Source organism: Streptomyces sp. NPDC033966 (assembly GCF_055575955.1).
This window is the reverse complement of the sequence record NZ_JBVIRQ010000018.1, coordinates 113,608-154,250: the sequence shown is the minus strand read 5'-3', so window position 1 is coordinate 154,250 and position 40,643 is coordinate 113,608. Positions and strand designations below refer to the sequence as shown.

Sequence of the window (40,643 nt, the reverse complement as noted above, 5' to 3'; positions counted from 1 at the left end):
GCCCGGTTACATTCCGAACCCGGAAGCTAAGCCTTTCAGCGCCGATGGTACTGCAGGGGGGACCCTGTGGGAGAGTAGGACGCCGCCGAACAATCTTTCAAAGGACCCTTGGTCCAGCGTTCAACGCTGGACCAAGGGTCCTTTTGTTTTTCACCATCTTTACGCCGAAGCGCGGCCATGGGCTGGCTGCGCGAGAATGACTAGCGGTACCCCGAAGACAGGAGTCACACCCATGTCCAACTACTCCGACGATCGTCCGGAGCGCGAGCCTCGGCGCAACGACGGCGGTGACAGGGGCGGCTACCGCGGCGGTCGTGACGACCGTGGCGGCGACCGCGGTGGCTTCCGTCGCGACGACCGCGGCGGCCGGCCCGCCGGTGGCGGTGCCGGTGGCGGCTTCCGCCGTGACGACCGCGGTGGGCGTCCCGCCGGCGGTGGCGGTGGCTTCCGCCGCGACGACCGCGGTGGCGACCGTCCGTCGTTCCCGCGCCGTGACGACGACCGTGGTGGTTTCCGCGGCGGTCGTGACGACCGTGGCGGCGACCGTCCGTCCTACCCGCGCCGTGACGACCGTGGTGGCGAGCGTCCCTCGTTCCCGCGTCGTGACGACCGTGGCGGGGACCGTCCGTCGTTCCGTCGTGACGACCGTGGTGGCGAGCGTCCCTCGTTCCCGCGTCGGGATGACCGTGGTGGCGAGCGTCCCTCGTACCCGCGTCGTGATGACGACCGCGGTGGCCGTCCCTCGTTCCCGCGTCGTGATGACGACCGTGGTGGTTTCCGTGGCGGTCGTGACGACCGTGGTGGCGACCGTCCGTCGTACCCGCGCCGTGACGACCGTGGTGGCGAGCGTCCCTCCTTCCCGCGTCGTGACGACCGTGGCGGGGACCGTCCGTCGTACCCGCGTCGTGATGACGACCGTGGTGGTTTCCGTGGCGGTCGCGATGACCGTGGTGGCGACCGTCCGTCCTACCCGCGCCGTGACGACCGTGGTGGCGACCGTCCGTCGTTCCGTCGCGACGACCGTGGTGGCGAGCGTCCGTCCTACCCGCGTCGCGATGACCGTGGCGGGGACCGTCCGTCGTACCCGCGTCGTGATGACGACCGTGGTGGTTTCCGTGGCGGTCGTGACGACCGTGGCGGCGACCGTCCGTCCTACCCGCGCCGTGACGACCGTGGCGGCGAGCGTCCCTCCTTCCCGCGTCGTGACGACCGTGGCGGGGACCGTCCGTCGTACCCGCGTCGTGATGACGACCGTGGTGGTTTCCGTGGCGGTCGCGATGACCGTGGTGGCGACCGTCCGTCCTACCCGCGCCGTGACGACCGTGGTGGCGACCGTCCGTCGTTCCGTCGCGACGACCGTGGTGGCGAGCGTCCGTCCTACCCGCGTCGCGATGACCGTGGCGGGGACCGTCCGTCGTACCCGCGTCGTGATGACGACCGTGGTGGTTTCCGTGGCGGTCGTGACGACCGTGGCGGCGACCGTCCGTCCTACCCGCGCCGTGACGACCGTGGCGGCGACCGGGGCGGCTTCCGGCGCGACGACCGGGGCGACCGTGGTGGGTACCGTGGTGGCCGCGATGACCGCGGTGGCGACCGTGGCGGCTTCCGCCGTGACGACCGCGGTGACCGCGACTTCCGCTCCGACCGCGACCCGGTCAAGCGGCTTCCGATCGACGAGGACGTCACCGGCCACGAGATCGACGCCGATGTGCGCCAGGAGCTCCTGAGCCTGCCCAAGGGGCTCGCCGAGGAGGTCTCGCGGAACCTGGTGATGGTCGCTCGGCTGATCGACGAGGACCCCGAGCAGGCGTACGCGTACTCCCGCATCGCCCTGCGGCTCGCCTCCCGCGTCGCCGCCGTGCGCGAGGCCGCCGGCTTCGCCGCGTACGCGACGCAGAAGTACAGCGAGGCGCTCGCCGAGTTCCGTGCCGCCAAGCGGATGACCGGTTCCGTCGAGCTGTGGCCCGTCATGGCCGACTGCGAGCGCGGCCTCGGCCGTCCGGAGCGGGCGCTGGCCATGGCCGGTGAGCCCGAGGTGCAGAAGCTGGACAAGGCCGGGCAGGTCGAGATGCGTCTCGTCGCGGCCGGTGCCCGCCGGGACATGGGCGAGCTCGACGCCGCCATCGTGACCCTGCAGAGCCCCGAGCTGGCCTCCAGCGCCGTGCAGCCGTGGACCGCGCGCCTGCGGTACGCCTACGCCGACGCCCTCCTCGCGGCCGGCCGTGAGGACGAGGCGCGCGAGTGGTTCGCCAAGACCCTCGAGGCCGACAAGGACGGCGCGACCAACGCCTCCGACCGCCTCGCCGAGATCGACGGCGTGGAGTTCGTGGACGCCGCCGCGTCCGACGCGGACCTCGACGACGCGGACCTCGACGACGAGGACCTCGCCGACGACGCGGACCTCGCCGACGACGAGGACGAGGAGCAGGACCCGGCCGAGGTGGCCGCCGCCGAGCGCGCCACCGACCAGGCCGAGTACTACGACGAGGACGACGAGGAGTACGAGCCCGCCGACGACGCCGACGTCGACCTGACGGACGAGCTCGTGGTCGTGGAGGACGAAGAGCGCGGCAAGGCGTAACCGCGGCGCTCGCGGGACGACGGAAGGGCGGCACCCCCTCGGGGGTGCCGCCCTTCCGTGTGTCCGGGGCCCTCGCGTGTCCGGGGCCCGGCGGGGGCGTCAGTCCAGGCTGCGGAGCACCAGGCCGGTGGCCGGCTTCGGCCCGAACGAGGTGGACTTGCGGGGCATCGTGACGCCCTGGCGGGCCAGGTCCCGGACGACCTCCTCCCGTACGGGGTGCAGCAGGACCGCGGTGCCGCCGTGCCGTTCGGCCATGGCGACGGTAGCGGCGGCGTCGTGGATGTACGAGATGTGGTCGGGGGCGTCCGGGATCTGCCACAGCGCGTCGAGCAGGGAGGCGTGCAGCACGGTCGCGTCCAGCCGGCGCCAGGCCTCGGGGCGGTCGCGGCGGACGGTGCGCTCGATGAGGGTCGGGTCCGGGTCGGTGACCAGGTGGTAGGAGCCGTCGCCGGTGAGGAGGAAGGCGTTGCCGCGCTCCGAGGCGTCCGCGAGGGCCTCCAGGGCCAGCGGCAGCGGGCCCTCGACGGGGCGGACCCGGAAGGAGCCCTCGACCTTGGCCAGTGCCTCGGAGAGGGGGAGCCGGCGCAGCATCCGGTGGATGGCCCGGACCTGGAGCGGGTAGCGGGCGGTGTCGACGAGGAGGACCAGGCCGAAGTCCCACGGGGTGGCGGGGCCGTGCTCCTCCTGGAGGCGCAGGTACGTCGCCCAGCGGTGGTGGCCGTCGGCGATGAGGGCCTGGCGGTGGGCGAGGTCGGCGGTGACGGCGGCCAGTTCCCCGGGGTCCGTGATGGCCCAGAGGCTGTGGCGGAAGCCGTCCTCGGTGACGGTGGACAGCAGCGGTTCGCGGGCGGCGGTGTTCTCGACGACGCCGGCCGCTCCGGTGCCGGGGCCGTCGCCGCGGTAGGTGAGGAGGAGGGGTTCCAGGTTGGCCGAGGTGGCGCGCATCAGGCCCGCCCGGTCGGTGACCACGTCCGGCATGACGTCCTCGTGGGGGAGGACCACGCCCGCCTCGGCGGGGGAGAGGGCGAGGGCGCCGATGATGCCGCGCTGGAGGAGGCCCGGCTTGCGCTGCTCGTAGACGTAGAGCGCGGGCCGCGGGTCGGCGCTGAGGACGCCCCCGGCGAGCCAGTCGCGCAGGGTGCGGGCGGCCTGCTCGTTGCGCGCGGCCGGGGTCTGGGCCTGCGGCAGGATCAGCCGGACGATGTTGTGCGGGTCGGCGGATTCGAGGTGGTCGACTCCGTCGGGGCGTACGACCACGTCGTACGGCGGCGAGGTCACTGCCGCCAGGCTGCCGACGCGCTCCGGGACGTAGCGCAGTCCGTGGAAGGGGATCAGGCGCAGCCCGTGCTCCGCGTTGCCAGGTGTGGTCATTGGTGCATGGTAAGACCCGTCTCGCGATGCGGGATGATCGGGGGAGTTACGGGGTAGCGCAAAATCGGACAAGATCGATCCTGAGAATCCCGATGTCTCGAGCGTTCTTGGAACGGTTCAAAAGGAGTGGCCAGATGACCCGGCAGAGCAGGACCGGCCCCGCGGGCAGTGAGCGGAGTCTGCACCAGGCGTACGACACGGCGCTGCTGGACCTGGACGGGGTGGTGTACGCGGGCGGGCACGCCATCGCGCACGCGGTGGAGTCCCTCGCCGTGGCCCGGGAGGACGGGATGCACCTGGCGTACGTCACCAACAACGCGCTGCGGACCCCGGACGCCGTCGCGGAGCACCTGACCGAGCTGGGGATCCCCACCGAGGCGGGTGAGGTGATCACCTCCGCGCAGGCGGTGGCCCGGCTGATCGCGGAGCAGGTGGAGCCGGGGTCGAAGGTGCTGGTGATCGGCGGCGAGGGGCTGCGGGTGGCGCTGCGCGAGCGCGGGCTGGAGCCGGTGGAGTCCGCCGACGAGGAGGGGCTCGCGGCGGTGGTCCAGGGGTACGGCGGCCCGCACCTGGAGTGGGGGCGGTTCGCGGAGGCCGCGTACGCGGTCAACCGGGGGGTGCCGTGGTTCGCGTCGAACACCGACCTGACGATTCCGGGGGCGCGCGGGATCGGACCGGGCAACGGGGCGGCCGTGGAGGTCGTACGGATCGCGACGGGCGCGGAGCCGCAGGTGGCGGGGAAGCCGCTGCCCCCGATGCACCGGGAGACGGTGCTGCGGACCGGGGCGGAGCGGCCGCTGGTGGTGGGGGACCGGCTGGACACCGACATCGAGGGCGCGTTCAACGGGGACGTGGACTCGCTGCTGGTGCTGACCGGGGTGACGGACGCGGTGCAGCTGTTGCGGGCCGAGCCGAGGCACCGGCCGACCTATGTGGACCGGGACCTGCGCGGGCTGCTGACCGGGCAGCCGGAGGTGGTGGAGCACGCGGGCGGCTGGCGGTGCGGCGGCTGGACCGCGGTGCACGCGGACGGGCGTCTGGACGTGGAGCCGGCGGGCGGTGCCGGCGGTACGGGCGATCCGCTGGACGGGTTGCGGGCGCTGTGCGCGGCGGCCTGGTCGCGGGCCGGGGACGGGGCGTACGGGGACGACGTGGAGAAGGCCCTGGCGAAGCTGGGTTTCTGAGCCCGCGGGGGCTCGGCGGGCTCGGCGGTCCGGGTGATCAGAGAAAGCGCAGGGTAGGCTAACCTAACCTTCGTGTTGGCTGAGAGTCCCCCCGAAACCGAGCAGAGCGCGCCGCCCCCCGTGGCCCGCCCGCGGCACGCGGCGCGCGTGGCCGGTCTGCTGATCGCCCTCGCCGTGCTGGCCCTGGTCGCGGTGGCGAGCATCGCCGTGGGCGCCAAGCCGATGCCGCTCGGCGAGGTCTGGCACGGCCTGTTCCACTACTCCGGCACCACCAACGACGTGGTCGTACGGGACCTGCGGGTCCCGCGCACCGTCCTCGGGCTGATGGTCGGGCTCGGACTCGGCCTGTCCGGCGCGGTGATGCAGGCGCTGACCCGCAACCCGCTGGCCGAGCCCGGCATCCTCGGCGTGAACGCGGGCGCCGCGGCCGCCGTCGTCTCGGCGATCAGCTTCTTCGGGGCCGCCACGCTGAACGAGTACGTCTGGTGGGCCTTCCTCGGCGCCGCCGCCGTCTCGGCCGCCGTGTACGTGCTCGGCGGCAGCCGCAGCGCGACGCCGGTGCGCCTGGCGCTCGCCGGCACGGCGGCCAGCGCGGCCCTCGTCGGCTACATCAACGCCGTGCAGCTGATGGACACCAAGGCGCTCGACAAGCTGCGCTTCTGGACGGTGGGCTCGCTGGCCTCGGCCAACATGGACACCGTCCGGCAGGTGGCCCCCTTCCTGCTGCTCGGCGGCGTGCTCGCGCTGACGCTGGGCCGGCCCCTCAACGCGATGGCGATGGGCGACGACACCGCGCGGGCGCTCGGCGCGCACCTGACGCGGACCCGGATCCTGGCGATGGCCGCCATCACCCTGCTCTGCGGGGCCGCGACGGCCGCGTGCGGTCCGATCATCTTCATCGGGCTGATGATCCCGCACCTGGCCCGCCTGGTGGCCGGGCCCGACATGCGCTGGGTGCTCGCGTACTCGGCGGTCCTGTCGCCCGTGCTGCTGCTCGGCGCCGATGTGATCGGACGGGTCGTCACCCGGCCGTCCGAGCTCCAGGTCGGCATCGTCACGGCGCTCATCGGCGGCCCCGTCTTCATCCACCTGGTTCGGCGCAAGAGGATGGCCCAGCTGTGACCGCGACCCCCGCCGAGACCCCCGCCGTGCCGAACTCCCGGCTGCGGGCCCTGCGCGGACCCGGCCGTACCTCGCTGCGCGTCGAGCCGCGCGCGCTGCTGACCGGGCTGGTGCTGGCCGCGGCGACCCTGGTGCTGGCGGTCGTGCTGATCGGCACCGGCGACTTCGAGATCGCGCCCTGGGACGTCGTACAGACCCTGCTGGGCAACGGAACCCCCGCCGACGACTTCATCGTCAACGACCTGCGGCTGCCGAGGGTCCTGGTCGCGGTGCTGGTCGGCGCGGCCCTCGGGATGTCCGGGGCGGTCTTCCAGTCCGTCTCGCGCAATCCGCTCGGCTCCCCGGACATGCTCGGCTTCGGGTACGGGTCGGCCGTCGGCGCGCTCGTCGTCATCGTCCTGTTCAAGGGCGGCGCCACCGAGGTCGCGCTGGGCGCGGTCGTCGGGGGCCTGCTGACCGGTCTGGTCGTCTACCTCCTCGCGTACAAGCAGGGGATCCACGGCTACCGGCTGGTGCTCGTCGGCATCGGGGCGTCCGCCGTGCTCGTGGCCGCCATCCAGTACCTGATCGCCCGGGCGCAGATCGTCGAGGCCACCCGGGCGATGGTGTGGCTGACCGGTTCGCTGGCCGGGCGGGACTGGGCGCAGGTGTGGCCGCTGCTGGCGGTCTGCGCCGTGCTGTTCCCGCTGGTCCTCGGGCAGAGCCGGGCGCTGCGGATGATCGAGATGGGCGACGACGCCGCGTACGCGCTGGGCGTGCCGGTGGAACGGACCCGGATGCTGCTGATGCTGGCGGCGGTCCTGCTGACCACCGCGGCCGCCGCCGCGGCCGGGCCGATCAGCTTCGTCGCGCTGGCCGCGCCGCAGCTGGCGCGGCGGCTGTCGCGGTCGCCCGGGTCGAACCTGCTGACCGGTGCGCTGATGGGCGCGGTCCTGCTGCTGGCCTCGGACCTGGCCTCGCAGCGGGCCTTCGGCTCCGACCAGCTGCCGGTGGGCGTGGTCACGGGGCTGGTCGGCGGTCTCTACCTGCTCTGGCTGCTCGTCACCGAGCGCAAGGCGGGACGTATATGAACAAGCAGGTCGAAACGAGGAGTGGGCAAGTGCAGAGGCTGAGCGCGGAGAACGTCACCCTCGGCTACGACCAGCGGGTCATCGCGGAGAACCTGTCGGTGGAGATCCCCGACAACTCCTTCACGGTGATCGTGGGCCCCAACGCCTGTGGCAAGTCGACGCTGCTGCGGGCCCTGTCGCGGATGCTGAAGCCGGCCGCCGGACGGGTGCTGCTCGACGGGCAGGCGATCTCCTCGCTGCCCGCGAAGAAGGTGGCGAAGACGCTGGGCCTGCTCCCGCAGTCCTCGGTCGCCCCGGACGGCATCACGGTCGCCGACCTGGTCTCGCGCGGCCGCTATCCGCACCAGGGGCTGCTGCGCCAGTGGTCGGCGGAGGACGAGCGGATCGTCGTCGAGTCCATGACATCGACCGGCGTCGCCGAGCTCGCCGACCGGGCCGTGGACGAGCTGTCGGGCGGTCAGCGCCAGCGGGTGTGGATCGCGATGGCCCTGGCCCAGCAGACCCCGCTGCTGCTGCTGGACGAGCCGACGACCTACCTGGACATCCAGCACCAGCTCGACGTGCTCGACCTGTGCGCGGAGCTCCACGAGACCCGGGGCCGGACCCTGGTCGCGGTGCTGCACGACCTCAACCACGCGGCCCGCTACGCCACGCACCTGATCGCCCTGCGCGGCGGCGTGGTCGTCGCCGAGGGCCCGCCGGCCGAGGTGGTCACCGCCGAGCTGGTGGAGGAGGTGTTCGGGGTGCGCTGCCAGATCATCGACGACCCGGAGACCGGCACGCCGCTGGTGGTCCCGGCCGCCCGGCAGGCCCGCGTGAAGGCCGCCGTCTGAGGCTCGCGCCGGACCGTGCCCGCGGCAGCGCCCCGCACCCGCCGGACGGAGTCCGGCGCAGCGCCGCGAAGCCGGGGAGGCCGCTCGCGGCCGAGGCGTGCGAGTGGGCGCGTTGAGGGGGCGGGGCCGCTCGGGGCCGAGGCGTGCGAGTGGGCGCGTTGAGGGGGCGGGGCCGCTCGGGGCCGAGGCGTGCGAGCGGCGCGTCAGAAGGCTAGAGCAGGCTCTTCAGGCGCAGCAGGTCGCGGAAGCCGGCCTCCAGGCGGACCCGGCCCGAGGCCCAGGCCTTGGCGAACTTCAGCTCGCCGGCGACCATCGCGACCAGGTCGTCGCCGGTCATCGCCAGCCGGATCTCTGCCTTGGACCGGGGCGGCCCGGGCGTGAGCCCGTCCACCCGGATCCCGCCGTTCTGGAGGCGCCCGGAGAAGGTCTCGTCGAGGTCCGTGATGTGGCAGCTCAGGGAACGGTCGAGGGCGGCCGCGCCGCGCACGTCGCCGTCCGCCGCGGCCAGGTTGTCGGAGAGTCGGTCGAGTGCCGCGCGGCACTCCTGGATCGTAGCCATGGTGATCACGACCGTACCGCAGAGCCGCGGGTGGTGACGGCCGCGCTTCGGGGTAGCGTCGTGGCATGACCGACGCACAGTCCGGGAGCGTCCCGGACGCCCCCCGCGAGCCCGCGCCCCCCGCCGCCGGGCCCGCGCCGCTGGGCCTCGTACGCACCCCCACCGGCCACGCCGCGGTGGACGCGCACCTGGAGCGGCTGGCGGACGCGGACGACCTGGCGGCGGACGGGCACGTCGAGGTGTACGAGGATGTGCACAGGGGACTGCGCGAGGCGCTGGACGCGCTGGACGCACCGCCCGTCCCCGGACCTTACGAAAACAGGAGCTGAACCGAACGTGGCAGGAGTGGCACGCCGCCGCCTGGACGCCGAACTGGTACGCCGCAGCATGGCCCGCTCGCGCGAGCACGCGGCCCAGCTGATCGCCGCGGGCCGGGTCACCGTGGGCGGTACCACCGCCACCAAACCGGCCACCCAGGTCGAGACCAGCGCGGCGCTGGTCGTCCTCAAGGACGACAGCGACCCCGACTACGTCTCCCGGGGCGGCCACAAGCTGGCCGGCGCGCTCGCGGCGTTCCGGCCGCAGGGGCTGGCCGTCGAGGGCCGCCGGGCGCTGGACGCGGGCGCCTCGACGGGCGGGTTCACCGATGTGCTGCTGCGCGCGGGCGTGGCCCACGTCGTCGCCGTCGACGTCGGCTACGGACAGCTGGCCTGGTCGCTGCAGAGCGACGAGCGGGTCACCGTCAAGGACCGTACGAACGTGCGCGAGCTGACGCTGGAGCTGATCGACGGCGTCCCGGTCGACCTGGTCGTCGGGGACCTGTCCTTCATCTCCATCGGCCTGGTGCTGCCCGCGCTGGTGCGGTGCACGGCGCCGGACGCCGATCTGGTGCTGATGGTGAAGCCGCAGTTCGAGGTGGGCAAGGACCGCCTGGGCAGCGGTGGTGTGGTGCGCAGCGCCGAGCTGCGGGCCGGGGCCGTGAAGGACGTCGCGGCGCAGGCCTGGAAGCTGGGGCTGGGCGTGCTGGGCGTGACCGCGAGCCCGTTGCCGGGGCCGTCGGGGAACGTCGAGTACTTTCTGTGGCTTCGGGCGGGGGCACCGGCACTCGACCCGGGGGATGTCGATCGTGCAGTGGCGGAGGGGCCGCAGTGACGGATGTGTCAGCAGGTTCAGCAGGTTCAGCAGGTTCAGCACGTCGGGTGGAATCGGAGGGGGCGGCCTCGGGGGAGGCGGCGGAGCCCAAGGGGCCGCGGACCGTCTTCCTGGTCGCGCACACCGGCCGGCCCGCCGCGATCCGCAGCGCCGAACTGGTGGTGCAGGGGCTGCTGAAGTCGGGGATCGGGGTGCGGGTCCTGGAGCACGAGGCGCGGGACCTGCCGCTGCCGCCCGAGGTGGAGCTCGTCGCGGAGTGCACGCCCAAGGTGTTCGACGGGTGCGAGCTGCTGATCGTGCTCGGCGGGGACGGGACCCTGCTGCGCGGGGCGGAGTTCGCGCGCGGCTCGGGGGTGCCGATGCTGGGCGTCAACCTGGGCCGGGTGGGGTTCCTCGCCGAGGCCGAGCGCGACGACCTGGACAAGGTCGTGGACCGGGTGGTGACCCGGTCGTACGAGGTCGAGGAGCGGATGACCCTCGACGTCCTCGTACGCACCAACGGTGACATCGTGCACCGGGACTGGGCGCTGAACGAGGCCGCCGTCCAGAAGGTGTCCGCCGAGCGGATGCTGGAGGTGGTCCTGGAGATCGACGGGCGCCCGGTGACCGGCTTCGGCTGCGACGGGATCGTCTGCGCGACGCCGACGGGTTCCACGGCGTACGCGTTCTCCGCGGGCGGGCCGGTGGTCTGGCCGGAGGTGGAGGCGCTGCTGATGGTGCCGATCAGCGCCCACGCGCTGTTCGCGAAGCCGCTGGTGACCTCGCCCACCTCGGTGCTGGCGGTGGAGGTGCAGAACGGGACCCCGCACGGCGCCCTGTGGTGCGACGGGCGCAGGACGCTGGAGCTGCCCGCCGGGGCGCGGGTGGAGGTCCGCCGGGGGACGGTGCCGGTCCGGCTCGCCCGGCTGCACCACGCGTCGTTCACGGACCGGCTGGTGGCGAAGTTCGCGCTGCCGGTCTCGGGGTGGCGCGGGGCACCGCACTAGGGGGGTGTCTAGCCTTCCCCGATACGCCAATAGCACATCCGTTCGAGAAGTTTCGGGCGGGTGAGGTCACATGCCACCCGTGAAACCTCGGTATGGTCGTCCCGTGCTTGAGGAGATGCGGATACGGTCGCTCGGGGTCATCGACGACGCGGTGGTCGAGCTGTCGCCCGGTTTCACCGCGGTGACCGGCGAGACCGGTGCGGGCAAGACGATGGTCGTCACCAGCCTCGGGCTGCTGCTCGGCGGCCGTGCCGACCCCGCCCTGGTACGGATCGGGGCCAAGGCCGCGGTGGTCGAGGGGCGCGTCGTCCTGCGCCCGGACGCACCCGCCGCCGTACGCGCCGAGGAGGCCGGGGCCGAGCTCGACGAGGGCGCCCTGCTGATCAGCCGGACCGTGTCCGCCGAGGGGCGCTCCCGCGCCCACGTCGGCGGCCGCTCCGTGCCCGTGGGCCTGCTCTCCGAACTCGCCGACGAACTCGTCGCCGTCCACGGCCAGACCGACCAGCAGGGCCTGCTGCGCCCGGCCCGCCAGCGCCAGGCCCTCGACCGGTACGCCGGCGACACCGTCGCCGTCCCGCTGGAGAAGTACGCCGGCGCGTACCGGCGGCTGCGCGCCGCCACCGCCGAGCTGGACGCCATCACCACCCGCGCCCGCGAACGGGCGCAGGAGGCGGACCTGCTGCGCTTCGGGCTGGACGAGATCGCCGCCGTCGAGCCGCTGCCCGGCGAGGACGCCGAGCTCGCGGCCGAGGCCGAACGGCTCGGGCACGCCGAGTCCCTGGCCTCCGCCGCGCAGGCCGCGCACGCGGCGCTCGCCGGAGACGTCGAGGACCCGGAGGGCGTCGACGCCAACACCCTCGTCGCGGGCGCCCACCGCGCGCTGGAGTCCGTACGCTCCCACGACCCGGCGCTCGGCGCGCTCGCCGACCGGATCGGGGAGCTGGGCATCCTGCTCGCCGACGTCGCCGGGGAACTCGCCGGGTACGCCGACGACCTGGACGCCGATCCGCTGCGGCTGGCCGCGGTGGAAGAGCGGCGGGCCGCCCTGACCCAGCTGACCCGCAAGTACGGGGAGTCCGTCGACTCGGTGCTCGACTGGGCCCAGCAGGGTTCGGCGCGGCTGCTGGAGCTGGACGGGGACGACGAGCGGATCACCGAGCTGACCGCCGAGCGGGACGCCCTGCGCGAGGAGCTGTCGCTGCTGGCGCAGGCCCTGACGGACGCCCGGACGGAGGCCGCCGAGCGCTTCGCCGCCGCCGTCACCGAGGAGCTGGCCTCCCTGGCCATGCCCCACGCCCGGGTGACCATCGAGATCCGGCAGACCGAGGACGCCGACGGCGTCGAGGTCGGCGGGCGCACGGTCGCGTACGGGCCCGCGGGCGCCGACGAGGTCGAGCTGCTGCTGGCCCCGCACCCCGGTGCCCAGCCGCGGCCGATCGCCAAGGGCGCCTCGGGCGGTGAGCTGTCGCGGGTCATGCTGGCGGTGGAGGTCGTCTTCGCCGGTTCCGCGCCCGTGCCCACGTACCTCTTCGACGAGGTCGACGCGGGCGTCGGCGGCAAGGCGGCCGTCGAGATCGGGCGGCGGCTCGCGAAGCTGGCCAAGTCCGCTCAGGTCGTGGTCGTCACCCACCTGCCGCAGGTCGCGGCCTTCGCGGACCGCCAGCTGCTGGTGGAGAAGACCGTCGACGGATCGGTGACCCGGTCCGGGGTGACCGTGCTGGAGGGCGAGGACCGGATCCGCGAGCTGTCGCGGATGCTGGCCGGCCAGGAGGACTCCCAGACGGCGCGGGCCCACGCCGAGGAGCTGCTGGAGGCGGCGCGCGCGGACGCGTGACGACGGCATCGTTAGCCCGTGTGGGTGAGGCTGGGGGGCGCACTGCGGTATCCCGTACGGGATACGCACCCGTATGGTCCCGGAACGCGCGTGCGGACTGGCATCCTGGGCGACGTCTCTGACTCCTCACCCTGGAGCTACGGCCCGTGAGCAGCTCCCCGGCCTCCTTCCCGGCCCCCGCACAGCCGTACGGGCGGCCCCCGCTGCGTACCGTCCAGGTCCTCGGCGGTGCGGGCGCGGGCAGCAGCGCGCACGTGCGGTCCCTGGCGACGGGACTGGCGGCGCGGGGCGTACGGGTCACCGTGTGCGCCCCCGTAGCGGCCGAGGGGGAGTACGACTTCACCGGCGCCGGGGCGGAGTTCACCCCCGACGCGGCGAGCGCCCTGCGGGCCGCCTGCGCCGGGGCCGACGTGGTGCACGCCCACGGGATCCGGGCCGGGATGCGGGCCGCGCTGGCCCTGCGCCGCGGGCGCGGACGGCAGGTGCCGCTGGTGGTGACCTGGCACGGCAGCGCGCCGGAGCCCGGGGGGCCGCTCGGGCGGCTGAGCCGGCTCCTGGAGCGGCACGTGGCCCGGGCCGCGGCGGTGGTGCTGGGCTCCTCCTCCGACCAGGTCGACCTCGCGCGGCGGCGCGGGGCGCGGGACGCGCGGCTGGCCGCGGTGGCCGTCCCGGCCGCGGCGGCGCTGCCCGACGCGGGCAAGACCCGGGCGGAACTGGGCGCGGTGGAACGCCCGCTGATCATCGCGGTCGGCAGCCTGGTGGCGCGGCGCGGGTACTCCGTCCTGCTGGACGCGGCACGGGCGTGGCGGGTGCTGGAGCCGCCGCCGCTGCTGGTGATCGCGGGGGAGGGGCCGCTGCGGCCCGAACTGACCCGGCGCATCGAGGAGGAGGGCCTCCCGGTGCGGCTGCTGGGCCGCCGCCGGGACGCCGACCGGCTGCTCGCGGCGGCGGACGTGGCGGTACTGCCGAGCCGCTGGGAGGGCCGCTCCCTGCTGGCGCAGGAGGCGCTGCGGGCGGGGGTGGCCCTGGTGGCCACCGAGGTCGGCGCGGTCCCGGAGCTGGTCGGCGACGCGGCCGTGCTGGTCCCCTACGGCGACTCGGGCGCGCTGGCGGGCGCGGTGGCGGCCCTCCTGGACGACCCGGACCGCCGGGCCGCCCTCGCGGTGGCGGGACGCGCCCAGGCGGCGACGTGGCCGTCGGAGGACGACACGGTGGCGCAGGTCCTGGCCGTGTACGACGAACTGATGGACCGCCGTTAGCCTCCGGCGCTTCCGGGGACGGGTGGGGGCTGCGTCGGTTGCCGCTGCGCGGGCGTCCCCTACCCGCCCGTCCACCATTCCTCGGGGCTCCGCCCCGAACCCTGTACGGGCCCTCCGCGCCCGCCGGCGATTGAGGCGCGGGGTCCGAGGCAGCGCCCCGGGGAACAGGCGAAGGCGGGTGGGGAACGGCCCCCGCGCAGCGGCACACCCACCCGCAGAACCCGCCGGCCCCAGCCACCCGCACCACCCCCGCCCAGGGTCCGACGGCCGGAGGCTGTCGCAGCGGCGCGAAGCCGGTGAGGCCGCCCGCGGCCGAGCCGCGCGAGCGGCGCGTCAAGAAGGAGAAGCGGTGTGCCGGCGGGCGCGGAGGGCCAGGCTGAGGGAGAGGACCGTTTCGGGGTCGTCCAGGTCCGTGCCCAGGAGTTCCGCGATGCGGGCCAGGCGGTTGTACAGGGTCTGGCGGTTCAGGTGGAGCTCGCGCGCGGTCTCCGCCTTGCGGCCGGCGTGGGCCAGGTACGTCTCCAGCGTCGGGAGCAGAGGGGGACGGGAGGTGGCGTCGTGGACCCGCAGGGCCCCGATCGCGCGGTCCACGAAGGCCGCCAGGTCGGGGTGTTCGCGCAGGCGCCACAGCAGGAGGTCGATGTCCAGGCGGCGGGCGTCGTACCAGGGCCGGGCCGGCAGGCCGTGGGCCGCGGTGGCGGTCTCGGCGGCGTGCCGCAGGCCCGAGGAGGCGGCCGCCCAGCCGCCCGCGACGCCCACGACCACGGCCGGCGGGGCGGAGGCCCGGTCGAGGCCGGCCCGTTCGACGCCCGCCCGCAGCGCGGCGGCGACCCGGTCCGCGACCGTCGTGCGTTCCGACTCGGTGCGCAGGGAGACCAGCAGCGGCACCCGGCCCTCCACCGGGCGGACGCCGAGCAGTACCGGTACCCCGACCGAGGACAGCTCCTCCAGTACCGCCCGGGCGAGCACCGCCCAGTTCCCCGAGGCCCCCAGGTCCGTGGACAGCCGCATGACGATCGGCAGCAGCGGGCCCGTCCCCGGCCGGAAGCCCAGGACCCGGGCCTGCGCCGGGGCGTCCTCCGCCGAGATCCGGCCCTCCGCCAGGTCCGTGAGGAAGTCCCCCCGGCCGCGCGCGGCCAGCTCCTCCTCCTGCCGCGCCTGCATCAGCACCACCGCGAGGACCCCCGCCGTCCGCTCCGCCGCCATCCGGTGCACCGGCAGCAGCGGCGCCGACACCCCGACCAGGACGACCCGCGCCCGGACCGATCCCGTGCCGTGGCCGCCGCCCGGTACGTCGACCACCACCGCGTTCGCCGACGGCTCGGACGCGCGCTGGCCGCGCAGCCCCTCCCACACCTGGAGCGGGTCCGCCGCCGCCTCCCCCGCCACCGGTCCGGCGGCGTAGAGGAGTTGGCCGTCCGGGGTCTCCAGGAAGACCGGGTTGCCGGTGAAGTCGGCCAGGATGCGCAGCACCTGCGGGATCCCGCCGCCGCCCAGCAGGGCCTCCGTGCAGCGCCGGTGGACTTCCTCGGCCCGCTGGAGCAGGGCGTAGTGGCCGTTGACGATCTCGGTGTGGACCTCCTCCGTCACCGTCACGAACGGGACCTCGCGGTGGAGTTGGACCAGCGGCAGCCCGGCTGCTTTGGCGGTCTCGACGATCGTGGCGGGCAGCCGGGTGAAGCGCGGGCCCAGCTCCACGACCAGCGCGGCGATGCCCCGGTCCGCGAGGCGGCGTACGAAGGCGCGCTGTTCGGCCGGCCGGGTGCCCAGTCCGAGCCCGGTGGTCAGCAGCAGCTCGCCGCCCTTGAGCAGCGAGGCGATGTTCGGCACCTCGCCCGCGTGCACCCAGCGCACGGTCCGTCCCAGCCGGTCGGCGCAGGCGACGACCTCCGGGAGCCCGCCGCGCAGTCCCGGCAGCTCAAGTGCCCGCTGAACCGTGATTCCGCCCTGGTCGTCCATATCGCGGACGGTACCGGCCGTCCTGTTCCGCGCACATCACCGGACGGTTACGGAGTCCGATATGCCCCCGTCCGGACCGACAACTCGTCGTCCTTGCAAGGAGATTATCGGACTGCGTGCCGATTGTGGTGTGCGTCACCCGGGTGGAGAGTGACGGCCCTCGGACAGAGCAGAGAAAGACCCATCAGGAAGCAGGAACGAGGACTCCATGAGCAGAGCCAGCGCCACGCCTCCGCCCGCCGCCGGGGCCGCGCCCCCGGTCCAGCGCCTGAAGGCCAACTCCGTCGGCCTCGTCGGCGTCGTCTTCATGGCGGTCGCCACCGCCGCGCCGATCACCGCGATGACCGGCAACCTCCCCATCGCGGTCGGCTTCGGCAACGGCACCGGCGCCCCCGCCGGATACCTCTTCGCGACCGTCGTCCTCACCGTCTTCGCGGTCGGCTACGTGGCCATGGCCAAGCGGATCACCGCCGCCGGCGCCTTCTACGGATACATTTCGCACGGCCTCGGCCGGATCGCCGGCATGGCCTCCGGGATGCTCGCCGTCCTCGCGTACATCGTCTTCGAGGCCTCGATCGTCGGCGTCTTCTCCTACTTCGCGAAGACGACCGTCCACGACCAGCTCGGCGTGGACCTGCCGTGGATCCTCTACGCGGCCGCCATGCTGGCCGTCACCGCCGTCCTCGCCCACTTCGACATCAACCTCACCGCCAAGGCCCTCGGCGTGATGCTCGTCGCCGAGATCGCCGTCCTCTTCGCCGTCGCCACCGCCGTGCTCCTCGCGGGCGGCGGCCCCGACGGGATCCCGCTGGAGCCCGTCAACCCGAAGAACGCCTTCACCGGAACCTCCGCCGGGCTCGGTCTCTTCTTCGCCTTCTGGTCCTGGGTCGGCTTCGAGTCCACCGCGATGTACGGCGAGGAGTCCCGCGACCCCAAGCGGGTCATCCCCAAGGCCACCATCATCTCCGTCGTCGGAGTGGGCCTCTTCTACATCTACGTCTCCTGGATGACCATCGCCGGCAACGGCCTGGCCGACTCCGTCACCCTCTCCGCCTCCGCGAGCCCCCTGGACCTGTTCTTCGCCCCCACCAGCACCTTCATCGGCGCCTGGGCCGTCGACGCCTTCCAGTGGCTGCTGCTCACCGGCTCGTTCGCCTGCGGGATGGCCTTCCACCAGTGCGCCGCCCGCTACCTGTACGCCATCGGCCGCGAGGGCTTCCTGCACCCCGGCCTCGGCCGCACCCACCACCGCCACGGCTCCCCGTACGTCGCCTCCGTGGCCCAGACGGCCATCGCCACCGCCCTCGTCGCCGGCTTCTGGCTCACCGGCCAGGACCCGTACCTGCACCTGTACACGCTGCTCGCGATCCTCGGCACGATGGCGATCCTGATCGTCCAAACCCTGTGTTCCTTCGCCGTCATCGGCTACTTCCGCGCCAACCACCCCGAGGACCGGCACTGGTTCAGGACCTTCACCGCGCCGCTGCTCGGCGGGATCGGGATGACCGCCGTCGTGGTCCTGCTGGTGCTCAACATGGAGACCGCCGCGGGCGCCGCCGCCGGGTCGCTGTTCTTCAAGCTCATCCCGTGGATCGTCGGCGCGGTCTTCCTCGGCGGCCTGGCGCTGGGCCTCTGGCTGAAGGCGAAGGCCCCCGAGCGGTACGAGGTCATCGGCCGGATCGTCCTGGAGGACGCCGCCGAACGCACCGACGACCCCCACGCCCCCGACGCCGCCGCCTCCGGCCCGGCCGCCGCCACCGTCTGAGGAGCCCCGCCATGGCCCGTACGCCCCTGATGCGCTCCCTGCGGCAGCTCGCCGCCGAACACGCCGCCGCCCGCCGGCTGCGCCTGCCCGTCGCCGAGGTGCGCGGCTCCACCCGCCGCGAACTCCTCTCCCGGGCCGCCGCGCTCGGCCTCGGCACCGCCCTCGCCTCCTCCGCGACGGCGGCCGCCCCCGCCCACGCCGCGGACGGCGCCCCAGCCAAGAAGCCCGCCGCCCCCGCCCGCGTCGCCGTCGTCGGCGCCGGGATCTCCGGCCTCACCGCCGCGCTCACCCTCCAGGACGCAGGCGTCCCCTGCACCCTCTACGAGGCCAACCCGGCCCGCGTCGGCGGCCGCATGTGGACCCAGCGCGGCCACTGGGCGTACGGCCAGACCTCCGAGATCGGCGGCGAGCTGATCGACACCAGCCACAAGAAGATCCTCGAACTCTGCCGCCGCTTCGGCCTGCCCGTCGAGGACTTCCTCGGCGGCGGACCCAACGGAGCGGAGGAGGTCCTCTGGTTCAACGGCGGCTACTACTCCCGCACCCAGGCCGACGAGGACTTCAAGGCCGTCTACCAGGCGCTCCACCGCGACCTCCAGGAAGCCGGCGAGGTCAGCTGGAACAGCTCCACCCCCGCCGGGACGGCCCTGGACAACATGACGCTGTACGAATGGATCGAGACCCGCGTCCCCGGCGGCCACGGCTCGCGGCTGGGCCGGTTCATCGACGTCGCCTACAACGTCGAGTACGGCGCCGACACCACCGCCCAGTCCGCCCTCGCCCTGGTCCTGCTGATGGGCTACCAGCCCAACCCCGGCAACTTCAACGTCTGGGGCCTGTCCAACGAGCGCTACCACGTCATCGGCGGCAACGACCGGCTCCCGAACGCCATCGCCGCCGCCCTGGCGCCCGGCACGCTCGTCATGGGCCGCGCGCTGCTCGCCGTACGGGCCAACGCCGACGGCACCCAGACCCTCACCTTCGACGACTCCGGCGCCACCCGCACCGCCGTCGCCGACCACACCGTCCTCTGCCTGCCGCTGCCGGTGCTCCAGAACCTCGACACCTCGGGGGCGGGCTTCGACCCGCTGATGCGCGACCTGCTGCGCGACGCCCGCATGGGCCACTGCACCAAGCTCAACATGCAGTTCACCGCCCGGCCCTGGCGCGGCACCGGCCCCTGGCCGGGCGTCTCCGCAGGCGACTGCTTCACCGACTCCGACGTCCAGCAGACCTGGGACACCACCAAGGTCCAGCCCGGCAGCGGCGGCATCCTCCTCCAGTACGGCGGCGGCAGCCTCGCCGGCTCCCTCACCCCCGCGAGCCCCTTCGCCACCGAGACCGACCCCTACGTACGGGCCCTCGCCGACCGGATGCTCACCGGCATCGACGCCTTCTACCCCGGCACCAAGGCCGTCTGGACCGGCCGCGCCCAGCTCTCCGCCTGGCACCGCAACCCCTACTCGCTGGGCGCCTACTCCTACTGGCCCACCGGCTACCTGCACCGCTACGCCAAGTACGAGGGCACCGCCCAGGGCAACGTCCACATCGGCGGCGAGCACTGCAGCTACGACTTCCAGGGCTTCATGGAGGGCGGCGCCACCGAGGGCGAACGGGCCGCCCGGGAGGTGATCGCCGCACTCACCTGACACCCGCGCGGGGGCGCCTCACAGGGGCTTGATGTTGTGGTTGAAGCGGAAGACGTTGTCCGGGTCGTAACGCCGCTTCAGCTCGCCCAGGCGCCGCATGTTCTCGGCACCCAGGCCCGCCACGACCCGGTCCGCGCCCTCGTCCCCGGTGAAGTTCAGGTACACCGCGCCGGTGCTCCACGGCCGGGCGTCGGCGCGGACGTCCCTGACCCACTCCCGTACCCGGTCGTCGTCGGCCGGGTCCTCCCACATCCCGAACGGGTGCACCGCCCAGGGCGCGTCGCGGTAGGGGACCGGGTAGCCGGCCGGGCCGGAGGCGATCGCCCCGCCCTGCGGGAACAGCACGTGCTGGGTGCCCGACGGCACCGGCATCGTGTCGGCCCGCGCGCAGAACGCGTCCACGAACTCGTCCGGCGCGCCGGTCAGGTACTCCGCCGACCAGTAGTTCCGCAGCCCCGGGGGGTCGTCGATCATGCACTGGAGGTCGGCGTACGGGATGGGCGTGACCATCTCCACCTCGTGCGGGATCGCCAGCAGCGGCTCCGCCAGCTCGCGCAGCCCGTCCTCGGGGCCCGCGTACGTCAGCAGCACGCCCGCCAGCAGCAGCCCCACCAGGTGCGACGGGACGAACTCCTCGGGCGGTGCCGTCAGGTAGATGGCGCCGCCGCCCGCCTCGGGCGGGCCCGCCTCGATGACGTCCCGGAAGGTGCGCACCACCTCCGGGCCGCGCTCCGGCAGGTACAGCAGGAAAGCGATCGACATGTGGGGCAGCTCGTGCAGCCGCAGCGTCAGCGAGGTCGCGATGCCGAAGTTCCCGCCGCCGCCGTGCAGCCCCCAGAACAGGTCCGGGTGATCCTCGGCCGTGGCGTGCAGCAGCTCTCCGTCGGCGGTGACCAGGTCCACGCCCAGCAGGTTGTCCACCGCCAGGCCGAACTTCCGGTCCAGCCAGCCCGTCCCCCCGCCCAGCACGAAGCCGCCCACCCCGGTGGTGGAGACCCGGCCACCGGTCGTCGCCAGCGCGTGCGGCTCGCAGGCCCGGTCCAGGTGGCTCATCGTCGCCCCGCCCCCGATGTGCGCGGCCCGCGCCGCCGGATGGACGGTCACCGCGTGCATCCGGCGCAGGTCCACGACCACGCCCCCGTCGTTCAGGGACATCCCCGCCACGCTGTGCCCGCCCCCGCGCACGGCGACCGGCAGGTCCAGCTCCCGGGCGAAGCGCACCGCCGTCACCACGTCCGACGCGCCCTCGCACTGGGCGATCACCGCCGGCCGGCGGTCGATCATCGCGTTGAACAGGGTCCGGGCCTCGTCGTACCCCGGGTCGTCCGGGGCGAAGACGTCGCCGGCCAGATCCTCGCGGAGCACGGAGAGGGCCGCACCCGCCTTGGAGAGGGGCGCCATGGCCACCCCCCCTTCCCGTGAAGGGCAAAGGACCCTTACAGGCTAGGCGGGCGGCCCCGGCCCCGCGCGTCAGCCGCCGTAGGCACCGCTCGCCGTCAGCCGCAGCGCCGTGTCGATCAGCGGGACGTGGCTGAAGGCCTGCGGGAAGTTCCCCACCTGCCGCTCGTGCTTGGGGTCCCACTCCTCCGCCAGCAGCCCCAGGTCGTTGCGGAGCGCCAGCAGCTTCTCGAAGAGCCGGCGCGCCTCGTCGACCCGGCCGATCATCGCGAGGTCGTCGGCCATCCAGAACGAGCACGCGAGGAAGGCGCCCTCGTCGCCCTCCAGCCCGTCCACCCCGGCCTCCTCGCCGGCCGTCGGGTAGCGCAGGATGAACCCGTCGGGGGTCGACAGCTCGCGCTGGATCGCCTCGATGGTGCCGATGACCCGCTTGTCGTCGGGCGGCAGGAAGCCCATCTGCGGGATCAGCAGCAGGGAGGCGTCCAGCTCCTGGGACCCGTAGGACTGGGTGAAGGTGTTGCGCTCCGGGTCGTAGCCCTTCTCGCACACGTCCGCGTGGATCGCGTCGCGCATCTCGCGCCAGCGCTCCAGCGGGCCGTCCGCGTCCCCGCTCTCGATCAGCTTGATCGTGCGGTCCACGGCCACCCACGCCATCACCTTCGAGTGCACGAAGTGGCGGCGCGGGCCGCGCACCTCCCAGATGCCCTCGTCCGGCTCCATCCAGTGGGTCTCCAGGTAGCGGATCAGCTTCAGCTGGAGCACCGAGGCGTAGTCGTTGCGGGCCAGCCCCGTCATGTGACCCAGGTGCAGGGCCTCGGTGACCTCGCCGTACACGTCGAGCTGGAGCTGGTGCGCGGCGCCGTTGCCGACGCGCACCGGGGCCGAGTTCTCGTAGCCGGGCAGCCAGTCCAGCTCGGTCTCACCCAGCTCCCGCTCGCCGGCGATCCCGTACATGATCTGCAGGTTCTCCGGGTCGCCGGCCACCGCGCGCAGCAGCCAGTCCCGCCAGGCGGCGGCCTCGCCCCGGTAGCCGGTGCGCAGCAGCGAGGACAGGGTGATGGCGGCGTCGCGCAGCCAGGTGTAGCGGTAGTCCCAGTTGCGGACCCCGCCGATCTCCTCCGGGAGGGAGGTGGTCGGCGCGGCGACGATCCCGCCCGTGGGGGCGTACGTGAGCGCCTTGAGGGTGATCAGTGAGCGGATCACGGCCTCCCGGTAGGGCCCGTGGTACGTACACAGGTCCACCCACTCGCGCCAGAACTCGCTGGTCGCCTCCAGCGCGGCCGCGGCGTCCGGGGTCTCCGGGGCGCCCTTGTGGGAGGGCTGCCAGCTGATCGCGAAGGCCACCCGGTCGCCGGGCCCGACCGTGAAGTCGGAGTACGTCGTCAGGTCCTTGCCGTACGTCTGCGCGTCGGAGTCCAGCCAGACCGAGTCGGGGCCGGCGACGGCCACGGTGCGCCCGTCCACCTTGTGCACCCACGGCACGACCCGCCCGTAGCTGAAGCGCATCCGCAGCGCCGAGCGCATCGGGACGCGTCCGCTGACGCCCTCCACGATACGGATCAGCTGCGGCGCGTGGCCCTCGCGCGGCGGCATGAAGTCGATGACGCGGACGGTCCCGCGCGGGGTGTCCCACTCCGACTCCAGCACCAGGGAATCGCCCCGGTAGCGGCGGCGGGCGGCCCGCGGCGGCTCCGCACCCGGGGGGAACGCCGGGCCGATGCGCCAGAACCCGTGTTCCTCGGTGCCCAGAAGGCTCGCGAAGACGGCATGGGAGTCGAAGCGTGGCAGACACAACCAGTCCACCGCGCCGTCCCGGCAGACCAGCGCCGCGGTCTGCATGTCCCCGATCAGTGCGTAATCCTCGATGCGCCCGGACACGTTGGTCTCCAGTCGAACGGCCACGTCCGCCCCGAAGGGCGCTTGCAATGCGCTGTCGCGCGGTCTCCTGTGCGCAGGGATCCCCGCGTCGAGTTCCTAGATTGCCGGAACCGGCGTTGTTACGCCGTCTGCCGGACTGCTCGGCGGCGATGTGCAGCGATATCCGAGCAAGTTATGAGCGCACCCTAGTGATCTCCTTAAGTCTTGGGACAATGTCACTCGGCCAAACGGGTGACCTGCGGGAACGGCCGGCCGAAGGACCCGCGGGGGCCGCCGCGCAGCGCGCCCGGAGGCGGACCGTCCCGGGCGCTGATAGGCTGGTACCCCGTGGACCGGTGGTCTGCCTGTGCGAATCAGGGGCCCCGAAACCGCAGCTTCGGCACCCCCGGAAACGGGAGAAGTCGCCGGACGCACCTCACCTCGCGACCACGGGAGCCCCCTCTTGGCGATGCCGCCCGCTGCTTTTCGAAACAACGCAGCCATGACGACCAAGCACATCTTCGTCACCGGGGGTGTCGCTTCGTCCCTCGGCAAGGGTCTGACGGCCTCCAGCCTGGGTGCGCTGCTGAAGGCGCGCGGCCTGCGGGTCACGATGCAGAAGCTCGACCCGTACCTGAACGTCGACCCCGGCACGATGAACCCCTTCCAGCACGGCGAGGTGTTCGTCACCAACGACGGCGCCGAGACCGACCTGGACATCGGCCACTACGAGCGCTTCCTCGACGTCGACCTCGACGGCTCGGCCAACGTCACCACCGGCCAGGTCTACAACACGGTCATCGCCAAGGAGCGCCGCGGCGAGTACCTCGGTGACACCGTGCAGGTCATCCCGCACATCACCAACGAGATCAAGCACCGCATCCGGCGCATGGCGACCGACGACGTCGACGTCGTCATCACCGAGGTCGGCGGTACGGTCGGCGACATCGAGTCGCTGCCGTTCCTGGAGACCGTCCGCCAGGTCCGCCACGAGGTCGGCCGCGACAACGTCTTCGTCGTGCACATCTCGCTGCTGCCCTACATCGGCCCCTCCGGCGAGCTGAAGACCAAGCCCACGCAGCACTCCGTCGCGGCCCTGCGCAACATCGGCATCCAGCCCGACGCGATCGTGCTGCGCGCCGACCGCGAGGTCCCCACCTCCATCAAGCGCAAGATCTCGCTGATGTGCGACGTGGACGAGGCGGCCGTGGTCGCGGCGATCGACGCCAAGTCGATCTACGACATCCCGAAGGTGCTGCACACCGAGGGCCTGGACGCCTACGTCGTCCGCAAGCTCGACCTGCCCTTCCGCGACGTCGACTGGACGGTGTGGGAGGACCTGCTGGACCGCGTCCACAACCCCGACCACGAGGTCAAGGTCGCGCTCGTCGGCAAGTACATCGACCTGCCCGACGCCTACCTGTCGGTGACCGAGGCGCTGCGCGCCGGCGGCTTCGCCAACAAGGCCCGCGTCCAGATCAAGTGGGTCACCTCCGACGACTGCAAGACCCCGGCCGGTGCCGCGGCGCAGCTCGGCGACGTGGACGCGATCTGCGTGCCCGGCGGCTTCGGCGACCGCGGTGTCAACGGCAAGGTCGGCGCGATCACCTACGCCCGCGAGAACAAGATCCCGCTGCTGGGCCTGTGCCTGGGCCTGCAGTGCGTGGTCATCGAGGCCGCGCGCAACCTGGCGGGCATCGAGGGCGCCAACTCCACCGAGTTCGACGCCTCGACCCCGCACCCGGTCATCTCGACCATGGAGGAGCAGCTGGCCTTCGTCGAGGGCGCGGGCGACCTGGGCGGCACCATGCGCCTGGGCATGTACACGGCCAAGCTGGCCGAGGGCTCGATCGTGCGCGAGGTCTACGGCGACGCGTACGTCGACGAGCGCCACCGCCACCGCTACGAGGTCAACAACGCCTACCGCGGCGAGCTGGAGAAGAAGGCCGGTCTGGTCTTCTCCGGCACCTCCCCGGACAACAAGCTCGTCGAGTACGTCGAGTACCCGCGCGAGGTCCACCCCTACCTGGTGGCCACCCAGGCCCACCCGGAGCTCCGCTCCCGCCCGACCCGGCCGCACCCGCTCTTCGCGGGCCTGGTCAAGGCCGCGGTGGAGCGCCAGCAGCAGGGCTGACGCGCGTCGGCTGACGCTCGGTAACGTAGGCAGCCGGGTACGGATCATCCGTACCCGGCTGTCGCGCGTTGTGGAGGGCACTGGCCATGGGGATCGCCATCAAGGACACGTCGGAGACCTGGGAGACGCTGTCGACCAGCCGGCCCTTCCAGGGCGCCAAGACGGCCGTGGACTCCGACGAGGTGCGGATGCCGGACGGCTCGGTGGCCCGCCGCGACTACCAGGTGCACCCGGGATCGGTGTGCGTGCTCGCCCTGGACGAGGACGGCCGGGTGCTGGTGATCCGGCAGTACCGCCACCCCGTCCGGCACCGGCTGTGGGAACTGCCCGCCGGGCTGCTGGACGTGCCGGGGGAGAACCCGCTGCACGCGGCGCAGCGCGAGCTGTACGAGGAGGCGCACGTCAAGGCGGGGGACTGGCGGGTGCTGACCGACTTCTTCGCCTCCCCGGGCGGCTCCGACGAGGCGATCCGGGTCTTCCTCGCGCGGGACGTGGCTCAGGCGGACGGCGAGCGGTACGCGGAGACCTCCTCGGAGGAGGCCGACATGCAGGTGGAGTGGGTCGCGCGGGAGGAACTGGTCCGCGGGGTCCTGGCCGGTGAGCTGGGCAACCCGGCGCTGGTCACCGGGGTCCTGGCCCTCACCGCCGTGCTGGCGGGCGACGGCCCCGACGCCCTCCGCCCCGCCGACGCCCCCTGGCCGGCCCGGCCGTACGAGGCGTAGGGCCTGGCCGGCCGGGTGCCGGGTGCCGGTCCGGGGGCGGGGTGCCGCTGCGCGGTGCTGCTCCCCGCCCCACCCTTCGCCCGTTCCCCGGGGCTGCGCCCCGGACCCCCTGGGGGCTCCGCCCCCAGCGCCTCAAACGCCGGCGGGCGCACAGCGCCCGTACCGGGTTCGGGGCGGAGCCCCGGATCCTTTCGAGCCGCGCCGGCGTCTGAGGCGGGAACGGTGGAAGGGCGGGTAGGGGACCCGGCCCCGCGCGGCGGTACACCACCCGCAGGCGACCCAACGGTCCCAGCCGGGGCCCGGGCCCCGGCCCGGCGGGCCGACGGGCGGAGTCCGGCGCAGCGGGCCGAGGCCCGGGAGGCCCGCCAGGGCCGAGCGGTGCGAGGGGCGCGTCCAAGAGGGGACAGCCCCGCGCGGCGGCACACCGCCCGCAGGCGAACCACCGACCCCGGCCACGCCCCCCGGCACGGCGAACGCAGCCCGCACGGTAAATAGGTACATCGGCTGATCCGATCGGGCGATCTACGGGCCGCGCTCCCCGCGGGCCGTCGCTCTGCGTGAACTACGCTCAGCAACCCGAAGGCAGGGAGAGGAGCGGATCCGTGGCGGATTTCGTCGGGCGGCGGCGTGAGCTCAAGGAGCTGCGCGAGGACATCGCACGGACCGGGCTCGACACCCTCTCGGGCCGCAAGGCCAAGGCGCCCCGCGCACGGGTGCTGCTCGTCGCCGGACGGCCCGGGTCCGGACGGACCGCGCTGGCGGAGGCGTTCGTGCGCGAGGTCGCCCCCCAGTACCCCGACGGCCTGCTCCGGGTGCGGCTCACGGAGCCCGGCGGGGAGCCCGTCGCCACCGAACGGGCCGTCCGGACCCTGCTGGAGGGGCTCGGCGAGCGCACCCCGCCGGGGGCCGGCGAGGACGACCTCAGCGCCGCCCTGCGGGAGGCTCTCGCCGGGCGGCGGGTGATCCTGCTCGTCGACGACGCCGCCGACCCGCACCAGGTCGACGCCCTGCTCCCGGACACTCCCGAGTGCCTGGTCGTGGTCACCGCCGAGGGCCCGCTCACCGGCATCCCCGACGTCCGCCCCTGCACCCTCGGCGGCCTCGACCCCGCCTCCGCCGTCAGCCTGCTCGCCCGGCTCATCGGCGACACCCGGGTCACCGTCGACCCCCGTGCCGCCGAGGCCCTCGCCGAGGAGTGCGGGGGGCTGCCCGCCGCGCTCGCCCTCGCCGGCGGCTGGCTCGCCGCCCACCCCAAGGGCGCCGTCGCCGACCTCGCCAAGCAGCTCCACGACATGCCCCCCGGCACCACCGGCCCGCTGGGCCGCGCCTTCCGGCTGGTCTACGAGTCCCTGCCGCAGCCGGCCCGCCGCACCCTGCACCTGCTGCCGCTCGCCCCGGCCGGATACCTCGACTCGCACACCGCCTCGGCCCTGGCGGGCTGCTCGGTGGCCGCGGCCCAGTCCACCCTGGAGGACTTCGCCGCGCTGGGCCTCGTACGGCACGCCCCCGACGGCCTCTTCCTGCTCCCCGGCTGCCTCGCACCCCTCCTCCAGGCCCTGCTGGAGACCAAGGAGCGCCCCGCCGAGGTGCAGCTGGCCCGCGCCCGGATGCTGGAGCGGACCGTACGGCTGCTCACCTCGTGCCGGGCCATGGCCGGCACCGACGAGGACGACGACGGGCTGCTGCGCGAACACCTGGACGGGACGCCCCGCGCCCTGCGCTTCCCCGACCGGCGCTCGGCCGCCACCTGGCTGGACACCCGGCTGCCCGCCCTGACCTCGTCCGCGCACCTGGCCGTGGCGGACGGCGGGCTGGACACCCTGGCCCGCAGGCTGGTCTCGGCCCTGGTCCGGGCGCTGGCCGGGCACCGGGGCACCGAGGCGGCCGCCCCCGAGCTGTACGGGCTGCACCGCCTCGTGCTGGACGTGGCCGAGCGGCGCGGCCTGCACCGCGAGCGGGCCGCCGCCCTGCTGAACCTGGCCGACCTGGACGCCGAGACCGGCCGGACCCAGGAGGCGCTGGCGCGGTACCGGGCCGCGCTGGGCGCGGGGAAGGCCGCGAAGGACCCGTACGCCACGGGCCGCGCGATGGAATCCGTAGGCGGGGCGTACCAGGAGCTGGCGGACTGGCCCCGGGCCTCCGACTGGTTCGGCCGCGCCCTGGCCCACGCCCTGGCGCGGGGCGAGCGCGTGGACGAGGCCAGGCTCTACGGCCGGCTCGGCAACGTGCACACCTACGCGGGCCGCTACGGGGAGGCCCTGCGCAGCTGGCGCGCGGCCGCCGCGGGCTACCGCCGGCTGGCCGATGTCCCCGGCCAGGCAAAGGCGTTGAGCGAGATGGCGCGGGTACAGGAGTACGCCGGCCGGCCCGAGGAATCCCTGCACACCTGCCGCGAGGCGATCGAGCTGGCGCGCCGGGCGGGGGACCAGCGGCTTCAGGCCGCGCTCCAGGTCCGGCTGGCCGACACGCTGGACCGTCTGGGTGACCCGGCGGCGGCGAGGCTGCACCGGTCGGCGGCGGACAGATTGCTGGGAGACGACCCCGCAGCCTGCGAAATCCGTAGTGCGTCCGACTGAAATTATTGGTTTGCAAGGCTAGACAGCGACTCATCCTTCATTAGACTGGCTTCACCACGACATCAGTGGTGCATCCCGTTGCGCGTTCTTGTGGGCGGGTATGTATGGAAGTGCCCGGTAATATCCCCTGAGTCAAGGACCGTGATCGACGATGAAGGTCGGCATCCCCCGCGAGGTCAAGAACAACGAGTTCCGGGTCGCCATCACGCCCGCCGGCGTGCATGAGCTGGTCCGCAACGGCCACCAGGTCTTCATCGAGCAGAACGCCGGTGTCGGCTCCTCGATCACGGACGCCGAGTACGTCGCCGCCGGTGCCGAGATCCTCGGCACCGCCGACGAGGTCTGGGCCACCGCGGACCTGCTGCTGAAGGTCAAGGAGCCCATCGCGGAGGAGTACCACCGCCTCCGCAAGGACCAGACCCTCTTCACCTACCTGCACCTCGCCGCCTCCCGCGAGTGCACGGACGCCCTGCTGGAGTCCGGCACCACCGCCATCGCGTACGAGACGGTCGAGCTCGCCAACCGCGCGCTGCCGCTGCTCGCCCCGATGTCCGAGGTCGCGGGCCGCCTGGCCCCGCAGGTCGGCGCCTACCACCTGATGCGCTCGGCCGGCGGCCGCGGCGTGCTCCCCGGCGGCGTCCCCGGCACCCACGCCGGCGAGTGCGTGGTCATCGGCGGCGGCGTCTCCGGCTGGAACGCGGCGCAGATCGCCATCGGCATGGGCTTCCACGTGACCCTGCTCGACCGCGACATCAACAAGCTCCGCGAGGCCGACAAGATCTTCGGCACGAAGATCAAGACGATCGTCTCCAACGCCTACGAGCTGGAGAAGGCCGTCGTCGAGGCCGACCTCGTCATCGGCGCCGTGCTGATCCCGGGTGCGAAGGCGCCGAAGCTGGTCACCAACGAGCTCGTCGCCAAGATGAAGCCCGGAAGTGTCCTTGTCGACATTGCGATCGACCAGGGCGGCTGCTTCGAGGACTCCCGTCCGACCACCCACGCCGAGCCGACCTTCAAGGTCCACAACTCGGTCTTCTACTGCGTCGCCAACATGCCGGGCGCGGTTCCGAACACCTCCACCTACGCCCTGACGAACGCGACCCTGCCGTACATCGTGCAGCTCGCGAACCTCGGCTGGGTCGAGGCGCTGCGCCGTGACCCGGCGCTGGCCCTGGGCCTCAACACCCATGACGGCAAGGTCGTTTACGGCCCGGTCGCCGAGGCCCACGGCCTCGAGACCCTTGAGCTCAGCACGCTGCTCGGCTGAACCGTCAACGACTGACGTCAATCTCACGTATCCGGCCGGACCTTGCCCGCAAGGTCCGGCCGGACGTGTTTGAGGCATGCCCGCGGAGCCCGCTCAACTCGCCTCGAACGTAACCCTTTAACCCTTTCGCACACCCGCGAAACTTCGCGGCGACAGCGCGCACGCCCTTGACAGAGTGGTGTTCGGTTGCCGACACATCGTGCCGGGTACGGCGGATTGTGTTGCCGCTGGGCGGTGACACGCCATAGAGTCGCCAACCGTCGGCATGGTGCAACGCTGACCTATCGATAAGTGTCCTGGTCACGTCCGAGGAGGTAAGACGACTTGTGAATGAGTCGACATTTGCTCCTGGAGGTGGTCGAGCAGGGACGCCTGAGCGGGGACAGGGTCCTGCCGGGCTCGAAGCTGTCGGCTCCGTCGCGGTCCGCACCTTCGCAAACCACCAGCACATGACGACGCCCCAAAAGAGCATGGACGGCCTAGACGTGAACTCCACGGCCGGCGACCACGGTGGCGATACGCCCATTGGTTTCGCCGACTACGACCAGGTGCCCGAGGGGCACTTCTACGACCCCGACGCGGAGTACGAGCCCGACCCCGAGTACGCGGCCACCCTCGCGCCCGACGCTGCCCGCCAGCGCCGCGAGCGGATCGGCCCGACCGGACGGCCGCTGCCGTACTTCCCGATCCCGGGTCCGCTGACCGACCACGGTCCGGCGAAGATCATCGCGATGTGCAACCAGAAGGGCGGCGTGGGCAAGACCACGTCGACCATCAACCTGGGTGCCGCGCTCGCCGAGTACGGGCGCCGCGTGCTGCTCGTCGACTTCGACCCGCAGGGCGCGCTGTCCGTGGGCCTCGGCGTGAACCCGATGGAACTCGACCTGACGGTCTACAACCTGCTCATGGAGCGGGGCATGTCGGCCGACGAGGTGCTGCTCAAGACCGCGGTCCCCAACATGGACCTGCTGCCGAGCAACATCGACCTGTCCGCCGCCGAAGTGCAGTTGGTGAGCGAGGTCGCGCGCGAGTCGACGCTCCAGCGGGCGCTGAAGCCCCTGATGGCCGACTACGACTACATCGTGATCGACTGTCAGCCCTCGCTCGGCCTGCTGACGGTGAACGCCCTGACGGCGGCTCACAAGGTCATCGTGCCGCTGGAATGCGAGTTCTTCGCGCTGCGCGGTGTCGCGCTGCTGACGGAGACCATCGAGAAGGTCCAGGAGCGGCTCAACCCGGAGCTGGAGCTCGACGGCATCCTCGCCACGATGTACGACTCCCGTACGGTGCACAGCCGCGAGGTGCTCGCGCGCGTGGTCGAGGCCTTCGACGACCACGTCTACCACACGGTCATCGGCCGGACGGTGCGCTTCCCGGAGACCACGGTCGCGGGCGAGCCGATCACCACGTACGCGTCCAACTCCGTCGGCGCCGCCGCCTACCGCCAGCTGGCCAGGGAGGTGCTCGCCCGGTGTCCCGCCGAGTGAGTCTGCCCGGAGCCGACGAACTGTTCCGCACGACCGGGGGGATGGCCCTCCAGTCGTCCTCGCCGCGGCGGGGCGCCGAGGAGGCGCCGGCGGCAGGAGGCCCGGAGCACACGGCGGTCGCACCGGCGGACGGCACTACGCGGACCACGGGGGAGACCCGGGGCCGGGAGACCGCGGAGCCCGGAGCGGGCTCGGTGGGCGCGCAGCGCAGGCCGCAGGAAGGTTCTGCCAGCGCCGGACCCCGGCAGGGCAAGGGCCAGGGCCGGGGTGCGAACCGGCGGCCGAGCGGGCGTGAGCGGCACGACGAGAAGATCACGGTCTACGTCTCCGCGGAGGAGCTCATGGACCTGGAGCACGCCCGTCTGGTGCTCCGCGGGGAGCACGGCCTGGCGGTCGACCGGGGCCGCATCGTGCGCGAGGCGGTCGCGGTCGTCCTCGCGGACCTGGAGTCGCGCGGCGACGCCAGCATCCTGGTCCGCCGTCTCCGCGGCCGCTGACCCTTTTTTGACGCGCCGCTCCCGCGGCTCGGCCGCGGGCGGCCTCCCCGGCTTCGCGCCGCTGCGCCGGACTCCGTCCGGCGGGGCCGGGGCGGGGCCGGTTTGGGTGGCGGGGGCCGGTGGGTCGTGTGCGGTGGTGTGCCGCTGCGCGGGCTTGGCCCCTCCCCGCCCTTCAACCGTTCTCGCCTCAAGCGTCGGCGCGGCTACAGACACGGCGCTACGCGCCCGCGCCTCAAACGCCGGCGGGGCTGAAATCAGCCCCGCCGGCGTTTGAGGCGCGGGGTCCGGGGCGGAGTCCCTGGGGGTACCTCCCAGCGGTAGCCGGGGGAGGAACGGGGGAAGGGCGGGCAGGGGACCGCTCCGCGCAGCGGCGGACGCGCACCCGCCCGGCCAGGGCCTAGGCTGCCCCCGTGGCCGCTCGGCCGAAATCCCGTACCACCCTGGACCGCGATGCCCCCGAACGAAGACGCCCCCCAGCCGGCCCGCCGGAGCCTGGGCCGCGGCCCAGGGGTGACCCAGGAGGCCGCTGAGGCGCCCGCTGCGGCCCGCGAGCCGCTCGGAGGTGACCGGGGGGCCGGAGAGGCCTCCCCGGCCCCTGACGCCCCGCCTGGGGGTGCCGCAGGGCCCGTGCCGCCGGTCACCGCCGGCGACGGACGGTTCACGTTGCGGCTCGACAACTTCGAGGGCCCCTTCGACCTCCTGCTCCAGCTGATCTCCCGGCACAAGCTCGACGTCACCGAGGTCGCCCTCTCCAAGGTCACCGACGAGTTCATGGCGCACATCCGCGCCATGGGCCCCGACTGGGACCTCGACCAGACCACCGAGTTCCTCGTGGTCGCCGCCACCCTGCTCGACCTCAAGGCCGCCCGCCTGCTGCCCGCCGCCGAGGTCGAGGACGAGGCCGACCTCGCCCTGCTGGAGGCTCGGGACCTGCTCTTCGCACGGCTGCTCCAGTACAAGGCGTACAAGCAGATCGCCGCGATCTTCCAGGACCGCGCCGAGGCGGAGGGCAAGCGCTACCCCCGCACCGTCGGGCTGGAGCCGCACCACGCCGACCTGCTGCCCGAGGTGGTGATCAGCATCGGCGCCGACGGCCTCGCCCGGCTGGCGGTGCGGGCCATGCGGCCCAGGGCCGCGCCGCAGGTGTACGTGGACCACATCCACGCCCCCCTGGTCAGCGTGCGGGAGCAGGCCGGGCACGTCGTACGCCTGCTCAAGGCGCGCGGCGAGGCGACGTTCCAGGAGCTGACCGAGGACGCCCCCGACACCCTCACCGTCGTCGCCCGGTTCCTGGCGCTGCTGGAGCTCTACCGGGAGAAGGCCGTGACCCTGGACCAGCCGGAGGCCCTGCTCGGGCTCACCGTGCGCTGGTGCGGCGGGGACGGCGACGGGATGCCGAGGGTGACGGACGAGTTCGACCAGGTCGTGGAGGTTGCCGAATGAACCGGACACAGCTCGGGCTGAAGGGCGCGCTGGAGGCCGTGCTGATGGTCGTGGACGAGCCCGCGACCGCCGAACACCTCGCGAAGGTGCTGGACCGCACCCCGCGCGAGGTCGCCGAGGCCCTCTCGGCGCTCGCCGACGAGTACACGGCGCAGCGCCGCGGCTTCGAGCTGCGGCTGGTCGCCGGGGGCTGGCGGTTCTACACCCGGCCCGAGTACGCGGAGGCCGTGGAGGCCTTCGTCCTGGACGGGCAGCAGGCCCGGCTCACCCAGGCGGCCCTGGAGACCCTGGCGGTGGTCGCGTACCGCCAGCCGGTGAGCCGTTCGCGGGTCTCGGCGGTCCGCGGGGTGAACTGCGACGGGGTCATGCGGACCCTCCTCCAGCGGGGTCTGGTGGCCGAGGCGGGCACGGAACCCGAAACAGGTGCGATCCTGTACAGGACGACGAACTACTTTCTGGAGCGGATGGGCCTGCGCGGCCTGGACGAGCTCCCGGAGCTCGCGCCCTTCCTTCCCGAGGCGGACGCGATCGAAGCCGAGACGCAAGAAGGTGTGCCGTCGTTCGATCCGGACGCACCGGACACTGACGTAGACGACGACAAGACGACGGAACTTTGATGCGAAGCAGCGGCAACGGCAACGGTGGCGGCAACAGGAACAGCGGCGGCAGCGGCGGTGGCGGGCGCGGTAACGCCCGCGGCGGCGGCTCCGGCGGCGGTGGCGGCTACCGGGGCGGCTCCGGCAGTGGCTCGGGCGGCGGCTACCGGGGCGGCTCCGGCGGCTCCGGTGGCTCCGGCGGTGGCGGGTACCGGGGCGGTTCCTCCGGCGGCTCCGGCGGTGGCGGCTACCGGGGTGGTTCCTCCGGTGGCTCCGGCTCCGGCGCCTCCCGGGACCGCGACCGGGACCAAGCGCCCCAGCGTCCCCGCAACCCGCGCCCCGAGGAGCGCCGCTACGACGTGGGCCCCGAGGGCGAGCGCAGCCGCGCCGGAGCACGTCCGGGCGGCGGCGGTGCCCGCGGCGCGTCGGCGCGCGGCGGGGCCAAGGGTGGTCCCCGTACCCCCTCCCGCACCCCCGGCATCGGCGGCGCGGGCGGTCCGCGCAGCGGTCCGGGCAGCCGCAGCGGCCAGTCCCGCCCCCGTGAGCTGGACGCGCGGATCGAGGAGCGCGTGCGCGACCGGTACGCCGACAAGCCCGTGATCAAGACCCCGAAGACCTTCCCGGGCGCCGAGCTGGAGGGTGAGCGCCTGCAGAAGGTGCTGGCCCGGGCCGGCATGGGCTCGCGCCGTGCCTGCGAGGAGCTGATCGAGCAGGCCCGCGTCGAGGTCAACGGCGAGATCGTGACGGAGCAGGGCAAGCGCGTCCAGCCGAAGGACGAGATCAAGGTGGACGGCCTGACGGTCGCCACCCAGTCCTTCCTGTTCTTCGCGCTGAACAAGCCCGCCGGCGTCGTCTCCACCATGGAGGACCCGGACGGCCGCCAGTGCCTGGGCGACTACGTCAACAACCGCGAGACCCGTCTCTTCCACGTCGGCCGGCTCGACACCGAGACCGAGGGCATCATCCTCCTCACCAACCACGGTGAGCTGGCCCACCGCCTGACGCACCCCAAGTACGGCGTGCAGAAGACGTACGTCGCGGCGATCACCGGCTCGCTGCCGCGCGACATCGGCAAGCGGCTCAAGGACGGCATCGAGCTGGAGGACGGCTGGGCCCGCGCCGACCACTTCCGCGTCGTCGACCAGGTCGGCAAGAACTACCTGGTCGAGGTGACCCTCCACGAGGGCCGCAAGCACATCGTCCGCCGCATGCTGTCCGAGGCCGGCTTCCCGGTCGACAAGCTCGTGCGGACCTCCTTCGGCCCGATCGAGCTGGGTGACCAGAAGTCGGGCTGGCTGCGCCGCCTGACCAACACCGAGGTCGGCATGCTCATGCGCGAGGTCGGTCTGTAGCCCTCCCGTACGTTCTCCGCGGAAGCCCGCAGTGCCCCGGCACTGCGGGCTTCCGCGTTTCCCGGACGAGGCCGCCATTCGCCTTGCCCGGGGCCGCCCCGCCTGTTTATAGTCAGGATGACTATTAAAGGGAGCGGGTGGCCTTCATGGGCTGGAACACGAGCTGGACCGAGATCCTCGGCTTCGCCACGGGCGCCGTGTGCGTCTGGCTGGTGGCCCGGCAGCACATCGCCAACTGGCCGGTCGGGATCGCCAACAACCTCTTCTTCATCGTGCTGTTCACCCAGGCCGGCCTCTACGCCGACGCCGGGCTCCAGATCGTCTTCATCGCCCTCGCCGCCTACGGCTGGTGGTCCTGGACCCACGGGGGTGGACCAGGAACCGCCACGGCCCTGCCGGTGCGCCGCACCACGCGCGCCGAATGGGCCTGGCTGCTGGTGGCGGGGGCGGTGGGGACCGCCGCCCTGACCCTGCTGCTCGGCCGGGTCAGCGACTCCACCGTCCCGTTCTGGGACGCCCTCACCACCGGGCTCTCCCTCATGGCCACCTACGGCCAGTGCCGCAAGCTCCTGGAGTCCTGGTGGCTGTGGATCGCCGCCGACCTCGTCTACATCCCGCTGTACGCGTACAAGGGGCTGTACCTCACCTCGGTCCTCTACGCGGGCTTCCTCGCCCTGTGCGTGGCCGGGCTCGTCGGCTGGCACCGCGCCCTCCCGGCGCGCGGAGCCCGTACGGCCCTGGAGGCGGCGGCATGAGCGGCGGCAAGCGCTACGGCCACGGGCTGGTGCTGGGCAAGTTCTACCCGCCGCACGCCGGCCACCACCACCTGGTGCGCACCGCCCAGGACCAGTGCGAGCGGCTGACCGTGCTGGTCTGCGCCGCCTCCGTCGAGTCGGTGCCGCTCGCCGACCGGGTCGCCTGGATGCGCGAGGAACACCCCGGCGCGGAGGTCGTCGGCGCGGTCGACGACGTCCCCGTCGACCTGCACGACCCCGGCATCTGGGAGGCGCACATGGCGATCTTCCGCGGCGCGGTGGGCCGGCGGGTGGACGCCGTCTTCACCTCCGAGGAGTACGGGACCGAGCTCGCCCGGCGGTTCGGTGCCGAGGAGGTCTGCGTGGACCCGGCCCGCACCCTGTTCCCGGTGTCCGGGACCGCCGTGCGCGAGGACCCGGCCGCCTGCTGGGAGTTCCTCGGTCCCGGCGTACGGGCCGCCCTGACCCGACGGGTCGTCGTCCTGGGCGCCGAGTCCACCGGCACCACCACCCTCTCGCGGGAGCTGGCCGCCCACTACCGCCGCCGCGGCGGGGTGTGGGCGAAGACCGGCTGGGTCGCCGAGTACGGCCGGGAGTACAGCGAGGAGAAGCTCGCGGCGGCCCGCGCCGTCGACCCGGGGGCGTCCTGGGAGGAGATGTCCTTCACCTCGCGGGAGTTCCCGGTGATCGCCCGCCGCCAGGACGAGGCGGAGGAGCGGGCCGCCCGGCTCGGCTCGCCGGTGCTGTTCTGCGACACCGACTCCTTCGCCACCGGCGTCTGGCACGAGCGCTACCTCGGCGGCCGCAACGCGGAGGTCGAAAGGATCGCCGCCCGCCGCCCCCGCGACCTGTACCTGCTCACCGACCACGAAGGAGTGCCCTTCGAGGACGACGGGCTGCGCGACGGGCCGGAGCTCAGACCCTGGATGACCGCCCGCTTCCGCCGGGAACTCACCCGCACCGGCAGGCGTTTCCTGGTCGTCGGCGGCGACCGGCGGGCCCGGCTCGACGCGGCCGTGGCGGCGGTCGACGGCCTGCTGTCCGAAGGCTGGCACTTCGCGGCGCCCCTCCCGGAGCGCCGGTGAACTACGACCCGTACGCCTTCGAGCCCTTCGCGGTGACCGTCGACCTCGCCGTCCTCACCGTGCGCGGCGGCGCCCTGCACGTCCTGCTGATCAGGCGCGGCCAGGAACCGTACGCGGGCGCCTGGGCGCTCCCCGGCGGCTTCGTTCTCCCCCGGGAGTCCGCCGAGACGGCCGCCCGCCGGGAGCTGGCCGAGGAGACCGGCCTGCCGCCCGCCCTGGTCGCCGCCCTGCACCTGGAACAGCTGCGCACCTACAGCGAACCGGACCGGGACCCCCGCATGCGGGTGGTGTCGGTCGCCTTCACCGCCCTGGTCCCCGACATGCCCGAACCGGCCGAGGAGGGCGGCGGGGACGCCGACCGGGCCCGGTGGGTGCCGGCGCGGGAGGCCTCGGGGCTCGCCTTCGACCACGGGCTGATCCTGGCGGACGCCCGGCAGCGGGTGGGCTCCAAGCTGGAGTACACCTGCCTGGCCACCGCCTTCTGCCCGCCCGAGTTCACCCTCGGGGAGCTCCAGGCCGTCTACGAGACCGTCTGGGACACCTCCCTGGACCGCCCCAACTTCCGCCGCAAGGTGCTCGCCACGCCCGGCTTCGTCGAGGCCGTGCCCGGCGCCGCCCGGCTGACCGGCGGCCGCGGCAAGCCCGCCGCGCTGTACCGGGCCGGCCCGGCGACCACCCTCCACCCGCCCCTGCTCCGCCCCTCGGAAGGACCCACCCCGTGACCGCCACCAAGCGTGCCGCGACCGGCGCCCTCGTAGGCCTGGCCCTCGGCGACGCCCTCGGCTTCCCGACGGAGTTCCGCGACGTCCCGTCGATCCTCGCCAAGACGGGCCCGTGGCGTCAGATGCCGCTGCCCCGCCCCGCGATCGTCACCGACGACACCCAGATGACCCTGGCGCTGGCGCGCGGCATACGGACCGCCGCCGAGCGGGGCCCGGTCGGACCGCTGCGGCTCACCCGGCCGGTCCGCGAGGAGTTCGTCGACTGGTACCACTCTCCGGAGAACAACCGCGCCCCCGGCAACACCTGCCTGACGGCCTGCGGGCTGCTGGTCCGGCGCGAGCGGGACTGGCGGGACGCCAGCCAGACCGGCTCCAAGGGCTGCGGCGCCAACATGCGCGTGGCCCCTGTCGGCCTGGTCGCCGGATGGACGGACGAGGAGCGCGCGGGCGCCGCCCAGCTCCAGTCGGCCCTCACCCACGGCCACCCCACCGCCCTGGCCGCCTCCGACCTGACCGCCCGCGCCGTGCACCTCCTCGCGCAGGGCACCGAGGTCACCGGCCTGGTCGGGCAGCTGCGCTCGTACGCCCTGGAGAACCGCACCCGCTACCACGAGCGCTGGCTCGGCGACCTCTGGACGCGCACCCCCTCCGATGCCTCGCCGGAGTCCTTCATCGCCCGGGGCTGGGACGAGTGCCTGGCGGTCCTGGACCGGCTCGCGGCCGCCCTGCGCGACCCCTCCCCGGAGACCGACCCCTGCCTGACCACCGGCCAGGGCTGGATCGCCGAGGAGGCCCTGGCCACCGCCCTCCAGTGCTTCCTGCTCTTCCCGGACGAACCCCTCCTCGCGCTGCGCCGCGCCGCCTGCACCGCCGGTGACTCCGACTCGATCGCCTGCCTGGCCGGCGCCTTCGCCGGCGCCCACCTGGGCGCCGACGTCTGGCCCCGAGACTGGGAGGACCGCATCGAGTACCGCGAGGAACTCCTCGCCTTCGGCGCCCTCTGGGACGCGTGACCGATGCCGGACGCCACGGGCACCGGCCCCACCCCCGTCGTGGCGGAGCAGCCCGACCCGCTGCTCTAGGGCCTGTCCGGTGGGTCAGGGTCGGACAGGCCCTAGACCGCCGAGGCGCGGCGGGCGCGGTGCAGGAAGTCCGCCACGCGGGCCCGGTCCGGTTCGGCGGGCAGCGGGCTGGTGGAGAGGGCCGCCTCGGCCTCCTCGGCGAGGCGGGCCATCCAGGCGTCGGTCTCGTCCCAGCCGAGCTCGCCCCGCTTGACCGCGAGGAACCGCTCGCGGTCGGCGCCCGCGTCGATCGTCAGGCGGCCGGTGCGCAGCAGGTCGCGGCAGGAGGCCAGCAGGCGCAGCAGGTGCATGGCGTGCTTCCACCGCGGGGCGCCGTGGACGCGGACGTCCGCGAGGAGCTTGCGGTGCTGGGAGACGGCGTACCGGGTGAAGGTGGTGTGGGCCCGGCGGGAGAGGAAGGCCCCGCGCAGGGACAGCAGTTCCTCGCCGGCCGGGGTGAGCCGCTCCACCAGCGGGGAGTGCAGGCACTCGAGGATGTTGGGGTTGGCGCGCAGGGCCAGCTCGCAGAACCGCTCCAGCTCCCAGGAGAACTCCTCCTCCCGGGGCCCCTCGACATGGGTCGGGGGCTTCTCGAACCGCCAGAAGAGCGGCGTGGGGGCGAGGTAGACACCGCGCCGGTCGGTGTCGCTCGCCTCCGTGGCCAGTCCGAAGGCGCGGGAGCCCATCACGCAGGCGTAGATCGTGTGGTCCCGGACCAGGGTGAGGTCGTCCATCCCGGGAGGGTAGGCGGGGCGGCGCCCGCTAGGCGAGCGAGATTTCCCCCTCCGGGGACACGGTGATCTTCTTCTCCGCGAGCGGCTTGACCGCCGGCCCGTGGGCGACGGCCCCGTCGGCGACCTTGAACTTGCTGCCGTGGCAGGGGCAGTCGATCGTGCCGTTCTCCACCTTGTCCACCAGGCAGCCCTGGTGCGGGCATACGGCCGTGAAGCAGCGGAAGGAGCCGGCCGTCGGCTGCGTGACCACCACCTTCTGCTCCTTGAGGACGGTGCCGCCGCCGACCGGCACCGCGGAGGACTTCACCAGCGGCTCCGCCGAGGCCCCCGGGGACGTGCCCGTCTGCGGGGCGGAGGCGGTGCCGGAGCCGGTGTCGGGCTTCTCCGTGTCGGACCCGCAGGCGGCGAGGGTGCCGCCCGCCAGGACGGCGGCTCCGGCCGCCAGTACGGTGCGCCGGGCGGTGTTCGGGTCGGTCATGCGGGGCTCCTTGCTGGGTGGCCGGGACGGCGAAGTGCATCCTGGCGTGCGGCGGGCCCCAGGAGAAGACCGCCACACCGTCCGTCTCACTCCGGCTGCCAGGGGACCAGGTCCGCCGGGCCGCGGGGAGTGCGTACGACTTCCCACACGCGGAACACGGCGTCGCGGTTCAACGGCCCGTGGACGTGGGGGTACGGGTCCCCGGGCCCCGTCCGGCGGACCTCCGCCCCGAGGGCCGCCTCGTCGAGCTCCACGGCGAGCAGGACACCGGGCACCCCGCGGTAGTGGGAGTCCGCGATGGCGAGCACGGTGGTCCGGTCCGCCGAACAGTGCACGAAGCCCTCGGAGGCGAGCGAGCCGGGGGCGTACGGGGACCCGGGAGCGGCACTCCAGTCGACGAGCGGAACGATGTGGAAGATCATGCCCGTGGTTCTACCGCACCGTGCCGGACCGAGGTGCGCCAGGTGGCGGTACGTGGCGATCTGGGTGACATTGTCCGTGTCTCGAAGCCGGGCCCGCAGCCCACGCGCGTGCGCCCGGTCCCCCTTCGAAAGGCAACAGGATCATGGCGGGCAATGACCTCGGCGGACTCCTCGGCGGCGGCCAGGGCGGCAGCGGCGGCGCGGCGGCCGGCGGCGGGGGCAACATCCTCGGCGCGCTGCTCGGCGCCCTGATGGGCGGCGGCGGTGCCGGAGGCGCCCAGGCCGGAGGGGCGAACAACCCCCTCGGCGGGCTGCTGGACATGCTGACCAAGTCCGGTCTCGCCGACCAGGCGCAGTCCTGGATCGGCACCGGCGAGAACCAGCCCGTCAGCGGCGCCCAGATCAAGGAGGCGCTGCCGGACGACGCCCTCCGGCAGGCGGCCCGGCAGGCGGGCGTCAGCCCCGACGAGGCCGCCGACCAGCTGGCGCAGGCCCTCCCGCAGGCCGTCGACAAGCTGACCCCGGGCGGCCGGGTGCCCGCCGAGTCGCTGGAGGACATCATCCGCAAGCAGAACCTCTGACCACCGGCGAGATCGTCCGCGAGGGCCCGGCACCGTCCACAGGGCGGACCGCCGGGTCCTTTCGCGGTGACGAGTGGCTACCCTGAGTCAGGCCCGGCCCGCCGTTACGTGATCACCCTTGGAGCGCCCCGTGAGAACCGCCGTCGTCATCG

Annotated in this window: 35 protein-coding genes, 1 rRNA gene and 1 pseudogene (1 of these 37 running past the window's edge); 29 read left to right on the top strand and 8 right to left on the bottom strand. The window is 73.5% G+C overall.

Annotation, left to right across the window (positions count from 1 at the left end):
* The 3 genes and pseudogenes from rrf to ACZ518_RS34835 form a co-directional block, all read left to right on the top strand.
* Nucleotides 1-91 (top strand): 5S ribosomal RNA (gene rrf / locus ACZ518_RS34845); the annotation flags it as partial.
* Nucleotides 92-229: 138 nt separating this feature from the next.
* A pseudogene (locus ACZ518_RS34840) lies at nucleotides 230-1,642 on the top strand (hypothetical protein); the annotation flags it as partial.
* 66 nt (nucleotides 1,643-1,708) lie between these two features.
* Nucleotides 1,709-2,581, top strand: a complete 873-nt coding sequence (locus ACZ518_RS34835) for a tetratricopeptide repeat protein (protein ID WP_469117040.1) — start codon at nucleotides 1,709-1,711, stop codon at nucleotides 2,579-2,581.
* 99 nt (nucleotides 2,582-2,680) lie between these two features.
* On the opposite strand, the gene ACZ518_RS34830 is transcribed toward ACZ518_RS34835, so the two are convergent.
* Nucleotides 2,681-3,952, bottom strand: coding sequence for a DUF1015 domain-containing protein (locus tag ACZ518_RS34830; RefSeq protein ID WP_469117026.1), 1,272 nt, complete (start codon nucleotides 3,950-3,952; stop codon nucleotides 2,681-2,683).
* A 134-nt stretch (nucleotides 3,953-4,086) separates the two neighbouring features.
* Between ACZ518_RS34830 and ACZ518_RS34825 the strand changes: the two genes are divergently transcribed.
* The 4 genes from ACZ518_RS34825 to ACZ518_RS34810 all read left to right on the top strand — a co-directional run bounded on the left by ACZ518_RS34825 (nucleotide 4,087) and on the right by ACZ518_RS34810 (nucleotide 8,161).
* A complete protein-coding gene (locus ACZ518_RS34825) occupies nucleotides 4,087-5,136 on the top strand; it encodes an HAD-IIA family hydrolase (RefSeq protein ID WP_469117025.1) in 1,050 nt (349 codons plus the stop codon).
* A gap of 75 nt (nucleotides 5,137-5,211) precedes the next feature.
* On the top strand, nucleotides 5,212-6,258 hold the full coding sequence (locus tag ACZ518_RS34820; protein ID WP_469117039.1) for a FecCD family ABC transporter permease: 1,047 nt from the start codon (nucleotides 5,212-5,214) through the stop codon (nucleotides 6,256-6,258).
* Nucleotides 6,255-7,328: a FecCD family ABC transporter permease gene (locus tag ACZ518_RS34815; protein WP_469117024.1), complete on the top strand. Its 1,074-nt coding sequence runs from the start codon at nucleotides 6,255-6,257 to the stop codon at nucleotides 7,326-7,328. The genes ACZ518_RS34820 and ACZ518_RS34815 overlap by 4 nt, the downstream gene beginning before the upstream one ends.
* Complete coding sequence (locus ACZ518_RS34810) at nucleotides 7,325-8,161, top strand: ABC transporter ATP-binding protein (RefSeq protein ID WP_469117023.1); 837 nt, start codon at nucleotides 7,325-7,327, stop codon at nucleotides 8,159-8,161. The genes ACZ518_RS34815 and ACZ518_RS34810 overlap by 4 nt, the downstream gene beginning before the upstream one ends.
* A 211-nt stretch (nucleotides 8,162-8,372) precedes the next feature.
* Here ACZ518_RS34810 and ACZ518_RS34805 read toward each other — a convergent pair whose 3' ends face one another.
* Nucleotides 8,373-8,720 (bottom strand): alkyl sulfatase C-terminal domain-containing protein, encoded by a 348-nt coding sequence (locus ACZ518_RS34805; RefSeq protein ID WP_469117022.1) that lies wholly within the window; start codon nucleotides 8,718-8,720, stop codon nucleotides 8,373-8,375.
* A 65-nt stretch (nucleotides 8,721-8,785) separates the two neighbouring features.
* On the opposite strand from ACZ518_RS34805, the gene ACZ518_RS34800 reads away from it, so the two are divergent.
* The 5 genes from ACZ518_RS34800 to ACZ518_RS34780 all read left to right on the top strand — a co-directional run bounded on the left by ACZ518_RS34800 (nucleotide 8,786) and on the right by ACZ518_RS34780 (nucleotide 13,951).
* The gene (locus tag ACZ518_RS34800) at nucleotides 8,786-9,049 is read left to right on the top strand and encodes a hypothetical protein (RefSeq protein WP_469117021.1); all 264 of its coding nucleotides are present in this window, start codon (nucleotides 8,786-8,788) and stop codon (nucleotides 9,047-9,049) included.
* Between the two features lie 7 nt (nucleotides 9,050-9,056).
* Nucleotides 9,057-9,872, top strand: a complete 816-nt coding sequence (locus ACZ518_RS34795; protein WP_469117020.1) for a TlyA family RNA methyltransferase — start codon at nucleotides 9,057-9,059, stop codon at nucleotides 9,870-9,872.
* A gap of 47 nt (nucleotides 9,873-9,919) precedes the next feature.
* Entirely contained in the window at nucleotides 9,920-10,858 is a 939-nt protein-coding gene (locus ACZ518_RS34790; RefSeq protein ID WP_469117019.1) for an NAD kinase, read from the top strand.
* 115 nt (nucleotides 10,859-10,973) lie between these two features.
* Entirely contained in the window at nucleotides 10,974-12,692 is a 1,719-nt protein-coding gene (gene recN / locus ACZ518_RS34785) for a DNA repair protein RecN (protein WP_469117038.1), read from the top strand.
* Nucleotides 12,693-12,838: 146 nt separating this feature from the next.
* Nucleotides 12,839-13,951, top strand: coding sequence for a glycosyltransferase family 4 protein (locus ACZ518_RS34780; RefSeq protein ID WP_469117018.1), 1,113 nt, complete (start codon nucleotides 12,839-12,841; stop codon nucleotides 13,949-13,951).
* Between the two features lie 333 nt (nucleotides 13,952-14,284).
* Here ACZ518_RS34780 and ACZ518_RS34775 read toward each other — a convergent pair whose 3' ends face one another.
* Nucleotides 14,285-15,910 (bottom strand): PucR family transcriptional regulator, encoded by a 1,626-nt coding sequence (locus tag ACZ518_RS34775; protein WP_469117017.1) that lies wholly within the window; start codon nucleotides 15,908-15,910, stop codon nucleotides 14,285-14,287.
* 208 nt (nucleotides 15,911-16,118) lie between these two features.
* On the opposite strand from ACZ518_RS34775, the gene ACZ518_RS34770 reads away from it, so the two are divergent.
* Together ACZ518_RS34770 and ACZ518_RS34765 are read left to right on the top strand one after the other, a co-directional pair.
* On the top strand, nucleotides 16,119-17,675 hold the full coding sequence (locus ACZ518_RS34770) for an APC family permease (RefSeq protein ID WP_469117016.1): 1,557 nt from the start codon (nucleotides 16,119-16,121) through the stop codon (nucleotides 17,673-17,675).
* Between the two features lie 11 nt (nucleotides 17,676-17,686).
* Complete coding sequence (locus ACZ518_RS34765; protein ID WP_469117015.1) at nucleotides 17,687-19,324, top strand: flavin monoamine oxidase family protein; 1,638 nt, start codon at nucleotides 17,687-17,689, stop codon at nucleotides 19,322-19,324.
* Nucleotides 19,325-19,342: 18 nt separating this feature from the next.
* On the opposite strand, the gene ACZ518_RS34760 is transcribed toward ACZ518_RS34765, so the two are convergent.
* Nucleotides 19,343-20,725 carry an FAD-binding protein gene (locus tag ACZ518_RS34760; RefSeq protein WP_469117014.1) on the bottom strand — a complete coding sequence of 461 codons (1,383 nt, stop codon included), beginning with the start codon at nucleotides 20,723-20,725 and terminating at the stop codon, nucleotides 19,343-19,345.
* 69 nt (nucleotides 20,726-20,794) lie between these two features.
* A complete protein-coding gene (locus ACZ518_RS34755; RefSeq protein WP_469117013.1) occupies nucleotides 20,795-22,624 on the bottom strand; it encodes a glycoside hydrolase family 15 protein in 1,830 nt (609 codons plus the stop codon).
* Between the two features lie 424 nt (nucleotides 22,625-23,048).
* Here ACZ518_RS34755 and ACZ518_RS34750 point away from each other — a divergent pair, with 424 nt between their 5' ends.
* The 13 genes from ACZ518_RS34750 to ACZ518_RS34690 all read left to right on the top strand — a co-directional run bounded on the left by ACZ518_RS34750 (nucleotide 23,049) and on the right by ACZ518_RS34690 (nucleotide 38,228).
* Nucleotides 23,049-24,713, top strand: a complete 1,665-nt coding sequence (locus ACZ518_RS34750; protein ID WP_469117037.1) for a CTP synthase — start codon at nucleotides 23,049-23,051, stop codon at nucleotides 24,711-24,713.
* A 92-nt stretch (nucleotides 24,714-24,805) separates the two neighbouring features.
* Nucleotides 24,806-25,435, top strand: coding sequence for an NUDIX domain-containing protein (locus ACZ518_RS34745; protein WP_469117036.1), 630 nt, complete (start codon nucleotides 24,806-24,808; stop codon nucleotides 25,433-25,435).
* Nucleotides 25,436-25,992: 557 nt separating this feature from the next.
* Nucleotides 25,993-28,011: a tetratricopeptide repeat protein gene (locus ACZ518_RS34740; protein WP_469117012.1), complete on the top strand. Its 2,019-nt coding sequence runs from the start codon at nucleotides 25,993-25,995 to the stop codon at nucleotides 28,009-28,011.
* A gap of 151 nt (nucleotides 28,012-28,162) precedes the next feature.
* Nucleotides 28,163-29,278 (top strand): alanine dehydrogenase, encoded by a 1,116-nt coding sequence (gene ald / locus ACZ518_RS34735; RefSeq protein WP_469117011.1) that lies wholly within the window; start codon nucleotides 28,163-28,165, stop codon nucleotides 29,276-29,278.
* Nucleotides 29,279-29,604: 326 nt separating this feature from the next.
* Complete coding sequence (locus tag ACZ518_RS34730; protein ID WP_125604141.1) at nucleotides 29,605-30,765, top strand: ParA family protein; 1,161 nt, start codon at nucleotides 29,605-29,607, stop codon at nucleotides 30,763-30,765.
* Complete coding sequence (locus ACZ518_RS34725) at nucleotides 30,750-31,262, top strand: hypothetical protein (protein WP_469117010.1); 513 nt, start codon at nucleotides 30,750-30,752, stop codon at nucleotides 31,260-31,262. The genes ACZ518_RS34730 and ACZ518_RS34725 overlap by 16 nt, the downstream gene beginning before the upstream one ends.
* Nucleotides 31,263-31,712: 450 nt before the next feature.
* On the top strand, nucleotides 31,713-32,705 hold the full coding sequence (locus ACZ518_RS34720; protein WP_469117009.1) for a segregation and condensation protein A: 993 nt from the start codon (nucleotides 31,713-31,715) through the stop codon (nucleotides 32,703-32,705).
* A complete protein-coding gene (gene scpB / locus ACZ518_RS34715) occupies nucleotides 32,702-33,322 on the top strand; it encodes an SMC-Scp complex subunit ScpB (protein ID WP_469117008.1) in 621 nt (206 codons plus the stop codon). Before ACZ518_RS34720 ends, scpB begins: the two co-directional genes overlap by 4 nt.
* Nucleotides 33,322-34,653: a pseudouridine synthase gene (locus ACZ518_RS34710; protein ID WP_469117007.1), complete on the top strand. Its 1,332-nt coding sequence runs from the start codon at nucleotides 33,322-33,324 to the stop codon at nucleotides 34,651-34,653. Before scpB ends, ACZ518_RS34710 begins: the two co-directional genes overlap by 1 nt.
* Nucleotides 34,654-34,799: 146 nt before the next feature.
* Nucleotides 34,800-35,408, top strand: coding sequence for a nicotinamide riboside transporter PnuC (gene pnuC / locus ACZ518_RS34705; RefSeq protein ID WP_469117006.1), 609 nt, complete (start codon nucleotides 34,800-34,802; stop codon nucleotides 35,406-35,408).
* On the top strand, nucleotides 35,405-36,493 hold the full coding sequence (locus ACZ518_RS34700; protein ID WP_469117005.1) for an AAA family ATPase: 1,089 nt from the start codon (nucleotides 35,405-35,407) through the stop codon (nucleotides 36,491-36,493). The genes pnuC and ACZ518_RS34700 overlap by 4 nt, the downstream gene beginning before the upstream one ends.
* Nucleotides 36,490-37,215 carry an NUDIX hydrolase gene (locus ACZ518_RS34695; RefSeq protein WP_469117004.1) on the top strand — a complete coding sequence of 242 codons (726 nt, stop codon included), beginning with the start codon at nucleotides 36,490-36,492 and terminating at the stop codon, nucleotides 37,213-37,215. The genes ACZ518_RS34700 and ACZ518_RS34695 overlap by 4 nt, the downstream gene beginning before the upstream one ends.
* Nucleotides 37,212-38,228: an ADP-ribosylglycohydrolase family protein gene (locus ACZ518_RS34690; protein ID WP_469117003.1), complete on the top strand. Its 1,017-nt coding sequence runs from the start codon at nucleotides 37,212-37,214 to the stop codon at nucleotides 38,226-38,228. Before ACZ518_RS34695 ends, ACZ518_RS34690 begins: the two co-directional genes overlap by 4 nt.
* A 101-nt stretch (nucleotides 38,229-38,329) precedes the next feature.
* Here the strand turns inward: ACZ518_RS34690 and ACZ518_RS34685 are convergent, their stop codons facing one another.
* The 3 genes from ACZ518_RS34685 to ACZ518_RS34675 all read right to left on the bottom strand — a co-directional run bounded on the left by ACZ518_RS34685 (nucleotide 38,330) and on the right by ACZ518_RS34675 (nucleotide 39,910).
* Nucleotides 38,330-39,010, bottom strand: a complete 681-nt coding sequence (locus ACZ518_RS34685; protein ID WP_469117002.1) for a nucleotidyltransferase domain-containing protein — start codon at nucleotides 39,008-39,010, stop codon at nucleotides 38,330-38,332.
* Nucleotides 39,011-39,038: 28 nt separating this feature from the next.
* On the bottom strand, nucleotides 39,039-39,488 hold the full coding sequence (locus ACZ518_RS34680; RefSeq protein ID WP_469117001.1) for a Rieske (2Fe-2S) protein: 450 nt from the start codon (nucleotides 39,486-39,488) through the stop codon (nucleotides 39,039-39,041).
* A gap of 86 nt (nucleotides 39,489-39,574) precedes the next feature.
* Nucleotides 39,575-39,910: a DUF952 domain-containing protein gene (locus tag ACZ518_RS34675; RefSeq protein ID WP_469117000.1), complete on the bottom strand. Its 336-nt coding sequence runs from the start codon at nucleotides 39,908-39,910 to the stop codon at nucleotides 39,575-39,577.
* Between the two features lie 143 nt (nucleotides 39,911-40,053).
* On the opposite strand from ACZ518_RS34675, the gene ACZ518_RS34670 reads away from it, so the two are divergent.
* Both ACZ518_RS34670 and ACZ518_RS34665 read left to right on the top strand, forming a co-directional pair.
* Entirely contained in the window at nucleotides 40,054-40,491 is a 438-nt protein-coding gene (locus ACZ518_RS34670) for a YidB family protein (RefSeq protein WP_469116999.1), read from the top strand.
* A gap of 130 nt (nucleotides 40,492-40,621) precedes the next feature.
* A protein-coding gene (locus tag ACZ518_RS34665) for a prephenate dehydrogenase (protein ID WP_469116998.1) crosses the window boundary here: on the top strand, nucleotides 40,622-40,643 show its beginning. It continues 1,067 nt past the right edge of the window; only the first 22 of its 1,089 coding nucleotides appear in the window; its start codon is at nucleotides 40,622-40,624; its stop codon lies beyond the right edge, outside the window.

Excerpts from the sequence above, each read along its gene's own strand:
- ACZ518_RS34805 (WP_469117022.1), bottom strand. The coding sequence starts at position 8,720 with ATGGCTACGATCCAGGAGTGCCGCGCGGCACTCGACCGACTCTCCGAC.
- ACZ518_RS34685 (WP_469117002.1), bottom strand. The coding sequence starts at position 39,010 with ATGGACGACCTCACCCTGGTCCGGGACCACACGATCTACGCCTGCGTG.
- pnuC (WP_469117006.1), top strand. The coding sequence starts at position 34,800 with ATGGGCTGGAACACGAGCTGGACCGAGATCCTCGGCTTCGCCACGGGC.
- ACZ518_RS34825 (WP_469117025.1), top strand. The coding sequence starts at position 4,087 with ATGACCCGGCAGAGCAGGACCGGCCCCGCGGGCAGTGAGCGGAGTCTG.
- ACZ518_RS34800 (WP_469117021.1), top strand. The coding sequence starts at position 8,786 with ATGACCGACGCACAGTCCGGGAGCGTCCCGGACGCCCCCCGCGAGCCC.
- ACZ518_RS34675 (WP_469117000.1), bottom strand. The coding sequence starts at position 39,910 with ATGATCTTCCACATCGTTCCGCTCGTCGACTGGAGTGCCGCTCCCGGG.
- ACZ518_RS34670 (WP_469116999.1), top strand. The coding sequence starts at position 40,054 with ATGGCGGGCAATGACCTCGGCGGACTCCTCGGCGGCGGCCAGGGCGGC.
- ACZ518_RS34830 (WP_469117026.1), bottom strand. The coding sequence starts at position 3,952 with ATGACCACACCTGGCAACGCGGAGCACGGGCTGCGCCTGATCCCCTTC.
- scpB (WP_469117008.1), top strand. The coding sequence starts at position 32,702 with ATGAACCGGACACAGCTCGGGCTGAAGGGCGCGCTGGAGGCCGTGCTG.
- ACZ518_RS34720 (WP_469117009.1), top strand. The coding sequence starts at position 31,713 with ATGCCCCCGAACGAAGACGCCCCCCAGCCGGCCCGCCGGAGCCTGGGC.
- ACZ518_RS34710 (WP_469117007.1), top strand. The coding sequence starts at position 33,322 with ATGCGAAGCAGCGGCAACGGCAACGGTGGCGGCAACAGGAACAGCGGC.
- ACZ518_RS34750 (WP_469117037.1), top strand. The coding sequence starts at position 23,049 with ATGCCGCCCGCTGCTTTTCGAAACAACGCAGCCATGACGACCAAGCAC.
- ACZ518_RS34760 (WP_469117014.1), bottom strand. The coding sequence starts at position 20,725 with ATGGCGCCCCTCTCCAAGGCGGGTGCGGCCCTCTCCGTGCTCCGCGAG.
- ACZ518_RS34810 (WP_469117023.1), top strand. The coding sequence starts at position 7,325 with ATGAACAAGCAGGTCGAAACGAGGAGTGGGCAAGTGCAGAGGCTGAGC.
- ald (WP_469117011.1), top strand. The coding sequence starts at position 28,163 with ATGAAGGTCGGCATCCCCCGCGAGGTCAAGAACAACGAGTTCCGGGTC.
- ACZ518_RS34700 (WP_469117005.1), top strand. The coding sequence starts at position 35,405 with ATGAGCGGCGGCAAGCGCTACGGCCACGGGCTGGTGCTGGGCAAGTTC.
- ACZ518_RS34680 (WP_469117001.1), bottom strand. The coding sequence starts at position 39,488 with ATGACCGACCCGAACACCGCCCGGCGCACCGTACTGGCGGCCGGAGCC.
- ACZ518_RS34765 (WP_469117015.1), top strand. The coding sequence starts at position 17,687 with ATGGCCCGTACGCCCCTGATGCGCTCCCTGCGGCAGCTCGCCGCCGAA.
- recN (WP_469117038.1), top strand. The coding sequence starts at position 10,974 with ATGCGGATACGGTCGCTCGGGGTCATCGACGACGCGGTGGTCGAGCTG.
- ACZ518_RS34770 (WP_469117016.1), top strand. The coding sequence starts at position 16,119 with ATGAGCAGAGCCAGCGCCACGCCTCCGCCCGCCGCCGGGGCCGCGCCC.
- ACZ518_RS34775 (WP_469117017.1), bottom strand. The coding sequence starts at position 15,910 with ATGGACGACCAGGGCGGAATCACGGTTCAGCGGGCACTTGAGCTGCCG.